Genomic DNA, 56796 nt, shown 5'->3' with positions numbered 1-56796 from the left:
TCGATTTTGAGGATGTGGTGGTGCGGGGCGTGACGGTGGTGCGCGACGGCGAAATCACCTGGCCCGCGCCGCCGATTCAGGTCTCTGCTGCCCCTCAGGCCAGACCTGCTGCCGCGAAACCCGCTGAGAAACCGGAAGCAAAACCGGCCTCGCCGTGGCGCACCGCGCTGCTGATGGCTCTGGCGATTGTGCTGTTTGGCTGGCTGGCCAGCGTGGCACCGGCAGAGTTCCTCTCCCATTTTACCGTGTTCGCGCTCTCCTGCGTGGTTGGCTACTACGTGGTCTGGAACGTCAGCCATGCACTGCATACCCCGCTGATGTCCGTGACCAATGCCATCTCCGGCATCATCGTCATCGGAGCGGTTTTGCAGATGGGGCACGGTGGCTGGGTCACCTTCATCTCCTTTATTGCCGTGCTGATTGCCAGCATCAATATCTTTGGTGGCTTCACCGTCACGCAGCGCATGCTGAAAATGTTTCGTAAGGGGTAATTCATGTCTGGCGGATTAGTCACTGCAGCCTATATTGTGGCTGCCATTCTGTTCATCTGTAGTCTTGCCGGTCTTTCGCGTCATGAGACCGCTAAACGGGGCAACATTTTCGGCATCAGCGGGATGGCGCTTGCCCTCATCGCAACCATCTTCGGCCCGGACAGCGGCAATGTGGCCTGGATCCTGCTGGCGATGGTGATTGGCGGTGCAATCGGCATTCGCCTGGCAAAAAAAGTCGAAATGACCGAAATGCCAGAGCTGGTGGCGATTCTGCACAGCTTTGTGGGTCTGGCCGCGGTGCTGGTCGGGATTAACAGCTATATCGACCATGCGCCAGGCCTGCCGGCCGCGATGGAGAATATCCATCTCAGCGAAGTCTTTATCGGGATCTTTATCGGTGCCGTTACCTTTACCGGCTCACTGGTGGCGTTTGGCAAGCTGTGCGGCAAAATCTCCTCACGACCGCTGACGCTGCCCCACCGTCATAAGCTCAATCTGCTGGCGCTGGTCGTCTCCTTCCTGCTGCTGCTCTGGTTTGTTGACACCAGCAGCACCGCGGCGCAGGTGTTTGCCCTGCTGCTGATGACGGTCATTGCGCTGGCCTTTGGCTGGCATCTGGTTGCCTCCATTGGCGGTGCAGATATGCCGGTTGTGGTGTCGATGCTTAACTCTTACTCAGGCTGGGCTGCGGCCGCGGCCGGTTTTATGCTCAGCAATGACCTGCTGATCGTGACCGGTGCGCTGGTGGGCTCATCCGGTGCGATCCTCTCCTACATCATGTGTAAAGCGATGAACCGTTCGTTCATCAGCGTGATTGCGGGCGGCTTTGGCACCGAAGCCAGCAGCAGCGATGAGAGTCAGGAAGCAGGAGAACATCGCGAGATCTCCCCTGAAGAGACGGCTGAGATGCTGAAGTCCTCTGCGTCGGTGATTATCACGCCAGGCTACGGCATGGCGGTGGCACAGGCACAGTATCCGGTAGCGGATCTGACCGCCCGACTGCGTGCACTCGGCATCCGGGTGCGTTTCGGTATTCATCCGGTGGCGGGCCGCCTGCCAGGACATATGAACGTGCTGCTGGCAGAGGCCAAAGTGCCCTATGACGTGGTGCTGGAGATGGATGAGATCAACGATGACTTCAGTGAAACCGATACGGTGCTGGTTATCGGCGCGAATGACACGGTGAACCCGGCGGCGCAGGATGATCCCCGCAGCCCGATTGCCGGCATGCCGGTGCTGGAGGTGTGGAAAGCACACAACGTGGTGGTCTTCAAACGTTCAATGAACACCGGCTATGCCGGGGTGCAGAATCCGCTGTTCTTCAAAGAGAACAGTCAGATGCTCTTTGGCGATGCCAAAGCCAGCGTCGAAGCGATTATCAAAGCGCTGTAACAGAAAAGGGGCGGCTAATCAGCCGCCCCTTTTTTTGCGGAGGTTTAATCCTCCTCATCCTCTTCATCATCCAGATCAATCGGCGATTTAAAATCGTCTGGCTTAATCGCCAGCAGATCGCAGCGCAGGTGATCGATCACCTGTTCCGCTGTATTACCCAGGAACGCTGCCGAAAGTCCGGTGCGTCCGATGGTGCCCAGCACCACCACACCGGCTCCCAGATGCGAAGCCAGGTCCGGGATAACCTCTTCAGGCAGCCCTTTGGCAACGTGGGTGAACTCTTCACCAATGGAAAACTTCTGTCGCAGCGCTTTCATGGCTACCAGATGCTGACCGCGGATGGCGTCGTTATAGACGCTGGGGTCGAAATCAGGCAGCTCAATCGCGATGTTGATCGGCGTAATCGGGTAGGCGCCGACCAGGTGCACCTCGGTCTGATTGACCTTTTCCGCCAGCTTCACCGTTTCACGAATCAGCTTCTGATTCAGGCCATCATGGTGCGGCTCTTCGCTGGCAAGATTGACGGCGACGATAGCTTTACCGCCCTCCGGCCAGGGCTGATCTTTCACCATCCAGACCGGGCAGGGGCATTTACGCAACAGATGCCAGTCGGTGGGGGTGAAAATCACGGACTCCAGGCGGTCATGCTGGTGGGCCATTTTCAGCACAAGGTCATGCTGATGGGCGAGCACTTCCTGGATAATCGCTTCATAGGGGCGGTTATGCCAGATAACCTTGATGTCGATTTCGACACCGGCATCCAGATAGGCGCGGGCCTGTTCACGAATCCATTCGGTGCGCTGGCTGATGACGCCCTGACGCATGGAGGCGCGTTCGTCCGGCGACAGCAGGGTGGTCATCTCATAGGAAAAGTCATAGATAGGCAGAAAGGCTTTAATTCTCCCGCCAATACGTTGATTCAGATAGACCGCACGTCGCAGCGCGGGCTGATCGTCTTGCTGGGCATCAATGGCGACCAGAATATTTTGGTACTGGGACATGAGGCGTTCTCCTTAAACCAGAGCGACTGGAATAAAGATAGCCTATGTTGCACAGGGGAAGAAGTGAAAAAGTTACTGCCGGATCAACAAAATAAGATTTATTGATCCGGCGGCGGATCAGGCGGCCTGATGGCTCTGACCCGCTAACTCTTCCAGCAGGGCGTGGTTCTCAATGGTGATATATTTGCCTTTCACCGCCAGCATACCGGACTTCTGGAATCGACCCAGCAGACGGCTGATCGTTTCCACCGTCAGGCCCAGATAATTACCAATGTCGCCACGCGTCATGGTGAGGCGAAATTCACGCTGTGAGAAGCCGCGCTGGCCGAAGCGGCGGGAGAGGTTCCAGATAAAGGCCGCCAGGCGCTCCTCTGCGTTTTTCTTGGAGAGCAGCAAAATCATATCCTGGTCGCCTTTGATTTCACCGCTCATCAGACGCATCATCTGCTGACGCAGGGCAGGCATTTTGCCTGACAGGTCATCCAGGGTTTCAAAAGGAATTTCACAGACCATGGCGGTTTCCAGCGCCTGCGCAAAGCTGGGATGACTGGCACCCATAATGGCATCAAAGCCGACTAAATCACCCGCCAGATGGAAACCGGTAATCTGCTCATCACCCTGCTCAGTAATGGTGTAGCTTTTGATCGTGCCGGAACGGATGGCGTACAGCGACTTCAGTTCGTCACCCGCTTTGAAAAGCGTTTGCCCTTTCTGAATCGGTTTTTTACGCTCAATGATGTTGTCGAGCTGATCCAGCTCATGTTCATTTAGCGTGAAGGGGATGCAGAGCTGACTGATGCTGCAATCCTGGCAGTGAATGGCACAACCGCCCGACTGAATACGACGAATGCTGCGTTTTTCAGGGATCATAATGGTTCGCTCGACGATTATTGACTGGGGTCAATTTTAACATTTTTTGAGCTGAAGGGAACTCATCCGAGCAGTTTTACACTTACAAAAACCAGGGATGATTCACACATCGCTAAACGCAGATGTGACGGGCTTCTCAGAACGGTGCGCGGCAAAAGTGTCACGAAAAGTTTCCGTTTTTTTGATCCGTTACCCGAAAAGCTGCGGCCAGTCATAATCAGAAAAGTGGGCTGGCCCGGTGTTTCCACCTTTTGCTACGCTATCGGGTAAGACCTGTTTTTGTAGGCTATCAATTTTAATCAGGTGTGAGAAAACCATGAACCTTGATGATAACGATCTGTTTCGGGATGCCATGGGTGATGTCACGCCGCTGAAAGACACCACCACAACCCTGTGGCTTAAATCCCCCTCAACCAAAGCGCCACGCAAGGCACCCGATGAGTCGGTGCTGGAGAACTTTCTTACCCGGGGCGATCTGGAGATTATTCCGCTCAATACGCCGCTGGAGTATAAAGCCGACGGCATTCAGCAGGGCATCGTCGATAAGCTGCGCAGAGGGGAGTATAAGCTGGATGCCAGTCTCAACCTGCTGCGGCAACCGGTCGAAACCTGCCGTCAGGCGCTGTTTAACTTTATGATGCAGGCGCACAAGCTGGGTTTACGCAATCTGCTGATCATCCACGGCAAGGGCCGCGATGATGAATCGCACGCCAATATCGTGCGCAGCTATCTGGCGCGGTGGCTGCAGCAGTTCGATGACGTTCAGACTTTCTGTGTGGCGCAGACCCGGCACGGTGGCGCCGGGGCGCTCTATGTCGGGCTGCGGAAAACGGACAAGGCGCGACTGGAAAACCGCGAGCGGCATGCCAAACGCAGCCGCTAGCTGTGAAATTTACGGATGGTCGACATTAACACTTCGGCACTCAGGCTCAGCTCCGCGCCGGTGCGGGTGATGATACCGACCGGTTCACCCGGTCCGGAGGAGTGAATTGGCAGGGCACAGACGGCATTGTGGCTGAGGTCCTCCTTGATGGCCCCGGACGGCACAAACCAGATGTAGTCGTAGCGCAGCGCCAGCTGACGCGCCAGTGAGGTGGAGGAGGTTTCAATACAGTGGGGCGGCAGCGTGCAGCCCTGTTCATCAAGCATCTGCTGCGCGATGCGGCGCGGGGCGGTGCCTTCCGGTGAGATCACCACCGGCCACTGCATCGCCCGGGATAAGGTGACATTGTCACTTAAGAGGGGGTGTTCCGGCCTCACCACCAGCTTCAGAGACTCCAGAAACAGCAATTCATAGGTGAGACCGGTCATCATGTCGCTGTCAGCCATACGGCCGATACCGATATCGAACTCGCCGCCGCGCAGGCCTGCCAGCAGGACGTTGTTATGCAGCGTTGCTACCTGAATAGTGGTATTGGGTTGCAGCTGATGAAAACGATCCAGGATACGTGGCAGCATGCCCATCGCCGCCGTGGTAAGCGCCCCCAGCCTGATAATGACCGGGGCGTCACCGGGCTGCTCATTGAAACTCTGTCCGGCATGGTTCAGGGCGTCCAGCACCCGAACCGCATGGGTCAGAAACTGCTCTCCCATGGTGGTCAGCTGCGCGCCCAGCCGCCCGCGTTCAAAGAGGCGGGCACCCGTCAGCTCCTCCAGCTCATTCAGGGTTTTCGAGAGGGCGGGCTGACTCAGGCTGAGGGTCTCTGCCGCCCGTCCAAGCGTGCCTTGCTGCGCAACCGCAACAAAGGTGTGAAGGTGGCGCAAGCGAATGCGCTGATTGAAAAGGATATTTTTGTCCATAGCGTAAACTTAATGAGAATGGCCAACATTAAGCAATACTTTAAAATGAAATCTGTTAACTTTGCTGCAAATTTTATTTAACAAAAAGGGTAAATCTGGCCTTTCTTTAGTTAACTGACTGATCTGACTGACTTATGCAATCCCTCCCGCCGACGTCGCCCATAACGCGCCAGTGTAATATCAGGCACTTACCGCGCTGAAACTGAAGAATTCTCATCACCCGATAAAAATCTGACCGCTTAAGGTTAACGATGGGCTATCATAAGCGCCGTTTTTTTTACTTAAACTGATGTCCGATCCCGTTACTCCCGAGGAGTGTCCATTGACCAGCGTCGAGGCGGTAGATGTCCGCCAGCTTATCAACCAGCAGGGGCTCAGCCACTGGCAAAAGCGGCTTATTGCACTCTGTTTTATCGTGGTGGCACTCGATGGCATGGACATTGCGATTATGGGATTTATCGCGCCAACGCTGAAAGCAGCCTGGGGCGTAAGTAATCATCAGCTGGGGGGCGTCATCAGCGCCGCACTGATCGGCCTGGCACTGGGTGCGATGGTGGCAGGGCCGCTTGCTGACCGTTATGGCCGGCGCATGATGATTATCTTCAGCGTCTTCTTTTTTGGTCTCTGGACGCTGGCAACCGCCTTTTCTCAGAACATCGAACAGATGATGCTGTTTCGCTTTCTGACCGGGCTGGGACTGGGGGCCGCGATGCCCAACGTTGGCACGCTGGTCGCGGAGTATGCGCCCGAACGGCGTCGCGCCTTCATTATCACCGTGGTCTTCTGCGGTTTCACCTTCGGCGCGGCCAGCGGCGGTTTTGCCGCCTCCTGGCTGTTGCCCCGCTATGACTGGCATTCGGTCCTGCTGCTGGGCGGTATCCTGCCGCTGCTGGTGCTCCCTTTTCTGATCCATGGTCTGCCGGAGTCGGTGCGATTTCTGATCGGTCGTGGCGCGCCGGCTGCACGCATTCACGCCATCCTGGAGCGGATGCTGCCGGGCAAGACCGCACCCGACTGCGCCTTTCACGCGCCGGAAGCCAGCGTGCCGGTGCGTGGCGCAATCGGTACCGTGCTTTCGCGCCGCTATCTGTTTGGCAGCGTGATGCTGTGGGGCGGCTATTTTATGGGCCTGTTCATGGTCTACCTGATTGGCAGCTGGCTGCCCTCACTGGTCAACACCCTGGGCATGTCGGTCACCGAAGCGGCGATCATCACTGCGATGTATCAGGCGGGTGGGACCCTCGGATCGCTCTTTGCGGGCTGGATGATGGATCGTTTCAACGCCAATCTGGCGCTGGCGGCGATCTACGGCTGTGGCGGCCTGTTTATTGTCGCTCTGGGCTTCTCACCGGCCGAAGTCGGTATGATGAGTGCTATCGCCTTTTGCAGTGGCTTTTGCTTTAACGGGGCCAACACCGGAATGAATGCGTTATCTGCCAGCTACTATCCCACCCATGCCCGCGCCACCGGCTCCAGCTGGATGCATGCTGTGGGTCGCGTCGGGGCGATCCTGAGCGCTTTCGTGGGAGCAGAGATGATGTCTCTGGGCTGGTCGTTCAGCGTGATCTTTCTGCTGCTGGCGATACCGGCGGTGATCACCACCCTGATGCTGCTGCTGAAAAACCGTTACGGCTTTAAGCCGATCACAGATTCGTGATTTTTTCCGCTGAGACCGGCGCGTTGCATTACATTAGCTGCAACGCTCACGGTGTCAGGTGGATAAGATGGAAAACTTTCTCAGTGCGGATCGCATCCGTACCCGTTTCTCTCAGGCGATGTCAGCAATGTATCAGCAGGAGGTGCCGCAGTACGGCACGCTGATGCAGCTGGTCGCCACCGTCAACGAACGCACGCTGGACGCAGACTGTGCGCTGAAAGATCGCCTTACGGCCGCAGATGAGATTGACCGGCTCAATATTGAGCGTCACGGTGCCATTCGGGTCGGGACGGCGGCTGAACTCGCCACGCTGCGCCAGCTGTTTGCGGTCATGGGCATGTCCCCGGTGGGCTATTACGATCTCTCTCAGGCAGGCGTGCCGGTTCACTCCACCGCGTTCAGACCGGTCGATGACGCGGCGCTGCGTCGCAATCCCTTCCGGGTTTTCACCTCACTGTTGCGTCCTGAACTGATCGACGATCCCGCGCTGCGCGAGAAGGCGACAACGATTCTCGCCGCGCGTGACATTTTTACTCCCCGCTGCCGGGCGCTGCTGCGGGTGCATCAGGAGCAGGGCGGCTTCACCGCCGACCAGGCGGAGGCCTTTGTTACCGAAGCGCTGGAAACCTTTCGCTGGCACGCTCACAGCCCTGTCGACAGTCAGACCTATCAGGCGCTTAATCAGCAGCATCGCCTGATCGCCGATGTGGTCTGCTTTCCCGGCTGCCACATCAACCATCTTACGCCGCGCACGCTGGATATCGACCGTGTCCAGCAGCTGATGCCGTCGCGCGGCATCGATCCAAAAACGCTGATCGAGGGGCCGCCACGTCGTCAGGTGCCGATCCTGCTGCGTCAGACCAGCTTCAGGGCGCTTGAAGAAGCGATCATCTTTCAGGATGGACATCCGGGCACCCACACTGCGCGCTTCGGGGAAATTGAGCAGCGAGGCGTTGCGCTGACGCCGAAAGGCCGGGCGCTCTACGACCGGCTGCTGAGTGAGGCGGGCAGCGGTCAGGATAACGAGCAGCATCAGCAGCACCTGGCCGCGATTTTCCGCGACTTCCCCGACGATGAGACGACGCTGCGTCAGCAGGGGCTGGCCTGGTTCCATTATCGCCTGAGTGAAAAGGGCATGATGACACCGCCCGCTCAGGGCGAATCCCTGGATACCCTGATTGCGCAGGGCCGGGTGGTGGCCGATCCCATCGTCTATGAGGACTTTCTGCCGGTCAGTGCGGCGGGGATCTTTCAGTCTAACCTGGGAGACCAGGCGCAGGTGCGTTCTGCGGGACAGGCGAGCCGACAGGCCTTTGAGGCGGCGCTGGGCTGTGAGGTGCTGGATGAGATGGCGCTTTACGAAGCGCGCCAGCAGCGCTCGCTGGCGCAGTGTGGGTTACGCCCGGCATAGATCCAGCGCAGATTCACGTTGTCTGCTGACCCGTGCCGGTAAAGCGCAAATCCTCGCTTTACCGGCCTGCACAGGTTTAGCGCTGTGATTACCCCGATTGATTAATGCCATCAGGGGGTCAGGCGCGCCCGCTGGCGGGGAAAACCGTCAGTCCCCCTCAGCGCTGTGCGGCCACCTCACTCTCCCGCTATTTTAAAGATAAACAGAATTAATCGGAAACCGCCCCTGACTCCCGCAAATGGCTGCTGAGCATGACGAGGGCTGCCAGGCGTTGTTCAGCATATTCTGCAAATCCCGCCTGAACCTGGACAATGCAGACGGGCCTGCAAATAATGGAGGAACGAGTAAACAGGGAATCAGGAATGAAAAACGAAACAGGTCTGAGGATCATGACTGCCGAAGGGGAGTTACGTGGAAGCATGGACGATGACCTTTTCGTATTCAAAGGCATACCTTATGCAGCCCCGCCCGTGGGCGCGTTACGCTGGCGGCCACCCCAGCCGGTCACACCCTGGCAGCAGGTGCGTGACGCGACACAGTTTGGTGCCTCGGGCTGGCAGAATCGGGCCTGGTGTGAGGCTGTCGGCGGAGGCAATCCCGGCGAGTTCAGTGAAGACTGCCTCTATCTTAACGTCTGGACACCCGATGTGGAGCCCGCCCGACCGCTACCGGTGATGGTCTGGCTGCACGGCGGTGGCTTTACCATTGGCGCAGGCGGACTGGCCCCCTATAACGGCAAACCCCTGGCGTCACGTGGCGCAGTGGTCGTGACCCTGAACTACCGGCTGGGCCATCTTGGCTTCTTCTCTCATCCCGCGCTGGATGCGGAATACCCTGTTGCCGGCACGGTGAACAATTTTGGTCTGCTCGACCAGATCGCCGCCCTGCAGTGGGTTCAGCGCAATATTCCCGCTTTTGGCGGCGACCGTCGCAATGTGACCCTGTTCGGTGAATCGGCCGGCGCGCGCAGCGTGCTGTCACTCTGCTGTTCGCCGCTGGCAGAAGGGTTGTTTCATAAGGGCATTGTCCAGAGCGCCTACAGCCTGCCCGATACCCCACTGAAAAAGGCGCGTCAGCAGGGTGTGGCGGTGGCACGACACTTTGGCCTGTCGCCTGATGTCACCGCAGAGCAGTTGCGCGCGCTGCCTGCCGATGCCTTCTGGTCGCTGGAGGGAACGCTGGCGATCCCGCCGGTGCCGATTGCCGGGGACGCCGTTCTGCCTGAGCCGATGCTGAAAACCTTCCTGGCGGCTAAACAGCACCGTCTGCCGCTGATGGCGGGCAGCAACAGTGATGAGGCCAGCGTACTGGACTATTTTGGTGTGGATGCCACTGCCGTGCTGCATCAGTTGCGTGACAAAAACCGGCTGACCTACCGGACACTTAAATGGATGTATGACATCCATGACGACCGACTGCTGGGACGAGCCGTGGCGCGCGATATGGCCTTCAGCCTGATGCCATGGCTGGTGATGCGGGCGCAGTATCGTGTCGGCATGCCGGGCTGGCGCTACTGGTTTGATTATGTCTCTGAGCACGCCCGCGACCTCTATCCCCATGGTGCCTGGCACGGTAATGAAGTGCCGTATGTGCTGGATACGCTGAGTCAGATGCCCGACCCCAACGAAGCCCGGCCGTTCAGTGAGGCGGACAGGGCGTTTGCGGCGCAGGTCAGCGACTACTGGTTCAGGTTTGCCCGCGACGCCACGGAATATACGCATCAGCTGGACGGTGAGGTAGTCTGGCCCGCGTGGCACCCCGGCAATGACGTGACAATGTCACTTGGTGACGACCGCCAGCACGCCCTGAAGCTGAAGCGAAACTTTATGCGTGCCCGTCTGCGCCTCTTCCGGTTACTGATGACGCGCATGGTCAGGCTTTAGTGGGGTTTTAATGATTAGCTCGCTAACCATTAAATAAAGCGAATGGAAAAAATCTGCTTTTTTAATCCTAACTGATTGATGTAGCGTTTTTTTAACCGAAATCTGACATCCGGACGCTGTAAAATATTAGGTAACAAAACAGTTACATCTTCACAATTCCATGCCGATAAACCTCCTATGCCCGACACTTGCGGGTCAACGTGTATAGGATTTTGGTATGGGAATGCTTAAAAATTTTACCATCAGAGCAGTGATGCTCTCCATTCTGGGACTGTTCTGCTTACTCTGGAGCGGCGTCGGGCTCTATAGCATCCACTCGCTTGGCGCGCTGAGCGAAGGCAACGATGTTGACCGTCATCTGGTTGAACAGATGACGGTTCTGAGCAAAGGGAACGATCAATATTTCCGCGTCGTGACGCGCCTGTCGCGCGTTATGGAAGGTAAAGCTGCCGGTAAAACATTAACGGATGAAGCCTATGCCCCGGTGCAGCAGGCGCTGGACAGCATGACGCAGCAACTGGCGCGCTTTAAGCAGCTGGCACCGGGCCCGATGAACCCGGAGGTGGTGGATAGCGTGATTAAGAGCTGGCAGAAACTGCTGGACGAAGGCGTGACCCCGCAGCTGCAGCTGGCCCGTCAGGCGTCGCCGGATGCCTATCGCCAGCAGGCGAACAACGTGACCCCGCCGCTGAGCCGCGCCTTTGGCGTGAGTGCCGACAAATTTAACCAGGGTGCGGCTGAAAAACTCGATACCACCCGCGTGGAGGTCGATCATCTCACCTCCATTACCAAGACGATTATCACCATTGCAGTGATCATCGGCCTGCTGATTCTGCTGTTTACCGATCGCTATCTGGTGGCGATGCTGGTGCGTCCGCTGGAGAGCATCCGCACGCACTTCGCGGTCATTGCCACGGGCGATCTGAGCCAGCCGGTGACCGATTTTGGCCGCAACTGCGTCGGTAAACTGGTGCCGCTGTTGGGTGCCATGCAGGACAGCCTGCGCGAAGCGGTCAGTGCGATTCGCAACGGCACGGAAAATATCTCCCGTGGCGCGGCGGAGATCTCTGCCGGAAACAACGATCTCTCTTCCCGTACCGAAGAGCAGGCCTCAGCGCTGGAACAGACTGCGGCCAGCATGGAGGAGCTGACGGCGACCGTGAAATTCAACGCCGACAATGCGCGTCAGGCCAGCCTGCTGGCCGAGACCGCGACCACGACAGCGCAGCGTGGTGGTCAGCTGGTGAGTGAAGTGATCAGCACCATGGATGGCATCTCCGGAAGCTCGAAGAAAATTGCTGAGATCACCAACGTGATTAACGGTATCGCCTTCCAGACCAACATTCTGGCCCTCAACGCCGCGGTTGAAGCGGCGCGTGCCGGGGAACAGGGGCGCGGATTTGCGGTGGTGGCTTCAGAGGTGCGGAGTCTGGCCCAGCGCAGTGCTAACGCCGCCAAAGAGATCGCCACGCTGATCGAAGAGTCGGTTCAGCGGGTGGATAAAGGCGCCGAACTGGTCAGCACCACGGGTGGCACCATGAACAACATCCTGAAATCGGTGCAGGATGTGGATGCCATCATGAAACAGATCGCCTCTGCCTCGGAAGAGCAGAGCAAGGGCATCTCTCAGGTTGGCACGGCAGTGACCGAAATGGACAGCGTGACCCAGCAGAACGCCTCACTGGTCGAAGAGGTCTCTGCGGCGGCCAGTGCGCTCGCCCTGCAGACGGAAGCGCTCCAGGCGTCGGTGTCGAAGTTCCGTCTTTCCGGCACCAGCCAGCCTGCGCCGGTCATCAGCCACAAGCCCACCGCGCCGAAAGCGCCGGCGCTGAGCGTGGCTCAGGCTAAACCTGTGGATAATGGCGACTGGGTCACCTTCTGATCCCGGCACAGCCACGCCACCAGTTCCGCCAGGAAGGGTGGCGCATCCTGCGGCGCCCGCTGCAGTAAACTGTAAACGGCGCCGGTTTTCACCTCGCCAGCGAACGGCTTAATCAGCCTGCCGCTGGCGATATCACTCTCCACCAGATTGCTGTCGGCAATCGCCACCCCGAATCCCTGAATCGCCGCGCTGATCGCTAAGTCCATGGTGGAAAAATGCTGATTGCGCTGCATCTTCAGCGTCACCTGCTGCGCCTCCAGCCAGCACTGCCAGTCACGTTTGTCCTCTGTGGGATGCAGAAACGTCATCGTCTCCAGCGTTGCCAGGTCGTCTGGTGCGGGCTGAACCGCCGCCATGACCGGCGTCAGTGATTCGCTGAACAGGGTGATCCCGTCGGGCTGTGGCTTGCCATACACAATCGCCGCATCAAAGTTTCCCAGCCGGGCTGCGTGATCCAGCGTGGTGGTCAGCGCCACATGCAGTTCCGGCCGCTGCTGCTCCAGCGCGATCAGCCGGGGAACCAGCCAGCGCATCGCGCAGCTCGGCGCTTTCAGCCGAATGCTGACCTGCGTGCGCCGCACCTTCTCGCTGGCCTGCACCATCATCTCAAATCCCTGACGCAGTTCCGGCAGCAGCGCGCTGCCCTGGGCGGTCAGCCGCAGCCCGCGGGCATGACGGTCGAACAGCGTTACCCCCAGCCACTGCTCCAGGGCGGCAATTTTGCGGCTCACGGCCCCCTGGGTCAGACAGAGTTCACCCGCCGCGTGGGTCAGGTTGAGATGGCGGGCGGTCACCAGAAAAGCGTGGATGGCATTAAGCGGCAGCGATGAGCGCGACACGATAAACCTCAGCTATGCATTTTTGTCATGGCTATTATGACGACATTTCGCTTGCCGACTCAAGCCGCAGCCCGTTGAATAGTTTTTTACCGGATCAGACCGGCTATGTTTCTGATGGAGAGAGTATGTCCCTGAAAACGCCTGTTGCTGTTCACTCAAAACTGCCGGATGTCGGCACCACTATTTTTAGCGTGATTGGCCAGCTGTCAGCGCAGCATCAGGCGATTAACCTGTCGCAGGGCGCACCGGGTTTTCCCTGTGACCCGGCGCTGGTCGCCTCCGTCAGCCGCGCGATGGAGGAGGGGCACAATCAGTATGCTCCCATGATGGGGCTGCCCGCCCTGCGTGAAGCGCTCGCCATGAAAGTCGAGGCGCTTTATGGCGAAAAATACGATCCCGCCAGCGAAGTGCTGATCACCGGCAGCGCCAGTCAGGGGATCTATATGGCGATCACCGCGCTGGTGCATCAGGGGGATGAGGTGATCTTCTTTGAGCCAGCCTTCGACAGCTATGCGCCAGTCGTCCGGTTGCAGGGCGGAAAGCCGGTCGGGCTGAAGCTGGCGGTGCCTTCCTTTGCGATCGACTGGGAGGCATTACGGGCTGCGATTACGCCGCGCACCCGCATGATTATCATCAATACGCCACACAACCCCAGCGCGCAGGTGCTGACGTCTGAGGATCTGAACCAGCTGGCAGCCTTAATCCGCAACACAGACATCGTGGTGCTCTCGGATGAGGTTTACGAGCACATTCTGTTTGATGGCCGCCCGCACTGCGGGATGGCGACGCATCCGGAGCTGGCTGCGCGCAGCGTCATCGTCTCCTCGTTTGGCAAAACCTTTCATGTTACCGGCTGGCGGGTGGGCTACTGTCTGGCCCCGGCAGCGCTGATGAGCGAACTGGTTAAAGTGCATCAGTTCATGATGTACGCCGCCGATACGCCGATGCAGGTGGGCTTCGCACACTATCTGCAGACACCGGATCATTATCTGTCGCTCAGCGCGTTCTATCAGCAGAAACGCGACCGGCTGATTGCGCTGATGCAGGATTCGCCCTTCAGGCTGCTGCCGAGCGCCGGTTCGTTCTTTATGCTCGCCAGCTACGGACATTTCAGTGACGAACCTGACAGTGAAATGGTAAAACGTCTTATCGTCGATCACGGCGTGGCGACCATTCCGCTGTCGGCGTTTTATATGGATGGCACAGACAACAAACTGATTCGTCTCTCTTTTGCAAAGGACGAGGCGACGCTGGAAGCTGGCGCAGCAGCGCTGAGTGCGTTTTCCTGCTGAATCACGCGACAGCGTGAAGCTGGGGAAACGGGTAAATAATACTTTTCGGGGCTAATAATGAAGAAACTGAACGCGCTTTTCCTCGCTCTGGGCATGATGACATCGCTACAGGCACTGGCACAGGATTTACGTTACGGCGTGGAGTCACAATATCCCCCGTTTGAAAGCCGCAACGCGAAGGGCGAACTCGAAGGCTTTGATATTGAGCTGGGTAATGCAATCTGTCAGGCGGGCAAATTTACCTGCCACTGGGTTGAGAGCAGCTTTGATGCGCTGATCCCGGCGCTGCAGGCGAAGAAGTTCGACGCAATTAACTCAGCGATGAACATTACTGAAGCGCGCGCCAGAAGCATCGCCTTTACCCAGCCCATCTACCGTATTCCGACGATGTTAGTGGCGAAGACCGGCGAGAATCTGGCCCCGACCGCTGACGGTCTGAAAGGCAAAAATATCGGGGTTCTGCAGGGGTCCATTCAGGAAACCTACGCGAAGAAGCACTGGGAGCCGCAGGGCGTGACGGTGACCTCTTATCAGGATCAGAACCAGGTTTACAACGACATGGTCGCGGGGCGTCTTGACGGCACGCTGGTGATGTCTGCTGCCGGTCAGTCCGGCTTTCTCGATAAGCCACAGGGCAAAGGTTTCGGCTTTGTCGGCAAACCGGTCGAGGATGACGCGATTCTAGGCTCCGGCATCGGCTACGGACTGCGTAAGGATGACACCCAGCTGAAACAGTCGCTGGATGCGGCAATTGCCAAAGTGCAGAGCGATGGCACCATTAAAAAGCTGGCGGAAAAATATTTCCCTGGCATTGATGTCAGCGCGAAACCCTGACCTTAATCGGGCGCGAAATGCGCCCGATTTTGCGGTTTACTCTGCCGCCAGATGGCAGAGTTTCTCCGCGACCTGATAGGACTTCACAAACGAGGAGATGGGCAGAAACTCAAAGCGCGAATGGAAATTATGCGCGCCGGTAAAGAAGTTCGGCGTCAGCAAGCCTTTGGCCGAGAGGGCCGCGCCGTCCGTTCCTCCGCGCATCGGGATCACTTTGGGTTCAATCTCCAGCGCGGCAAAGGCCGTGAAGATCAGATCGATCGCCCGCCGATCCTCTCCCAGCGCATTGCTGATGTTGCTGTAAATATCACTGATGGTGATGCTGACCTCACCGGTCGGATAACGCGCCGCAATATCCCTGGCTGCCGCTTCTAACTGCTCTTTGCGTGCCGCAAAGCGGGTCAGGTCAAAATCGCGGATGGAGGCTTTCAGGGTCGCCCGGCTGGCGTTGGCCTGAATCTCGTTAAACCAGATATAGCCTTCACGTCCTTCGGTATGCTCCGGGGTCTGCTGGCGGTCAAACAGGCTGATATAGTCGTGCGCCATCAGCAGGGGATTTACCAGCACCCCTTTGCCCGACATCGGATGCGCCGGCACGCCGGTAAACACGATTTCTGCGGCGGCGCCATTGAAGTTCTCATAGACCACTTCGCCCAGTTCACAGCAGTCGATGGTCCAGGCAAAGTCCACGTTAAAGCGCGTTTCCAGATCCAGCGCTTTCGCCCCGCGCAGGCCGATCTCCTCATCCGGCACAAAGGCCACCACGATATCGCCATGGTCGCCGCTGAGGTTTGCCATCAGCGTCATCACCACAGCCACGGCGGCTTTGTTGTCTGCGCCCAGCACGCTGGTGCCGTCGCTGAAAATCACCGGCTCACCGATGTAGGGCGCGATCTCCGGATGTTCATCGCGGCGCAGCCAGATATCCTGCTGTGCGTTGAGACAGAGATCTTCGCCCTGCCAGGTGAGGATCTGCGGATGGATATCGGGCGACAGACCGACATCAACGGTGTCGATATGGGTAATAAAGCCGATGCGTGGCGCGTCAGGACGATTGCCGCGCTTCACGGCGGTCACGGTGGCATGTACATCCACCACCACCTGATCCAGTCCCAGCGCACGCAGCTCCTCCGCCAGCAGGGCGGCCATGGCGTGCTGGCTCGGTGTACTGGGCAGGGTGGTGGATTTAGCATCGCTCTGGCTGCTGACGGCGAGGTAACGGAAAAAACGTTCGGTGAGCTGCGACTCAGGTTTGTCTGTCATCACTATTCCTTATTAGTCAGCTACAGGCAGGGTTCGCTATGGTGCCGAATCGTGCTATCAATGAAGCATCTGAATGATTCATTTAGATATTGTGCCCACCAGAAGTCAATACAAAGCGAGGATGATAATGAAAACAAAGATAGCCACCTTAGCGCTGATGACGGCAGGCGTCGCGCTGGCTGGCAGCGTGAACGCCAGAACCCTGGTTTACTGCTCTGAAGGTTCGCCAGAAAACTTCAATCCTCAGCTCTACACCTCCGGGACCAGTGTGGATGCCAGCGCCGTGCCGGTGTTCAACCGGCTGGTGGATTTTACTCCCGGCACCACCGAGCTGGTGCCCAGTCTGGCTGAACGCTGGGAGATCAGCCCTGACGGCAAGGTCTATACCTTCCATCTGCGGCACAACGTAAAGTTTCAGAGTAATAAGGCGTTTAAACCCAGCCGCGACTTTAACGCCGATGATGTGATTTTCTCGTTTATGCGCCAGATGGACCCGAAAAACCCCTACCACAACGTCTCTGGCGGCACCTACTCGAACTTTGAAAGTCTGGAACTCTCCACCCTGATCAAAAGCATCGACCGGGTGGACGAGCACACCGTGCGCTTTACGCTCTCACATCCTGAAGCGCCGTTTCTGGCCGATCTCGCCTGGTATTTCGCCTCGATCCACTCAGCCGAATATGCCGATGCCATGCTGAAGGCGGGGACGCCGGAGAAGGTGGATATGAATCCGATTGGTACCGGCCCGTTTGAGCTGGTGCAGTATCAGAAGGATTCACGCATTCTCTACAAAGCGTTTCCTGACTACTGGCAGGGCAAGGCGAAGATTGATCGGCTGGTGTTCAGCATTACGCCGGATGCTTCCGTGCGCTATGCCAAACTGGAGAAGAACGAGTGTCAGGTAATGCCGTTCCCTAATCCCGCCGATCTGGAGAAGATGCGCGCTAACCCCGACATCACCCTGGAACAGAAGGCGGGGCTGAACACCGGCTTCCTGGCGTTTAACACCACTAAAGCTCCCACTGACAATGTCAAAGTGCGCCAGGCGCTGGCAATGGCCATTAACAAACCGGCCATCATCGAGGCGATTTTCAAAGGCACCGGCACGGTCGCAAAAAATATCCTGCCGCCGGGCGTCTGGAGCGCCGACAAGGATCTGAAAGATTACGAATACGATCCAGAGCAGGCCAAAGTTTTGTTGCAGCAGGCGGGGGTCAAACCGGGCACGGAGATCGCGCTCTGGGCGATGCCGGTGCAGCGCCCCTATAACCCTAACGCGCGCCGCATGGCGGAGATGATTCAGGCGGACTGGGCCAAAGTCGGCATCAAAGCCAGCATCGTCAGCTACGAGTGGGGCGAGTACCTGAAACGGGTACGCAGCGGCGAGCATCAGGCGGCACTCATGGGCTGGACCACTGCGACCGGCGATCCGGATAACTTCTTTGGCCCGCTTTACAGCTGCACGTCGGCACAGGGCGGGTCTAACTCGTCGAAATGGTGCTATCAGCCATTTGAAAAGTTAATTACCGAAGCGCGTGCCGAACCGGATCAGGGCAAACGCACCGCACTCTATCTGCAGGCGCAGCAGATGATGCATGACCAGATGCCGGCGGTGATGATTGCGCACTCGACGATCTTCGAGCCGGTGCGCAAATCGGTCAGCGGCTATCAGGTCGATCCCTTTGGCAAACACATCTTCTATCCGGTCGACATCAGTCAGTGAGTCGCGAACAGAAAGATTAAACGGGCCGCCTGTGCGGCCCGTTTTGTTAATGGCCCTGCAGGTAGGCAACATGGGTCTGCAGATAGGCCTCCAGACCATGTTTACCATCGGCACCGCCAATGCCCGATTTGCGCCATCCGGCATGAAAGCCCTGCATGGCCTCAAAATTTTCACGGTTAACATAGGTTTCGCCAAACTTCAGCTTACGCAGGGCGTAGAGCGTGGTGTTGAGATCCTGCGTATAGAGGGAAGAGGTCAGCCCATACTGGCAGTCGTTTGCCAGGGCTATCGCCTCATCCAGCGTTTTAAAGCTCATTACCGGCAGCACAGGCCCGAATATCTCTTCCTGCATAATCGGCATCTCCTGTCGAACCCCGGTCAGCAGCGTGGGCTGGAAGAAAAAGCCTTTCTCGCCGGCGCGCCGGCCGCCCAGCACCACGCTGGCGCCTGCGGCGACCGCCTCAGCCACCTTCTGCTCAACCCGATCCCGTGCCGCAGCGCTAATCAGCGGCCCCATATCAATATCGCTCTGTTCGGCGGGGTCACCCAGGGTCACCTGCTGAAAAGCCGCCGTGAGCGCGTTGATAAAGCGGTCATAAATCGCCTCCTGCACATAGAGCCGTTCAACGCAGTTACAGACCTGGCCGCTGTTTATCATTCGCGAAGCGACGATGGCCCGCACGGCCAGCTCCAGGTCAGCATCCGCCATGACAATCGCCGGGGCCTTACCGCCCAGCTCCAGGGAGACGCTGGTGACGTTCTGTGCTGCGGCCTGCATGGTGGCGATGCCGGCACCGACGCTACCCGTCAGGCTGACCAGCCCGACTTTCGGGTTTGCCGCCAGCTCCTGGCCCACGTCCTGCCCGAAACCATAGACGATATTGACCACCCCAGCGGGCAGGCCTGTCTGCTGCAGAATATCGGCGAAGATCGCCGCATTGTTTGGCGTCAGCTCACTGGGTTTAATGACGATGGTGTTGCCGGTGATCAGGGCAGGCGCGGCTTTACGGGCGATCAGGAAGAAGGGAAAATTCCACGGCAGTATCCCGGTTGTCACCCCAATCGCCTTTCTGAACAGGAAGATATGCTCACCGGGTCGGTCGCTGTTGATGATTTCGCCTTCATAACGCCGCGCCCACTCCGCCATGTAATCGAGATAGTCGGCGGTAAACAGCACTTCGGTCTTAGCCAGTCCCTGCGTTTTTCCGCCTTCGGCCACAATCGTGGCCGTCAGCTCCGGTTCGCGCTCACGGATGGCCGAGGCAATTTTATGCAGCCAGAGACCACGCTCTACCGCAGGCAGCGCCTCCCAGTCCGGCTGAGCAGCTTCTGCCGCGTGGATGGCAAGACGGGCGTCCTCACGACTTCCCTGGGGGATGCGTGACAGCAACGCCTCGGTGGCCGGATTGATCACCTCAATCCACTGGTCACCCTGCGAACCGACAAACTGGCCATTAATGTAATGTTGATGATGTGTTGTCATTTACTTAACTCTCCGCTATCGACACGTTGCACTAATGTGATGGCAGGGTGAAGCAGATGCGGGCGGGTGACCTTATGCTGAGTGCCAGTGGCGGCGTCTGGCTGGCAGCCAGTGACAGATAGTGCGCTGCTCTGCGGCAAAAACGTCAATATGTTGTAGATTTATAGAAGCAATGTAATGAAAAAAAGGGGGTGTATCATGGCTAACGGATGGGCGTCAGAAGGCGCAGTACAGGAGCAGATTGACAGCACCGTCAACGATGGCATCGAACGGGTGAGGCAGTCGCTGGGTCATGGCGAAAGCGCGACCGAATGTGAACTCTGTGGCGAGCCGATTCCTGAAGCCCGCCGCCAGGCGCTGAAAGGGGTACGCTACTGCGTAGCCTGTCAGGAAAAAATCGATAAACAGCAGCAGACCAGCAGTTTATACAACCGTCGGGGCAGTAAAGACAGTCAGCTGCGCTAACCGTGACCCGCAGTCGGCCACGCCGGGGAACGGGCAGCGCGCGTCACGCTGCTGCCTTAGCCGTTACGAGCCTGGCATGGCCAGACCGCTGCCGATAAACCACGCCAGAAAGCCGACGCCTGCCACAATGATGGCGATCGGAAACAGGATGCCAATTCTCATACTCTACCTGCTGCAAACAGCACTATGGGGGCGCAATCTTATCATGAGATCTGCAGCACTGCGCGATGGGTTTTCAGCAGCGTAAAGAGCTGAAACTGCGTGGCCTCCGTCTCCTCCCTTAACACCTCTCCCTTCTTATACAGAATATGCTCGATATGCCCCAGCTGACGCCAGACCAAAATCGCGGAGGCGATCAGCGCGCAGTGCTGCTCCGCCTGTATACATTCGATGGTGGCGTAGTGGGCTTCATCCATGCCATTCACAAACACCTTTAGCGCCTCAGCAGGCACTATCGCGCGGATATCATCCAGCATCACCCGGCTGACTGCCTGCGAAAGAAACAGTGTTAACCACTTAGTCGTCATCCTGAACCCTGAACCGATCAATTTTCCCCAGTGTATACGACCTTGCAGGTGGGAATGAAAGGCTTCTTTGCGCCTTTGCCACGCGGGTGGCGTGCATGGCAGTGACGCGGGAATTGTGCTGCGCCACACAGCAGAAAGGGGAAAAACAGTGAATTATAAGGCACTTACCTGTTCAGGCAGCCCGGCCTCTGACAACTGCAGAATTGTGATCCCTGACAGCAGCATCGGGTCAATATTGCCACTCTGCGCGGGCTTCCGGCATTCATCCAAAGGCTGAGGAATCGATGCAAACCGTAGACTGCCTGCTGAGCGGAATCTGAGCGCTTTCCGACAGACCTCAACCAAACCGGGGAATAACAATGAACAGTGCCATTATTGCGGGGATTTTCTGGCATTTTGTCGGCGCTGCCAGCGCCGCGTGTTTCTACGCGCCGTTTAAGCAGGTAAAACGATGGTCCTGGGAAACCATGTGGTCGGTGGGGGGCCTGATCTCCTGGCTGATCCTGCCGTGGGCGGTCAGTGCCATTCTGCTGCCCGACTTCCGGGCTTATTACAGCAGCTTCACGCTGTCGCAGCTGACACCCGTGTTTCTCTTCGGCGCGATGTGGGGCATCGGTAATATCAACTACGGGCTGACCATGCGCTATCTCGGCATGTCGATGGGCATCGGCATCGCGATTGGTATTACGCTGGTGGTAGGCACGCTGATGACGCCGCTGCTGCAGGGGCGCTTTGGCGAGTTATTTGCCTCTGCGGGAGGACGGCTGACCTTACTGGGCGTGCTGGTGGCCCTGGCTGGCGTCGGGATTGTGTCGCGTGCCGGATTGCTGAAGGAGCGGGCGCTGGGGATCAACGCCGAAGAGTTTAATCTCAGGAAGGGTCTGCTGCTGGCGGTGATGTGCGGCATCTTCTCGGCAGGGATGTCCTTTGCGATGGATGCCGCGAAGCCGATGCATCAGGCCGCCGCGAATCTGGGGATCGACCCGCTCTATGTGGCGTTACCCAGCTATGTGATCATCATGGGCGGTGGGGCGCTGGTGAACCTGGGCTTCTGCTTCTGGCGGCTGGCTACCCGACCCGATCTGTCAGTTCGCAGGGACTTTTCCGTCGCCAGGCCGCTGCTTATTGCTAATACCGCGTTCGCCGTGCTTGGCGGCACCATGTGGTATCTGCAGTTTTTCTTTTACGCCTGGGGCCACGCCCGAATCCCGCCGCAGTATGACTATGTCAGCTGGATGCTGCACATGAGCCTGTATGTGCTGTGCGGGGGACTGGTAGGCCTGCTGTTGAAAGAGTGGAAGTCAGCGGGACGCCGCCCGGTCAGTGTGTTATCGATTGGCTGCGTGGTCATTATCATCGCGGCAAACATCGTTGGACTGGGTATGGCAGCGTAAGCCGCAGGCTTCCTGCGGCGCGGAGGAGAACGGGCCTGTCTGACAGGCTCGTTCCGGGCGTTCTCAGGCGGTAAGATCGTGCCTGCACAGGGAACAGGGTCAGATCGGAAAGTCGCTTAAGCCATCCATGGCCGCTCGGCCCGCGCCGTCCCTGGCGCGGGACGCTTTCCTCCTCTGACCCTGTTCCCTGTGCTTTGTACTTTTGCGCTGCGGTATCCAGCGCTCTGGTCTGACGTCCATGTTATTCCGGTTCGGCGCTTTTCAGCGCTCGCCCGGAGGGGAGAAATCGCTGACGCCAGGCACTGGGTGTCAGGCCGGTTTCACGGGTGAAAACCACGGAAAAATAGTTACTGTCATCGAAGCCGCAGCGGGCCGCCACTTCGCTGATCAGGCACGCCTGCGTTCGCAGCAGATATTTTGCCTGACAAAGCTGTAACTGACGCAGGTAATGGCCGATGGTCATCCCGGTCTGCTGACGGAAAAGCTGTTTCAGCGCCCGTTCGCTCAGCTGGTTTTGCTGGCAGAACGCTGCCAGATCAAACGGCCGGGAAATCGCCCCCTGCAACGCTGACATCAGCAGATCGAGCTGTTCCCCCTCCGGCAGAACCCAGGGGCGATCGGCGGCGTAGCCGTGGCGCCGCAGAATCAGCACCAGCTGCAGAAACAGGGCTTCAGAGAGCTGAACCGACAGGGGATCGCTCTTGCGACTTTCACGCTCCAGCTGGCTGATCACACCGCGCGCCAGCCCCATACCGCGCGTAGTCAGACGCCAGCAGCCAGGGGCTTCGGGGCCCTGTGGCGGCAGCAGGCTATCCCAGTCAAGCGCCAGACCAAAGCGATCGCGGCAGTAGAGGATGTTATCCAGCACCAGGTCGTTAACGCTGTCGTAACTATGGCAGTCGCTGTCGCGGATAAAAAAGAGGTCGCCGCAGGTGATGAGCCAGGGGCGATCGTTGAGGACGTGCAGGCCATTACCGCGCCAGACGATGACGATTTCGCTGAACTCGTGTCGGTGCGGCGGAAAAGAGGGCTGTGGCATCCTTTCGGCAACCGCCACCGGTAAACTGGGGGCGGGAAAATAGTCATCACGACTGAGTATCAACGCCATAGTCGGCTCCTTTACCTCATCTGCTGGCGCTCCGCTCGCGGGGCGCAGCCAAATTCGCGCCTGAACAGGGTAGAGAAATGGTTGCTGTCTCCAAATCCACACTGGAAGGCGATATCGGTAATGCGCAGATCGCTGTGACGCAGCAGGTGACGCGCCTGTAACAGACGCAGACGGTTCAGATAACGCTGCGGCGTACTGCCGGTCTGCTGCTTCATCTGTCGGTGCAGCGTTCGCAGCGACAGAGAGAAACGGTCGGCCAGTTCATCCCAGACAATCTCATCACTGTAATGATCCGCCAGCCAGTCCAGCAGGCGATGCAGACGCGCCTCCTGATCCTGACGACCGCCATCACGACAGGCTTCACGTAACAGCACCAGCAGCTGTAAAAAGAGCTGCTCCTGCCGCGCCTGCCTGTCCAGTGACCAGGCCTCATGCTGCTGCATCTGCGCTGCCACACTCAGGGCCTGCGCCATCACCTTCTGATTGATACGCCAGTGAGAAGGATAATCCCCATCCCGTTCGCACGGCAGCAGCGCCTGCAATCCGGAGAGAAAACGGAACGCGCCGGGGCTGCGATAGAGCACATTGGTCAGGCAGAGGTTATCCGTCTGTTCATAAAGATGACGATCGTGATCGCGGATAAAGCAGACACAGCCGGCGCAGAGCGCTTGTGGCTGACCATTGAACACATGAATCCCGGCGCCGTGCTCAACCAGAACGATTTCATGAAAATCATGATGATGCTCCGGAAAGGGGGCCTGGGGGATGCGGGGTTCAATCGCAATCGCGTAATTGCCGTCAGGAAAAAAATCCGCACTGTGCAACAGAGTCATGATCGTCCCTCACTGATTAACAAAACTGCAACGCAGTCTAATCAGGACATCGTTACCTTACCTTGAATTTTCAGCACGTCTCAGCAGGAATCCTGCTAATTTTTCGCGAAATCCCCGGTAGTTAACAGATTTGCGGCAGGGGTCACATCGTGCTCACTGCTGCCTCTGTGATCTCTCTCACGACATTCTTTGCAGGTCTGCCAGGGCACCCCGGCCGCTGGCACTGCCGGGAAGGTGTTCAGGCGACCCGATTTTTACTCTGTGACCACTTAATCACAGGGAAAAGCCACCATGACCAGGCGAAATATCATTGCTATCGATCTCGGCGCATCCAGCGGCCGGGTCATGCTCGCCCGCTGGGATGACGCGCAGCGCCAGCTGGATCTGCGTGAAATCCGCCGTTTTGAAAACCGGCGTCTGCGTCGTGCCGGCTATGACTGCTGGGATCTGGCGATGCTGGAGCAGGCGATCCGTGCCGGGCTGGAGCAGGCTGTTGAGGAGGGGATCGTGCCGGACAGTATCGGCATCGACACCTGGGGCGTGGATATGGTGCTGCTGGATGCGCAGGGTGAGCCGGTGGGTGAAGCGGTCAGCTATCGTGATGCACGCACCCACGGCCTGATGGCTCAGGCGCAGCAGGAGCTGGGCCACAGCGCCATCTATGCAAAAACCGGCATTCAGTTTCTGCCTTTCAATACGCTCTATCAGATGCGCGCCCTGCATCAGCAGCAGCCTGACTGGCAGGCGCGTGTGGCACACGCGCTGATGATCCCGGATTACCTGCACTTCCGCCTGACCGGCAACCTCAACTGGGAGTACACCAACGCCACCACCACCCAGATGCTCAATATTCACAGCGGCGAGTGGGATCGCGATTTAATCGGCTGGGCGGGGATTGAGGCAGGCTGGTTCGGTCAGCCGCAGGCGCCGGGCAACACAGTGGGACACTGGCGGAGTCAGCGGGGCGAGGCGGTGCCGGTCATTGCGGTGGCCACCCACGACACCGCCAGCGCGGTGCTGGCTACGCCGCTGCTGCAGGAAGATGCCGCCTATCTCAGCTCCGGCACCTGGTCGCTGATGGGCTTTGAAAGCCTGCAACCCTATGCGAGCGAGGCGGCACTGCGCGCCAATATTACCAACGAAGGCGGCGCAGAAGGCTATCGCGTCCTGAAAAACATCATGGGTTTATGGCTGCTGCAGCGTCTCTGTGCTGAACGGCAGATTGATGACCTCTGTGCGCTGATTGCTGAGACAGCCCGTCAGCCCGCCTGTCTTTCGCTGATTAATCCCAACGATCCGCGCTTTATCAATCCTGACAACATGGTCAGCGAGATTCAGAAAGCCTGCGCAGAGCAGGGCATGCCCGTGCCGCAATCCGCCGCTGCGCTGGCCCGCTGCATTTTTGACAGCCTGGCGCTGCTCTACCGTCAGGTCATCAGCGAACTCGCCGCGCTGCGCGGGAAGCCCTTCACCCGGCTGCATGTGGTCGGCGGTGGCAGCCAGAATCGTTTTCTGAATCAGCTCTGTGCAGATGCCTGTGAGATTCCGGTGCTGGCCGGGCCGGTTGAAGCCTCCACGCTGGGTAACGTCGGCTGTCAGCTGATTGCCCTCGGCGAACTGACGGATGTCGCCGATTTCCGCAACTGCGTGATGAACACCTTCCCCCTCGAAACATTCGAACCACACATTTCAGACGTCTTCGCGGCCAGTCAGGCCCGCTTCGCGACGCTGAGTCAACCCGCAGAGGAACCCGCTTATGACTAAGCAGACAGAACAGGCCTTTGAACTGGCTAAACAACGCTATGCCGATATTGGGGTTGATGCTGAACAGGCTATTCGCCAGCTCGACACAATCCCGGTTTCCATGCACTGCTGGCAGGGCGACGATGTGCGGGGATTTGAAAACCCGCAGGCCGCCCTCACCGGCGGCATTCAGGCGACCGGCAACTATCCGGGACGTGCACGCAACGCCAGCGAACTGCGCGGTGATATCGATAAGGCGATGTCGCTGATCCCTGGCCTCAAGCGTCTGAACCTGCATGCACTCTATCTGGAGAGCGACAGGCCGGTTGAACGGGACGCTATTGAGCCGGCACATTTCGCGCGCTGGGTCGAATGGGCCAGGGAGCGGGGCGTGGGGCTCGATTTTAACCCCAGCTGCTTCTCACATCCGCTCAGTGCTGACGGGTTTACGCTGTCGCACAGCTATCAAACCGTGCGCCAGTTCTGGATCGACCACTGCAAAGCCAGTCGCCGTATCTCCGCCCACTTTGGTGAGCAGCTGGGCACGCCCTCGGTGATGAACATCTGGGTACCGGACGGCATGAAGGATATCACCGTCGATCGGCTGGCGCCGCGTCAGCGTCTGATGAGCGCTCTGGATGAGGTCATTGCGGAAAAACTCAACCCGCAGCATCACATCGATGCGGTAGAGAGCAAGCTGTTCGGTATCGGCGCAGAGAGCTACACCGTGGGATCAAATGAGTTTTATCTCGGCTACGCCGCCAGCCGTCAGACGGCACTGACCCTGGATGCGGGCCATTTCCATCCTACCGAGGTGATCTCCGACAAGATCTCCGCCGCCATGCTCTATGTGCCGCGCCTGCTGCTGCACGTCAGCCGTCCGGTGCGCTGGGACAGCGATCATGTGGTGCTGCTGGATGATGAAACGCAGGCTATTGCCAGTGAGATCGTCCGTCACCGGCTGTTCGACAAAGTGCATATCGGCCTCGATTTCTTTGACGCGTCGATCAACCGGATTGCGGCCTGGGTTATCGGCACCCGCAACACCCAGAAGGCGCTGCTGCGCGCCCTGCTGGAGCCGACCGATCGTCTGCGTCAGGCTGAGAATAGCGGAGATTACACCGCGCGGCTGGTCTGGCTGGAAGAGCAGAAATCACTGCCGTGGCAGGCGGTGTGGGAAGCCTGGTGCCTGCGTCATGACGTTCCGGCTGACGCCAGCTGGTTAAGTGATGCGCGCCATTATGAACAGCAGATTTTGAGCCAACGTTAAGGGATTTTATTATGCAAAGCATTCTTGCTTCAGAGTTTGTAAAGGGAATGGTTAAGGCAACCAGCGACATGTGGCTGAAGGGATGGGATGAACGCAATGGTGGCAACGTCAGCCTGCGGCTGAGTGAGGAGGAGGTGAGCCCCTATAGGGCTGATTTCTGCCAGGAGCCACGCTGTTTCGAGCTGAGTCAGTCCGCCCCGGCGCTGGCAAACGACTGGTTTCTGGTGACCGGGTCGGGAAAATTTATGCGCAACGTTCAGCTGGACCCCGCGGACTGCCTGGCACTGCTGCAGGTCGACAGCCAGGGACTCTCCTGCAAAATTCACTGGGGGCTGGTCAATGGCGGGCTGCCGACCTCCGAGCTGGCGTCACATTTTCAGTCGCATGCGGTGCGCAAGGCAGTCAGCGGCGGCAGAGATCGGGTGATTATGCACTGTCATGCCACCCACTTTATGGCCCTGAGTTATGTGGTTGAGATGGATTCGGCGCGCTTTACCCGCCTGCTGTGGGAGGGGAGCACCGAGTGTCTGGTGGTCTTCCCGGATGGCGTGGGCGTGTTGCCCTGGATGGTGCCCGGCACCGATGAGATCGGCGCCGCGACGGCGGCGCAGATGCAGTCGCACACGCTGGTGATGTGGCCGTTCCACGGCGTCTTTGGCACAGGTCCGACGCTCGATGAGACGTTTGGGCTGATTGACACCGCCGAGAAATCATCTGAAGTGATGGTTAAGGTGCTGTCGATGGGCGGGATACGTCAGAGCATCACCACAGAACAGCTAGTCGCGCTGGGTAAACGTTTTGGTGTCACGCCCTGGCAACCAGCACTGGATGCGGGGCCTGCCCATGTTGCGTAAAGCCTTTGTGATGCAGGTCAATCCGGATTGTCATGCGGAGTATGAGCGTCGTCACTCACCTATCTGGCCCGAACTGGCTGAAACGCTGAAAGCACATGGTGCCCGTAATTATGCCATCTGGCTGGATGAGGAGCGGCATCTGCTCTTTGCCAGCGTGGAGATTGAATCGGAAGCGCGCTGGAACGCGGTGGCGCAAACGGCGGTCTGTCAGCGCTGGTGGGCCTCCATGAAGGATCTGATGCCCTCTCATGCGGACAACAGTCCCGTCAGTCAGCCGCTCCGGCCGGTCTTCTTTCTCAGCTGAACGTGCAACAGGGCGGGAATCCCGCCCTGAATCTTACCGCTGAGCCTGACACAGTCCTGTCAGGGTAGGCCACATCGCCATCAGCGTATCAATAATACTCTCCAGGTCTGTGCGCTCCGCACCTTCCCGCGCCCGCACTGACATGCCCTGAAGCAGACAGCTCAGATAGCGCGACAGCGCAGCAATGTCCACTGACTCTCCCAGTTCACCACGCTGCTGACGCGAGCAGAGGAAATCCTTTAAAACCTGCTCCTGTGACTGATGCTGCTCTTGCAGCATGGCCGCAATATCCGCGGAAGCCGCCGACAGGGCGCTTGAGGTGCAGATAAAGAAGCAGCCGCCGGGCGAATCGCGTTCGGTAAAGCAGGCCGCGGTAGCGCGGAAATAGGCCTCAACCGCCTCAGAGACCGCCAGCTTGTCATCGCCCAGGGCCGCATCACGCCAGGCGCTGAATTTCTCAACATAGCGCTCCATCGCGGCGCGGAATAATCCCTCTTTATTGACGAACTCCGCATAGAGCGTCGGTGCTTTAGCACCGGTAGCGGCCACCAGATCGGCGAGCGAGGTGCCTTCGTACCCGTGGGTCCAGAACAGGGTCAGTGCCTTATCGAGCGCGGCTTCACGATCGAACACTTTGGGACGGCCACGGCATTTCCGGGTATCGCAATCCTGAACCTGACTCATACATCCTCTCTGACGGGGGAACACTCTATTAAATTACCGATCATTATAAAAATGTGCAAGGGCGGAGAGGCAGGCCGTCCTCCGGGGTTGCCATTTTGTGCGCCAGCCCGGTTTTATCGCCCCTATGGTTAAGTCAGAAAAGGGGCTGAAGCCCATAATCACGCCACTTCGCGATTAAAATAACGATCATTAAATAAATATTGACGGCCAGCCTGATCGGGGTCTATCATTTATTTAACGGTCGTTAATTAAATAGCGACAACCGATTTCAGACCCACTGAACACGATCACTGAAAAGAGAGAAGATTATGAAAACCATCAAAACTACCCTGGCTGTTCTGGCACTCACCACACTGACTTTTGGCGCGTCTGCCGCTGACCTGGTTACCAGCGAACCGGCTAATCAGCAGCCTGTCGGCACCATCTCTGTGCTGGGCGGCACCAACCTGAGTTCAGTCGAAGCGCAGCTCAACGCCAAAGCGGATGAAGCCGGTGCGAAATCGTTCCGCATCACCTCAACCAGCGGTCAGAACAAACTGCACGGCACGGCGGTGATTTATCAGTAACCGGGCATCCGGCAGAAAATGAAGAAGGGGTTCGTTATGAAACGTATCAGTATGATAGTGGCGGCGGCCCTGCTCAGTAGCCTCTCGTTCACCAGCGTGGCGGCGCAGCAGGTGAGCAGCACGCCACTGGATCAGCAACGCGTGGGCGTCATCAGCGCGACGGGCAGCAGCAATCTGACCTCGCTTGAGCAGCAACTGTCAGAAAAGGCCAGCGATGCCGGTGCAAAGTCTTTCCGCATCACTTCGACCTCTGGCAGCAACAACCTGCATGGCACCGCCATTCTCTATAAATAAGAGAAACAGGCTTCAGATAACCTGCTTATCTGAAGCCTTTTTTTTATCCTCTCCGCGCCGGTCTTAGCCATTACTGCGAAGCTGAGGATAACGGCGGAAAATATAGACACACCACAGTAACGCCACCAGACCGATCATCCCCCCGACGTTGCCGACTTCCGACATATTCAGATAGAGACTGACCTGGCTTCCCAGCAGCGCGCCTGCGCCTATGCCGATATTGTAGATACCGGACATGAGTGACATTGCCACATCCGTTGCATCCGGCGCCAGAGACAGCACCCGCACCTGCATACCCAGTCCAATCATCATCATCGCCATGCCCCAGACGATGCACAGGATAGCGATCGCCGTCGGACGAACCGCAGCAAAGATCAGCAGTCCCATGCAGAGGGTGATCAGCGCAATCGCGGCAATCAGCAGCGCGGAAGGGAATTTATTGCCCAGGGTGCTGAACAGCACGCTGCCCAGAATACCCGCAGAGCCAAACAGCAGCAGCAGCAGGGTGGTGAAATTGCCGCTGGATTGCGCCACGCTCTGCATAAAGGGTTCGATGTAGCTGTAGGCGGTGTAGTGCGCGGTCACCACAATGATTACCAGCAGATACATGCTGACCAGCGCCGGACGACGAAACAGCATCGGCACGCTGCTCAGCGAGCCGGTGTGTTCACTGGGCAGACGTGGCAGTATCCGTACCAGCATGATCATCAGTACCAGTGCCGACAGGCCAATCGCGCCGAAGGTGGTTCGCCAGCCAAGATACTGACCCACCACGCGGCCAATCGGCACCCCCAGCACCATGGCCAGTGCGGTTCCGGTCGCCAGCATACTCAGCGCCTGCGTTTTCTTTCCGGCCGGAGCCACGCGAATAGCCAGTGAAGCCGTGATCGACCAGAACACCGCGTGAGAGAGGGCGATGCCGACGCGTGAAACCATCAGCGACCGAAAGTCCCAGGCGAAGGTCGACAGGACGTGACTGACGATAAAGATCGTAAACAGCACCCCCAGCAGCAGTCGCCGCTCCACGTTGCGCGTCAGCAGCATCAGCGGCAGTGACAGCAGCGCGACCACCCAGGCGTAGATCGTGAGCATGATCCCGACATCCGCCGTCTGCATGGAAAAGTCAGCCGCAATGTCCGAAAGGAGACCCACCGGTACAAATTCGGTGGTATTAAATACAAAAGCCGCGATGGCCAGCAAGACCACGCGTAGCCAGGCAGTTTTACGTGAAACAGTTGTTGGTTGCATGAGGTGTCAAATCTGTCAGTACAGCGAATTCGGATGTGGCAGACATCCAGCGAAAGTGACCTGCGTCACAAATTACAGACCATTGTAGTGAATAAAGCGGGAAGCGAAACCTGATAACCGGCTTTTAAGGCGGAAATTTTTTTATCGCCCCGTTCAGGGGCGACGGGATGAGATTACTGACCGCGGCGAGGCGGCATCATGCGCAGCAGGGTATTGTCTTTAAGCAGATAGTGATGAAACAGCGCCGCTGCCGCATGCAGCCCGATCAGCCAGTATCCCAGCGGTGCCAGGGTTTCATGCCAGTCGATCAACGTATCCGCCAGGTCAAAATTGGGCTCCGGTGCAACCGGCATACTGATGCCAAACAGCCACCACTCCCGCCCCTTGAGATAGCGCGACGACAGGCCGAGGATCGGCAGGGTGATAAACAGGGCATAGATCAGGGTGTGCGTCAGATGAGCCACCCCGGTCTGCCAGCGCGGCGCGGCTGGCGTAATGGGTGGCGTGCGATGACGGGTACGCAGAAACAGGCGGGCGATCATCAGCACCAGAACGGTCGCACCTGCGCTGAAGTGGGTGATGATCATGGCGTACCCCTGCCAGGAGCCGCGCTGCACAAAGCCGCGCAGCTCAATGGTGGCGTAGGCTGTCACGACCAGTAAAAAGGTCAGCCAGTGAAGGGCGATCTGAGAACGCGCAAACTTATCCCGCATCGTGCTTTCCATCAAAAAGAGTCAGGAAGAGTAACATAACGGAAAACGGCGCTGATGCTTAACAAATTAGCGCAGCGGTAAGTAAATTTCACGCCGACACCCTCCGACAGCTTAGCGTGACCCCGGCGTATGTTTCTGGGCGACGCTGAGCGGCGTCTCCGGCAGGTGGCTGGCATTAATCGGGCAGCAGTTCTCACAGCCGATAGCCCCCACATAATATTTTTTTGCCTGAAGAATGGCGGCATTGACGTGATAAAAACTGCCCAGAAACAGTCGATTTTCCATGTCGGGAAGATGCGGGCAGCCAGCGGCATGCACCACATGATTATCGTTATATCCCGATTGTTTATTGACGTAGTAATAGAGAGCCACAGGCGTTCCTTGTTGCCGTGTTAAGAGGCAAAGCAGATGAAATGATTCAATAAAACCGATTATAGCGGGAATTGTGGGGTTTTTTCGCGGGGGATTTTCAGCGAAGAGGATGAGCGACAGTCAGCGTGTTGTGCTGCCAGGCCTGGTGAGGCCATCCGGGCCTGGCAGAGAGAGGAAACTCAGAGCTTTTTGCGGTGCAGATGCCAGGCCACAAGCAACGCCAGCAGCAGCAGGGTGCTGATAAACAGCGTGATGCCGTGCCAGCCAAAGTTATGCCAGAACAGACCGCCCAGCGTCCCGGCGACGCTGGAACCCACGTAGTAGCTGAACAGGTAAAGCGATGAGGCCTGGCCGCGCGCCCGGCGTGCGCGTGGGCCAATCCAGCCACTGGCAACCGCATGGGCGGCAAAAAAACCGGCGGTGAACAGCATCATCCCCGGCAGGATCAGCCAGAGCGAGTTGAACGCCGTGATCAGCAGGCCCAGCAGCATAATGGCGGTCGCACCCAGCATTACCGGTCCCCGTCCCAGCCGGCTGGTCAGCGCGCCCGCTTTCGGCGAACTCCACGAGCCGGTGAGATAGACCACCGACAACAACCCGACCACGGCCTGACTCAGATGCCAGGGGGCATCCAGCAGCCGGTAGCCGATGTAGTTAAACAGCGTGACAAAGGCACCCATCAGCAGGAACCCTTCGGCAAACAACCAGGGCAGGCCGGGATCGCGCCAGTGCAGCCGGAAGTTAATCAGCAGGTTGCGCGGACGCAGCGTGATGGGACGAAAATGACGTGACGCGGGAAGGATCTTCCAGAACATCAGCGCCGAAGCCAGCGAAAACAGGCCAATCACCGCCACGGCGATCCGCCATGAGAAAAGGTCGGTCAGCACACCGCTCAGCAGACGCCCGCTCATTCCGCCGATAGAGTTTCCGCTGATATACAGCCCCATAGAGAAGGCGACGACCCGCGCATCCATCTCCTCGCTGAGGTAGGTCATGCCCACCGCCGCCACTCCGCTGAGCGACAGCCCCATCAGCGCCCGCATGATCAGAATGCCGTGCCAGCTGCTCATGGTGGCTGAGATCAGCGTGCAGATGGCGGCCAGCATCAGGGCTGTCACCATCACCGATTTGCGGCCGACAGCATCCGAAAGCGGCCCGGTCACCAGCAGGCCCAGCGCCATCAGGCCGGTTGAGATAGAGAGTGACAGGCTGCTGGTTGCCGGTGAGATGCCAAACTGATGCGAGAGCACCGGCAGGATCGGCTGGACACAATAGAGCAGGGCAAAGGTCGCCAGACCGGCGGAGAAGAGCGCCAGCGTCACGCGCATAAACTGCCGCGAACCCCGACGGATATAACCTGACGCAGCCACCGGTTCTGAAGGCACACGACCCGCCTCGTCATTTACCGCGGCGGCCTCTGTTAAGTGACTCACACACTTTCCTTTAAGAGTAAAAAAACCTGTCGTCAGCTTAGGCAGGCATCATTATGATGTCTAATATATTAATAATCTTAAATGAGACGTTTCAGATATGAATATTGAGTTACGTCACCTGCGCTACTTTATTGCGGTGGCCGAGGAGCTCCATTTCGGGCGCGCGGCCCGGCGGCTGAACATCTCCCAGCCGCCACTCAGTCAGCAGATTCTGCAACTGGAGGCAGAAACCGGCGCCCGACTCTTTAACCGGACCAACCGCAGCGTTCAGCTGACCGCTGCCGGACAGCAATTGCTGAACGATGCCCGCGCCATCCTGCTGCAGGTCGAGCAGGCGGCCGACCGGGCAGCCCGGCTGCACCGGGGAGAAGAGGGCGGGCTGCGAATCGGTTTCACCTCCTCGGCGCCTTTTACCGCGGTGGTCTCCGACGCGCTGTTTCGCTTTCGCCAGCGCTGGCCGCAGGTACATATTCAGATGCAGGAAATTAATACCCGCCAGCAGCTGGCCCCGCTGCATGAGGGGCGGCTCGATCTTGGCGTAATGCGCAACACGCCGCTGCCCGCCGATCTCGCGCATCAGCTGCTGATGAGCGAGCCGCTGTGTGCGGTGGTGCACAAAGCGCATCCGCTGGCGGATGCCGGCGCGATCTCCGTCACCGCGCTGGCCGCCGAACCCTTCGTCTTCTTTGATGCCCAGGGCGGAACTGCGCTCTACAGCGATATCCTGGCGCTGCTGCATCGCTATCAGATCCAGCCCTATATCACGCAGGAAGTGGGGGAAGCGATGACCATTCTGGGGCTGGTGGCAACCGGTCTTGGCGTCTCCATCCTGCCCGCCTCCTTCCGCCGGGCGCAGCTGGCCGATCTGGTCTGGCTGCCGCTGACGGAAGAGGATGCCATTTCAGAGCTGTGGCTGGTCTGGTCAGCCAGCCGCGAAATCACCGCACCGATGGCGAATATGATGGCGCTGCTGCGGGAAAACCGGCCCGGAAGCACCCTTTGACAGAGGCCAATATGTGCGATAAATCACATTTCTAATCAAATATTTGACGCTGTTGCCTGATCTGCCTCACCATGGCGCATGTTTATTTAGAAGCGCGAAAATAACCGGGAGCAGGGTTGTGAATCCGGACAGTCAACCTGGCCATATTGACCAGATCAAGCAGACCAATGCAGGTGTCGTATATCAGCTGATTGACCGTTATGGTCCCATTTCGCGTATCGAACTTTCCCGCCGTGCCCAGCTTGCGCCAGCCAGCATCACAAAAATTGTGCGTGAAATGCTGGACGCGCATCTGGTGCAGGAGACGGAGTTTCAGGAACCCGGCAGTCGTGGCCGTCCGGCTATCGGGCTGATTCTGGACACAGAGGCCTGGCACTATCTGGCCATTCGTCTGCATCGCGGTGCCATGACCTTTACGCTGCGCGATCTCAGCAGTCAGGCGTTGGCCGAAGAGAGCCTGCCGCTGCCCGATGAATCCGCTCAGCCGCTGCTGACCGCCCTGATTGAACAGGTGGATGCCTTCTTTATCCGTCATCAGAAAAAACTGGAGCGTCTGACGGCCATCGCCATCACGCTGCCGGGTCTGATCAACGCCGCGTCAGGCGTGGTGCATCGGCTGCCGGGCTATCAGGTGCGTGATATGCCGCTGGGCGATGCGCTGGAGGCGCACACGGGATTACCGGTGTTTGTGCAGCACGATATCTCCGCCTGGACGCTGGCGGAGTCGCTGTTCGGCGCTTCGCGCGGCGCGCAGGATGTGATTCAGATCGTGATCGATGAAACGGTCGGAGCCGGAGTGATCAGCGGCGGCCAGCTGCTGCATAAGCGGGGACGGGCGCTGGTCGAGATCGGCCATACGCAAATCGATCCTTATGGTCAGCAGTGCTACTGCGGCAACCACGGCTGTCTGGAGACGGTCGCCAGCACCGGCAGTCTGCTGGCGCTGGCGGCGCAGCGGCTGGCGGCCCAGCCCGACAGCCTGCTTAATCGTCAGGAGCTGACGCTGTCATCGTTATGTGAGGCCGCGCTGTCGGGCGATCGCCTGGCGCGCGACACCATCGCCAGCGTCGGTCATCACGCAGGCCGGATTCTGGCGATGATGGTTAATATTTTTAATCCACAACATATTCTTATCGGTTCTCCGCTGAATGCGGCGGCAGAGGTGCTGTTTCCGGCGGTGAGCAACACGATTCTGCAGCAGTCTCTGCCTGCCTACAGTGCGGGCATTCAGCTGGCCCCCACCGAATTCAGCGAACCGGGCACACTCGGTGCCGCCGCGCTGATCAAAGACGCTCTCTATAACGGACACCTGTTAGTGAAACTGTTGCAAGGTTAAGCGGGCCTGAACTTGCGCTAACGCAATCTGTTCTCATTCTGGATTCCTTAAAATGCCGTTTCGCAGCAGGGCTAATCACCGATTAGCCGCAACGCTTTGAGAGGAGAAGTGGAGTGAACAGACTATTTGTTACCGGCACCGATACGGCTACAGGCAAAACGGTGGTGTCCCGCGCCCTTTTGCAATGTTTTATTCAGAGCAACGTCAGTGCCGTCGGCTATAAGCCTGTCGCGCGCTGCGCGGTCAAAACCGCTGATGGCCTGCGTAACAAAGATGCACAGGTTCTGCAAAGCGCTTCATCCATCGACCTGCCTTATGAGGCGATTAATCCGCTGGTGTTTGAGGAGGAGGAGATCTGCACCCACCCCAGCCAGATGATCGACTATTCCCGGCTGACTCAGGGTCTGACACATCTGACGCAGCAGGCCGATCGGGTGGTGGTGGAGGGCACCGGCGGCTGGCGCAGTCTGATGAACGACGGACGTCCGCTCTCGCGCTGGGTCGCAGAACAGCAGCTGCCGGTTGTGCTGGTGGTGGGTATCCAGTCGGGCTGCATCAGTCATGCGCTGCTGACCGCGGAAGCCATCGCGCACGATGGCCTGCCGCTGGTAGGTTGGGTGGCTAATCGCGTCAATCCGGGGCTGGCGCACTACAGTGACATCATTGAGGTGCTGCGTGAAAAGATTGCGGCACCGCTGCTGGGTGAACTTCCTTATCTGCCCCGTCCTGAACAGCGCGATCTGACCTCCTGGATCGATATTTCTCTGCTGAAGCAGCCCGATCTGCACGCTGTGAGTGCAAAGATCGCCTGATACTGAAACAAAACAAGTCATCTGAGCGGGTTGTGAGCCTAAAGTTTCAGGCTCGCGACCCGTTTCCTGCAACTATTTCCGCTTATATTTGAATGACCTGGATCGTTAACCGCGAATCCCCGACGTGATGGCGCAGAAAATGCATTAACTCCGCTAACCACACAGAGCTGGAGCACCACCATGTCGCACTCGCACGAGAAAGGTTTGTTATATGGGCTTGAAGCCCGCATTGGTCCCGTACCGGCATTCTTTGCCGCACTGCAGCATCTGCTTGCCAGCGTCGTCGGCATTATCACTCCGCCGCTGATTATCGGTTCGGTGCTGGGACTGCAGGCCTATATTCCTTATCTGATCAGCATGTCCCTGTTTGTTTCCGGACTGGGCACCTTTATGCAGGCCCGGCGCTTTTATGGCGTCGGTGCCGGGATGATCTGTCTGCAGGGCACCAGCTTTGCGTTTCTGGGTGTGATCCTGTCGGGTGGGTTAATGATCAAGGGGCGTGGCGGTTCGCCTGAAGAGATTCTGGCGATGCTGTTTGGCTGTAACCTGGTAGCGGCACTGATCCCGGTGGTCATCAGCCGCTGCGTCGGCGCGCTGCGTAAGGTGCTGACGCCGGTCGTCACCGGCACAGTGATTACGCTGATTGGTATCAGCCTGATCAAAGTGAGCATCACCGACTGGGCGGGCGGTCACAATGCCACGGACTTTGGCGCGCCGGGAAATCTGGCGCTGGGTGCGCTGACGCTGCTGGTGATTGTGGCGCTGAACCGCTCGCGAAACCGCTGGGCGCGGCTGGTTGCCGTGGTCGCGGGTATCGCCGTGGGGTGTGTGGCGGCGGCGTTAACCGGCCATCTGCAGCTGAAGGCCGCGCCGGAGAGCAGCTGGCTGGTGCTGCCAGCCTTTTTCCGCTTTGGTTTCGCCTTCGACTGGACCATCTTTCTGCCTATCGCGCTGGTATCTGTCATCGCGGTGATTGAAGCGGTGGGCGATCTGACGGCCAACTGTCTGATTTCACAACAGCCGATCACCGGTAAGCCTTTCCAGCAGCGGCTGCAGGGCGGTATTGTCGCCGATGGCCTGAGCTGCGTGCTGGCCGCGGTTTTCTCGGCCTTTCCAAACACCACCTTTGCGCAGAATAACGGTGTCATCCAGATGACCGGCGTTGCCAGCCGCTACGTGGGAATGCTGCTGGGTATTATGCTGGCGCTGCTGGGGCTCTTTCCGGCGGTTGGCTCCCTGCTGCAGCAGATCCCACCGCCGGTACTGGGCGGCGCGACCGTGGTGATGTTTGGCAGCGTGGTTGCGGCCGGTATCCGGGTGATGACCCAGACACCGCTTGGTCGCCGCGAGATGCTGATCGTCGCGATCGCCTTCGGCATCGGGCTGGGTGTGGAAGCGGTGCCGGACGTGCTGAAGCAGTTCCCGCCGCTGATCGGCAGCCTGTTTGGTCATGCAGTCACTACCGGTGGCATCCTGGCCATTGTGCTGAATCTGGTGCTGCCGGATGAGGCGCGGACGGTGGAAGAGGTTGAGGCGGAGACGCTGACGGAGGGATGACCGGCTGAGAGGAATCCGCCAGCGGGACGGGTTGCCAGCCTGTGGCCCGGCTTGCTGTAAGATCGCACCTGCGCAGGGAACAGGGTCAGATCGGAAAGACGCGAAAGATGTCATCCATGACAGGCTCGGCCCGCGCCATCCCTGGCGCGGGACGCTTTCCTCTTCTGACCCTGTTCCCTTCGCCTTAAGCAACGTTATTGCGGTTTAATTCGGGCCTGTCCACGGTAACAAAAAAGGGCCGTGTGGCCCTTTCATCTACAGAGGAGTCTACGTATTCAGACGACGACGCGTGCGGCCTGAACTCAGGTAGTCGGCGATATAATCCTGCGAAATCTCACCGCTGTAGCGACCCTCCTCATCAACAATTGGCATCCAGACCGTGTTGTGTTCATAGAGCTTTGACAGCACCACGCGCAGGTTCTCTTCCGCTTTGCCGGTCACCTTAAAGGTGTGCAGGCGCTCTTCACAGCGGCCGCTGACGTTGCGCGCCTCGCGACGCTTCACAAAGCCCAGCGGTTTGCCATCCTCATCGACCACGGTAATCGAGCGCATATCGTTCTCATCCATGGTGCCAAAGGCTTCCTCCAGCGGCGTAGAACGACGCACGGTAATGGTGGGCTGCTGATCGGTGACGTCGCCCGCCTGCACCAGCAGCAGGCGCTTCAGCGTGCGGTCCTGACCGACAAACGAGCCGACAAAATCATTCGCCGGTGTGGCCAGCAGCTCATCCGGGCTGGCGCACTGCACGATCTTACCCTGACCAAACACCGCAATCCGGTCGCCGAGCTTCAGCGCCTCATCGATATCGTGACTCACCAGCATCACGGTTTTCTTCAGCTGACGCTGCATATCGAGAAACTCGTTCTGAATGACTTCACGATTAATCGGGTCAACCGCCCCGAAAGGCTCATCCATCAGCAGCACCGGTGGATCCGCCGCCAGCGCCCGAATCACCCCGATGCGCTGCTGCTGGCCGCCGGACATCTCTCGCGGATAGCGATGCAGGAATTTAGTCGGGTCCAGCGCCACCATACTCATCAGCTCAGTCGCGCGCTCGTGACACTGTTTCTTATCCCAGCCCAGCATGCGCGGCACCACGGTAATGTTCTCTTCGATGGTCATGTTCGGGAACAGTCCAATCTGCTGGATCACATAGCCGATGTTGCGACGCAGGGTGGTGGTGTCCTGCGTACTGGTATCTTCGCCATTAATCAGAATCCGGCCGCTGGTGGCAGGGATAAGGCGGTTAATCATCTTCAGGGTGGTGGTTTTTCCGCAGCCCGATGGCCCCAGCAGGACACACATCTCACCGGCTGGCACATGCAGGCTGACGTTATCGACGGCTTTATTGGTGGTACCGTTTTTCTGGGTAAAGGTTTTCGTCAGGTTTTCCAGCGTGATCATTATCGAATCCCCTTAGGAGTCAGCGCCTGCTGCAAACGGTGCAGCAGCCAGTCAAGAACAATAGCCAGCAGACAGATCATCAGTGCCCCGGCAATTAACATGCGAATATCACTGCCGCTGATGCCATCCAGCAGCAGCTGGCCCAGGCCGCCGGCTCCAATCACGGCGGCAATCGCCATGACGCCGACGTTCATCACCACGGCGGTGCGGATGCCGCCAAAAATGACCGGCAGCGCCATTGGGATCTCCACCCAGCGCAGACGCTGCCAGAAGGTCATGCCGATACCACGACCCGCCTCACGCAGACCGCCTGGCAGGTTCTCCAGTGCGGTGTGCGTGTTGCGCACAATCGGCAGCAGAGAATAGAGGAACACAGCGGTGATAGCGGGCAGCGCACCGATGCCCTGACCGATCAGTGAAAAGAGCGGGATCATCAGACCAAACAGCGCAATGGTCGGGATGGTCAGCACCACGGTGGCGATGCCGAGAATCGGTGCCGCCAGCCACCGGACCCGGACAATCAGAATGCCGAGCGGCACGCCAATGACAATCGCCAGTCCGACCGCGACCAGCACCAGCCAGCTGTGCTGCCAGCTCAGGGTCAGCAGGGTATTCCAGTTATCCATGATGTAGTGAAGGGTATCCACAGTGCCTCCTTACAGCATGTTTTTGGATTGAAGGAAATCACGCGCCACTTTCTCCGGCGACTGATGATCGATGTCGACCCGCTTATTCAGCTCGGTAATCGCCTCATCGGTGATCTGCGCCGAAAGCTGATTGAGCGCGGTGTCCAGACCCGGATGGCTCGCCAGCACATCCTGACGCACCACAGGCGTCACGTTGTAGCTGGGGAAGAAATGCTTATCATCTTCCAGCACTTTCAGGTCGAATCCTTTTACCCGGCCATCGGTGGTGTAGATCAGACCGGCATCGACAAAGCCGTCGCGAATGGCGTTATAGACCAGGCCGGGGTCCATCTGCCGGATCTGCGGGCGATCCAGCGCCAGGTCGTAGGTTTTCTGCAGCGGCTTCATGCCGTCGCTACGCCCTGAAAACTCCAGGTCCAGTCCGAGTCGCCAGTTATGGTCCGGGTCGGTCTTCCGCACCTGCTCAATCTTTGCGACCAGCTGAGACATCGTGCTGATACCCTCTTTTTCGGCCCGTTTCCGGGTCATGGCAAAGGCGTAGGTGTTGTTCATCGGTGCCGGATCAAGCCAGACCAGCCCCAGTTTTGCATCCAGTTTTTTCACCGTCTCATAGGCCTGCTGAGAGGACATCGGCTGGCTGATGTGGTTGAAAATAATCAGAGAGGTCCCGGTGTACTCCCAGACCATATCGATCTGCTTATTCAGCAGCGCGTTACGGCCGATGGTGGTGGCAATATTCCGTTTGGGCACCACCTCAAAGCCTTTCTTCTTCAGCCACAGCACGGTCATGGCGGAGAGAATATGCTGCTCGGTAAAACTCTTGGTCGCCATCACCAGCGGGGCAGCTGCCTGTGCCGTCTGGCTTAGCAGCAGCGTCGCGGTAAGCGCCACCACGCTCTTCTTTATCCAGTGCGTTAGCATTGCAAAGCTCCTTGTGGTCAGACCGCCGCGTGCGGACTCAGTAAGCGGCCCAGTGCAGCCAGCAACATATCCAGCACCAGTGCCACCAGTGCGGTAGCAACAGCGCCGAGGATCAGCGTCGGAAAGTCATTCAGATAGATGCCGGGGAAGATCAGCTCGCCGAAGCTGCTGGCCCCGATCAGGAACGCCAGCGGGGCGGTTCCGACATTGATGGCCGTTGCGATGCGCACGCCGGAGAGGATCACCGGCAGGGCATTCGGCAACTCCACCCGGCGCAGACGCTGCAGTTTAGTCATACCGATGCCGTTGGCGGCTTCAATCAGTGACGGGGGAACGGCGCTCAGGCCGGAGAAGGTGTTGCGGACGATAGGCAGCAGCGAGGCCAGAAACAGGGCTATCAGCGCCGGACGGTCGCCAATCCCGATAATGACCATCGCCAGAGCCAGCACCGCCAGCGGCGGCAGGGTGTTACCGATGTTGAAAATCTGCATCACATACTCGGCCCAGCGGCGGGCAAACGGGCGACTGAGCAGGATGCCGCTGGGAATACCGACCAGCAGGGCGAACAGCATCGACCAGAACACTAAGAAGAGGTGTTGTTGCCCGAGATAAAGCAGGTCGACCTTACGGGCGACCAGCTGATCCCAGCCGAGGCCCCAGATCAGCACCGCAATCACTGCGACCACTGCAAGCAGTGCCAGACCGGCGCGTCGGGCCAGTGAAGCATTTTGCATAGGAGAATCTCCCTGATAACGATCTCAATTGTTATAACAGCGCTAAACAGTCCGACAGATGCAGCAAAAAAGGCCGCCGCACCCAAAACCGAAACTGCGATAAAATGTAGACAAAATGCGTATTTACCTACTCTTTTTCAGTGAACACTGAGAAAGATGCTTTACTGCTATAGCAGCCCTTTACCCGGCAAGCCAGCTTTTCAGCCTTTCTTCGGCGAGTGAGAAACTGGTTAAAATGGTGTTAAGGCCGCGTAGCCACTGGGCTGATGCGTCAATAAAAAAAATTCATCGACTTTTAGTGACACCGTCACAGATGGTGCAGGAAATGCGCACGTTCAGGAAACTGCACGGGCTGATTTTCAGCTAGCCTTGCTGATAAAAAAGGAACCCTATGACTGAAAGCGCACAACTCCGGACCGGACACCGCCACTGGATACTGATTGCCTGCATGCTGGCGATGTTTATGGCGGCTATCGAAGTCACCATCGTGGCCACTGCCATGCCCACCATCATTGCCGACCTCGGCGGTTTTTCGCAGTTTGGCTGGGTCTTCTCCATCTATCTGCTGACGCAGGCGGTCAGCGTGCCGCTCTATGGCCGGCTGGCGGATAAGGTGGGGCGTAAAACCATGTTTTTTACCGGCACCTCCCTTTTCCTGCTCGGATCGGTGCTGTGTGGCTTCGCCCACTCCATGACCTGGCTGATCCTGTTCCGGGCGTTTCAGGGGCTGGGGGCGGGGGCCATCATGCCGATCAGCTCCACCATCGTGGCAGACATCTATTCGCCGCGCGAGCGCGCCAGCGTTCAGGGCTGGCTATCCAGCGTCTGGGGAGTGGCGGCCATCGTCGGGCCGCTGACCGGTGCCTGGCTGGTGCAGCACTTCAGCTGGTCAGTGATTTTCTGGGTCAATCTGCCGATTGGCCTGATCAGTATGCTGATGCTGGCGCGCTGGTTACCGGCGCATCAGCAGGAGGAGAAATCGGCTCCCCTCAACCTCGCGGGCAGCGGCTGGCTGATGCTCTGCGTCTCCGCGCTGCTGGTGGTGCTATTGCAGGCGGAGCTGCTCGGATACTGGCTGATCCCTTTTCTGCTCTGTTCACTGCTGGCAGGCTGGCAGCTGAAACGCCACGAGCAGCGGGCCGCGGCACCACTGTTTCCGCTGGTGATCTGGCGCAGCCGGCTGATCATTGCCGGTAATGCGGGCAACCTGATTATCGGGGCGGCCATGATGGGGATCAGTGCGTTTCTGCCGACCTGGATTCAGGGGATCCGCGGCGGCACGCCGTTACAGGCGGGCAGCGCGCTGGCGATGATGTCGATTGGCTGGCCGCTGGCCAGCACCCTGAGCGGCAGGCTGATGCTTCTGACCTCCTATCGCTTTACCGCCCAGCTCGGCGCGCTGCTGCTGGTCAGCGGCAGCGCCTTACTGCTGCTGCTTCAGCCCGCGAGCTCACTCTATCAGGCGGGCTTTACCGCCTTCCTGATTGGCACCGGCATGGGGATGACCAGCACCACGTTTCTGGTCTCCGTGCAAAACGAGGCGGACTATCAGATTCGCGGTATCTGTACCGCCTCGGTGATGTTCAGCAGGATGATCGGTTCGGCGGTGGGCACGGCGATCATGGGGGCGGTGCTCAATCTCAACCTGCAGTGGCGGCTGCCGCAGGTGGCCGATCCGGTGCAGCAGATTATGTCTGAACCCAGCCGTCAGCAGCTGGCGCCGCAGGCGCTGCAGCAGATGGTGCAGGCGATTGCGGCCTCACTGCACTGGGTGTTTGTGGTGGCGCTGGTGATTGCGCTGTTTGCGCTGGGTGTGGCGTGGATGATGCCGCGTCAGCGGCCGGAACAGGCGGAGTAAACGGCAGGGCGACAGGCTGTCGCCCTGATTAACACAGGTTTATTGCTGCGCAGGCGCGTCCTGAGAACTGCCTGCACTGGCGGGCACGCTGGCCTCGTCATCCCGGCCGGTGCGCTTGTAAACAATCTTCTGGCTGTCGTTTTCACAATGCCCGACCACCTGACCGCCCGCCTGATCGACCTGATCGTTGGCGACGATGTCGAGAGTGAAGCCCGATTCAGGCACGCCGTTCTGAACAATTTTCTGACTGATGTCGGCTTTTACCGATTCGCAGGAAGCCTGCGCCATCAGCGGCAGCGAGAACAACGCTGCGGTGAACAAAACCCTCTGTAGCTTCATCACGTCTTCCTTATGTTAGTCGTCCGTCATTACTATAGCGCAAATTCAGGGAGTGACCGGGCGGCCTGAGCGGCGGTCCAGACAGCGCAGAGTGTTGGGCTCCCAGTAGGCGTTCAGATTGAGGCTCTGCTCGCACTTGTCGCGGGTGTCGAACGCGCGGTCGGTTTTATCAAACTCTTTTTCTACGCGGCTGTTCACCTTGTTGCGTAGCATCCGCGTGTCATTCCATTGCTCTTTATTCTGGCGAGCCGCTTCGTTACTCAGGGCAGAACTGCCATCTTCGATGATCAGGCGGTTGGTGGTCGCACCCGCCGTGAAGGCGGTACCAGACAGCAGAACCAGAAGCAGAGCAGGGATCATTTTTTTCATCAGACTATCCTTTCGTTATCGCCAACATCGCCATCCGGGACGGCTGTTGCAGCGGGTCCGGCTAGTATATCATCGCCGTTTCTTTGCTCACCAGTGGTGCGTGGTTTGTTTAAGTTCAGGAGAGGTAAGGGTGCTGATTAAAACCGCCTTGCTGTTTTTTATCACCGCCCTGGCGGAGATCACGGGCTGCTTTCTGCCGTGGTTATGGCTGAAAAAAGGCGGCCCGGTCTGGCTTTTACTGCCGGCGGCGGCCAGCCTGGTGCTGTTTGTCTGGCTGCTGACCCTGCATCCTGCCGCCAGCGGCCGGGTCTATGCCGCGTATGGGGGCGTCTATGTGCTCACCGCGCTGCTCTGGCTGCGGGTGGTGGATGGCGTGAAGCTGAGCGTCTGGGACTGGAGTGGCGCACTGATCGCGTTGAGCGGCATGCTGATTATCGTTCTGGGCTGGGGACGTGGCTAGCGCCAGCCGGGAGAGCTGGCGCGCAGAGGATTAAGGCTTGTGCACCTTCAGGCCCGCCAGCGTCTGGCTGACCGGCATCATCTCCAGCGTGTTGATATTGACGTGCGCTGGCAGTGTGGCCACCCAGTAAACCGCTTCCGTGACATCTTCCGGGGTCAGGGCGGTGGCACCCTCATAGACCTGACCAGCTTTGTCATCATCACCTTTAAAGCGGACGTTAGAGAACTCGGTGCCGCCCACCAGCCCCGGTTCGATATCGGTCACGCGCAGCGCGGTGCCGTGCAGATCGGTGCGCAGGTTCAGGCTGAACTGCCGCACAAACGCCTTTGTGGCCCCATAGACGTTGCCGCCGGCATAGGGCCAGCTACCGGCAATCGAGCCGATATTGATGATATGGCCCACGTTACGCTCGACCATCTGTGGCAGCAGGGCGCGGGTCATATAGACCAGGCCTTTCGTATTGGTATCGATCATATTTTCCCAGTCTTCCACACTGGCTTTGTGCGCGGGCTCTATGCCCAGCGCCAGACCGGCGTTGTTCACCAGGATATCGATAGCGCGCCACGCCGCCGGTAACTGCGCCACAGCTTCTTCGATGGCGGCGCGGTTCCGCACATCCAGCTGGACGGTGTAAAGATTCTCACCCAGCTCATCTTTCAGCGCTTTTAAGCGTTCGGCGCGGCGTCCGCTGGCGATCACTTTGTGCCCGTTTTTGATAAAGCGGCGGGTAATACTTTCACCAAAACCGGCCGTCGCACCGGTGACAAAAATAATCATCTCACTGTTCCTTATGCCATTTTCAACGTCGATGGCTTCACCATAGCATGCCATTTCGGCTTCTGCGCGCAGAAAAACGGGCAGGGGGTAAACCCCTTTTACGGGCAACGTCCTGCGCCTTTTCGGGGCGCACTGCACCGTTAAGGGGCAGGGCAGCAGCCAGCCTGCGCGTCAGAAACGCCGCCAGAATCGGCAATTGCGCTTCGCAACCGATTGCGACATGAAAGCAATCGGTTGCTATGCTTTCAACAGGCTTTTTGTTGCGCAACAGGCGTGAGTTTATCTAAGCACCTGATATTTATAGATTTTAAAGCAGAGTAAATCTGGCACGCAGGTTGCAAAGAGTTAAACAGAGAGTTAACTGCACCACCACATTGCGCTTTCAGAAAGGAAACAGCATGCACCCAGCAACCGACACGGCGATACGCGCCAGCTTCTTTGACTTCACCGGCGTGGTGGATCATCCCGACGATCTGGCGACACAGGCCCGCTACCTGGAGGATGGCGTGTTGCTGCTGCGTGACGGACGTGTAGCCGGTCTGGAGAGCTGGGAGACGGCTGAGGCGAAGCTGGCGGGTCTGCCGGTCACTGATCTGCGCGGCCGGCTGATCGTGCCGGGCTTTGTGGACACCCACATACACTATCCGCAGACGGAGATGATCGGCGCCTTTGGCGAACAGCTGCTGGAGTGGCTGAATCACTACACGTTCCCGGTGGAGGCGCAGTATCACTGCCCGGATCATGCCGCCCGGATGTCCGCCTTTTTCCTGCATCAGCTGCTCTCCAATGGCACCACCAGCGCGCTGGTCTTTGGCACCGTGCACCCGCAGTCGGTCGAGGCGCTGTTCAGCGCCGCCGAAGCGCTGAACATGCGGCTGATTGCCGGGAAAGTGATGATGGATCGCAATGCGCCCGACAACCTTACGGAAACCCCGGAACAGAGCTATCAGCAGACCCGGGCACTGATTGAACGCTGGCATCAGCGTGGCCGGCTGAGCTATGCGCTGACGCCGCGTTTTGCCCCGACCTCTTCCCCGCAGCTGCTGGAAAAAGTGCAGCAGCTGCGTCAGGAGTTTCCCGACACCTGGCTGCACACCCATCTCAGCGAAAACCCGCAGGAGGTGGCCTGGGTTAAAGCACTCTTTCCGGAACGCGACGGCTATCTGGATGTGTACCACCATCATCAGCTCACCGGCCGCCGCAGCGTGTTTGCCCACTGCCTGCACTTGGAAGAGAAGGAGTGGCAGTGTCTGCATGACACCGACTCCTCAATTGCCTTCTGTCCCACTTCTAACCTGTTCCTCGGCAGCGGCCTGTTTAATCTGAAACGCAGCTGGCAGCAGGGCGTGAAGGTGGGGGTGGGCACCGACGTCGGTGCGGGCACCACCTTTAACATGCTGCAGACACTGGGCGAAGCCTACAAGGTGGGCCAGTTGCAGCACTACCGGCTCAGCGCCGCCGAAGCCTTTTATCACGCGACACTGGGCGGGGCGCGGGCACTCGATCTCGACCACGCCATCGGGAATTTCAACACCGGCAAAGAGGCGGATTTTGTGGTGCTCGATCCGGCAGTTTCTGCCCTGCAGCAGCTGCGTATCGGCAACAGCAAAGATATCTGGGAAAAACTTTTTGTCTTAATGACGCTGGGCGACGACCGCAATATTGCCCAGACCTGGGTGGCCGGTCGCCCGGTCTGGCAGCGTGACGCACAGGAGCAAGCCGCATGATCCAGTTTCTGCTCAATAACCAGCTGGTCAGCGAAACCGCGCTCGACCCCAATCTCACTATCCTTAACTATCTGCGAACCCGCCAGCAGCGGCCCGGCACTAAAGAGGGCTGCGCCTCAGGCGACTGTGGCGCCTGCAGCGTCACCCTGGGCAAAGCGGTGGATGGCAGGATGCAGTATGAAACGGTCAACAGCTGCCTGACCCTGGTCTCCACGCTGCAGGGTAAACAGCTGATCACGGTTGAAGATTTACGTCACGGACGGGCGCTGCACCCGGCGCAGCAGGCGATGGTTGACTGCCACGGCTCGCAGTGCGGCTTCTGCACGCCGGGCTTTGTGATGTCGCTGTTCACGCTGCAAAAAAATGCCACGGGCTGGGATCGTCATCAGGCGGAAACCGCGCTGGCGGGTAATCTCTGCCGCTGTACCGGCTACCGGCCCATCATGGCGGCCGCCGAGCAGCTCTGTTCGCAGCCGGTGACGGATCAGTTTGATCACAGCGCCGCGGGTACCGTGCAGCGTCTTGAAGCGCTGGCGACCCCGGAGATGCAGGAGACGGGCGCAGCAGGGCGGCGCTGCTTCCTGCCTAAAACCCCGGCGCAGCTGGCGGAGATCTATCTGGCGCATCCCGAAGCGGTACTGATTGCCGGTGGCACCGATCTCAGCCTGCAGATCACCCAGCAGCATAAAAGGCTGCCGCTGCTCATCGCCCTGGAGCAGGTTGCCGCGCTCAAAGTCTGCAGTGAATTTGATGACCATTATCTGCTGGGCGCAGGCGCGTCGCTGCAACAGGTCAGCGATTTTCTGGCCAGCCGCATCCCTGGCGTGAGCGAGATGCTGCAACGCTTTGCCTCCCTGCAAATCCGTCTGCAGGGCACGCTGGGCGGTAATATCGGCAACGCCTCTCCAATCGGAGACGCGTCGCCCATGCTGCTGGCGCTGAACGCCAGCCTGATACTGCAACGCGGCGAGCAGCAGCGCTGCCTGCCGCTGAATGACTTTTTTACCGGCTACCGGCAGACCCGGCTGGAAAAAAGCGAGTTTATCCGCGCGATTCGTATCGATAAGGTGACGGTGTCACCTGACTTTGTCGCCTGGAAAGTCTCCAAACGGCTGGATGACGACATCTCGGCGGTCTTTGCCGCCTTTAACCTGCACACCGATCAGGGCATCGTGACCGACGCCCGCGTCGCCTTTGGCGGCATGGCGGCCACGCCGCAGCGGGCGCACCACTGTGAACAGGCGTTGATCGGTCAGCCCCTTAATGCCGTGACGGTGTCACGTGCAGCGGCCGCACTGGCCGACGATTTCCAGCCGCTCTCCGATTTTCGTGCCAGCAGCGCCTATCGGCTGCAGGTGGCGCGTAACCTGCTGCGCCGCTTTCTTCATCGCTATAACGGCGAAATAACCTGTACCGAGGTGACCCGCTATGTCTCATAACCGTCCTGAACTCAACGAAGCGGTAATCAAGGCGCAGTATGCCGCCGATCTGCAGAGCGGTGTGGGCCGCAGTAACCGCCATGAAAGTGCGGAAAAACATGTCTCCGGGGAAGCGCGCTTCATCGACGACAAGCCGGAGTTGCCGGGTCTGCTGCATCTCTGTCCGCGCCTGAGCGAGCATGCGCATGCGCGGATCGTGCGCATCGACGTGCAGCCCTGTTACGCCGTGCCGGGCGTGGTCAGCGTGTTAACCTGGCAGGACGTTCCCGGTATCAATGATGTCGGGCCGCTGGAGCCGGGCGACCCGCTGCTGGCGCATGACAAAGTCGACTATCTGGGGCAGATCGTTCTCGCCGTCGCGGCGGAGTCGCCGGAGGCGGCCCGCCTCGGTGCCGCCGCCGCAGTGATTGACTATGAGGTGCTGGAACCGCTGCTGGATGTGGAGCAGGCGCTGGCGCAGCGCAGTTTCGTTCAGGAACCGCACGTGCATCAGCGCGGTGACGTGGAAGCGGCACTGGCACGCGCGCCGCATCGGGTCAGCGGCGCGTTTCACATCGGCGGACAGGAGCATTTTTACCTGGAAACCCAGACGGCGATGGTGATCCCCGGCGAAGATCACCAGCTGCAGGTTTTCTCCTCAACGCAGAACCCCACCGAAGTGCAGAAGCTGGTGGCAGAGGTGATGGGCATCAGCCTGAACCAGGTGACCATCGATATGCGGCGTATGGGCGGCGGCTTTGGCGGCAAAGAGACGCAGGCGGCCGGTGTGGCCTGCCTCTGCGCCATTGTCGCCCGTCAGACCGGGCGGGCAGCGAAGATGCGGCTCTCCCGCCGCGACGATATGCGTGTCACCGGCAAACGTCACCCCTTCTTTGTGCGTTACGAGGCGGGCGTGGAAGAAGATGGCCGGCTGTGCGGCATCAAAATCGATCTGGCGGGAAACTGCGGTTATTCACTGGATCTCAGTGGATCGATTGTCGATCGTGCCATGTTTCACGCCGATAACGCCTATTACCTTGGCGATGCGCGGATCACCGGCTATCGCTGCCGCACCAATACCGCCTCTAACACCGCCTATCGCGGGTTTGGCGGCCCGCAGGGAATGGTGGCCATCGAGCAGATTATGGATCACATCGCGCGGGAACGCGGGCTGGACCCGCTGGAACTGCGCAAGCGTAACTACTATGGCAAGCAGGAGCGCAACATCACTCATTACCACCAGCAGGTAGAGGACAATCTGCTGGATGAGATCACGGCGCAGCTGGAAGCCAGCAGCGACTATCAGGCGCGCCGGGCGGAGATCAGCGCCTTCAACGCCCGCAGCCCGCTGCTGAAGCGCGGACTGGCGCTGACGCCGGTGAAATTCGGCATCTCCTTTACCTCCAGCTTTCTCAATCAGGCAGGTGCCCTGATCCTGATTTACACCGACGGCACGGTGCAGCTAAACCACGGCGGCACCGAGATGGGCCAGGGACTGAACACCAAAGTGATCCAGATTGTCGCCGAGGTGCTGCAGATTGAGGTCGATAAGATCCAGATCACCGCCACCGACACCGGTAAAGTGCCTAACACCTCGCCAACCGCGGCCTCCAGCGGCGCGGATCTCAACGGCAAAGCGGCGCAGAATGCCGCTGAGATCCTGCGTGACAGAATGACGGAGATGCTTTGCAGGCTGCATGAGTGTGATGCCAGCGCGGTGAGTTTCCGCAACGGCGTGGTGCGCGCCGGCGAGAAGCATTACACCTTCGCCGAGGTGGCAAAGCTGGCGTGGCTGAATCAGGTGCCGCTCTCCGCCACCGGCTACTACCGCGTGCCGGGGATTCATTACGACCGGCTGGCGGGGCGCGGCAAGCCGTTCTACTACTTCGCCTACGGTGCCGCCTGCTGCGAGGTTGTGATCGACACCTTAACCGGCGAATCGCGCCTGCTGCGTGCCGACATCCTGCATGATGTCGGGGCCTCGCTGAATCCGGCCATCGATATCGGTCAGGTGGAAGGGGGATTTGTGCAGGGCGTGGGCTGGCTCACCTGTGAAGAGCTGGTCTGGAACGACAAAGGTCAGCTGCTGACCGATGGACCGGCGAGCTACAAAATTCCGGCCATCAGTGATGTGCCGGCCGATCTCAGGGTCACGCTGGTGGAGAACCGCAGGAATCCAAAGGATACGGTGTTCCACTCCAAAGCCGTGGGTGAGCCGCCGTTTATGCTGGGCATTGCCGCCTGGTGTGCGCTGCAGGATGCGGTTGCCAGCGTCGCCGACTACCGGCAGCACCCTCATCTGGATGCCCCTGCCACGCCGGAGCGGATCTTCTGGGGCGTGCAGCGTCTGGCAGGAGCAGAACATGATTTACCATGACTGGATAGGCGTCCTGCATCAGCTGCGGGAGAAGCGGCAGAGCTGCGTCCTGGTCACCGTGCTCAGCGAGCACGGTTCGGTGCCGCGTGACAGCGGCAGCAAAATGGTGGTGACGCAGCAGGAGAGCTTCCTGACCATTGGCGGCGGTCATCTGGAGTTTCAGTGCATCGCCCAGGCCAGAGCGATGCTGCAGAGCGGGGCAGGCGCGCCCCACACCGAGGAGTACAGCCTGGGCGCACGACTGGGCCAGTGCTGCGGCGGCAAAACCACACTGCTGTTTGAGCCTCTGCTGCAGGCGCAGCCGGAAATCTATCTGTTCGGCGCCGGGCATGTCGGCCAGGCGCTGGTGAACCTGCTCTCTACGTTACCCTGTCACATCAACTGGATCGACAGTCGTCCCGGTCAGTTCGGCCACGTGCCTGCCGGTGTGGTGACGCGGCAGCCTGAGGAGCCGATCGAGTGCGTGGCGGAGGCTCCCGCCGGGAGCTACTTCATTATCATGACCCACCACCATCCGCTCGATTTTGCGCTGTGCGAAGCGGTGCTGAAACGCAACGACTTTGCCTATGCCGGGGTGATCGGTTCAGAAACGAAAAATCAGCGTTTTCGCTACCGGCTCGCTGGCCGTGGCGTCGGCAGTGAACCGCTGGCGCGGCTGCGCTGTCCGATCGGTCTGCCTGACGTCAAAGGCAAGCTGCCCGCCGAAATCGCCGTGGCGATTGCAGGTGAAATAATCAGCGTCTATCAGCAGCGCATCGCCTGAGTTGTCGCCTCAGCCGCAACCTGTCAGGATAGGTCTTTGCGATGCCCATCAGGAGCGAACCATGAACGCCCGTCAGAATCCCTTCTTCAGCGTCAGCACACTGCCTTATCAGGCGCCCCCTTTTGATCAGATCCAAGAGCAGGACTTCCTGCCCGCACTTGAGGCGGGCATTGCGGAAAAGCGTCGGGAGATCGATGCGATTGCCCATAACAGCGAGGCTCCCACCTTTTCCAACACCTATGAGGCGCTGGAGAAAAGTGGACAACTGCTCAACCGGGTCAATCTGGTGTTCAGCGCCATGACCTCCGCGCATACCAGCCCCTTGCTGCAGCAGGTGGATGAGGAGATTGCGCCGCAGCTCACCGCACTTAATGATGACATCATGCTCAACCGGCCGCTCTTTTCCCGGCTTGACGCTGTCTATCTGCAGCGCGCCAGCCTGGACAGCGAATCAAAGCGGCTGGTCGAGGTGGTCTGGCAGCGCTTTCAGCTGGCGGGAGCTAACCTGCCGGAGGCGCAGAAACTGCAGCTCAAAACGCTGAATCAGGAGGCGGCGCGTCTCAGCACCCGCTTCACCAATAAACTGCTGGCGGCGACGCAGGCGGGCGGGCTGGTGGTCCGGGATGCGCAGCAGCTGGCGGGGCTCTCCCCGGCCGACCTCGCGGTGGCGCAGGCGGAAGCGCGGGCGCGCGGGCTGGAAGACAGCTGGCTGCTGGTGCTGCAGAACACCACGCAGCAACCGGCGCTGCAGAGTCTTTCCGATAGGGCGACCCGTGAAGCGCTGTTTCAGGCGGGCGTGACGCGCACGGAAAAAGGGGATGACAACGATACCCGCGAGCTGGTGTTACGGCTGGCGCAGGTCAGGGCGGAGCAGGCCCGGCTGCTGGGCTTTACCAGCTATGCCGCCTGGAAGCTGCAGGATCAGATGGCAAAAACCCCTGAGGCGGCGCTGGCCTTTATGCGCAACATCGTGCCTGCCGCCCGCGCCCGTGCGGAACGGGAAGCCGCCGCGATACAGCAGACGATCGATCAGCAGCAGGGCGATTTTCTCCTGCAGGCCTGGGACTGGCGTTTTTATGCCGAACAGGTGCGGCGTGCCCGTTACGATCTGGATGAGAGCCAGATCAAACCCTATTTCGAGCTGAACGCGGTGCTGCACAATGGCGTCTTCGAGGCTGCAACACGGCTCTATGGCATCCGTTTTACGCCGCGTCAGGATCTGCCGGTCTATCACCCGGATGTGCAGGTCTATGAGATTTTCGATGCTGATGAGACGCCGCTGGCGCTGTTCTACACCGATTTCTTTAAGCGCGACAGCAAAGGCGGCGGCGCCTGGATGAGTAATTTTGTAAATCAGTCGACGCTGCTCGACAGCAAACCGGTGATCTACAACGTCTGCAACTTCACGAAACCGCCAGCCGGTGAGCCGGCGCTGCTGAGCTGGGATGACGTGATCACGATGTTCCACGAATTTGGTCATACGCTGCACGGCCTGTTTGCCACGCAGCGCTATCCGGGTCTCTCAGGCACCGAAACCCCGCGCGATTTCGTCGAATTTCCGTCGCAGATTAATGAGCACTGGGCCAGCGAGCCGTCGCTGTTCCGTCACTACGCCCGTCACTATCAGACCGGGGAGGCGATGCCGGATGCGCTGCATGAGAAGATCGTCCGCGCCGCTCAGTTCAACAAAGGCTATGAGATGAGCGAGCTGCTGGCTGCCGCCCTGCTGGATCAGCACTGGCACGGCCTGACGCCGGACAACGCACCGCAAAGCGTGGCGGGATTTGAGCAGCAGTCGCTGCAGAGCGACAACCTGGCGCTGGCGGCGGTGCCTCCGCGCTATCGCTCCAGCTATTTCCAGCACATCTGGGGCGGCGGCTATGCTGCCGGGTATTACGCCTATATCTGGACGCAGATGCTGGCGGACGATGGCTATCAGTGGTTTGTGGAGCATGGCGGGCTGACGCGGGAAAACGGCGAGATCTTCCGGCAGAAAATTCTGTCGCGGGGCAACAGCAGCGATCTGAAAACGCTGTATGAAAGCTGGCGGGGCGCCGCGCCTCAGCTGGAGCCGATGCTGAAAAATCGCGGTCTGGCGGAGGAGTAAGGTGACGGGCTGTCTCACTGACAGCCCGGTTCAGGATCTCAGCCCAGCGGGCCACCTTCGATGGTTTCACACATACCGGCCAGCACCCGCTCGCCGGTTTCGCTTTTCAGTGACTGATACCACGCCGCGGTGATCGCCGGGTCGTGCGCGTGGGTCACCTCGCAGCGTTTACGGGCTTTCAGCACCAGATCTTTGACCCGTTCCACCCGTCGCGCCTGATAGCGCAGCAGCGCATCTTCGATCCTCAGTGAGTGAGACGCCAGCGTCGCGGCCAGCACCACCGCATCTTCCATCGCCGCGCAGCCGCCCTGACCGATATCGGGGGTGGTGCTGTGCGCCGCATCGCCGAGCAGGGCGACGCGGCCCTTTACAAAACGGCTGAACGGTTCGATGTCATGGATCTCAACCCGGTTGGTGGTCTCAGGATTGATGGCCGCGATCAGCTGCTGAACCGGCTCAGCCCAGCCCTGGAAATAGCCGGTTAAATCGGCTTTCACCGTGCTGCGATCCTGCGGCAATCCTTTCGGCAGCGGCACATCAAAGAAGAAGTAGAACCGGTTGCCACTGACCGGCATCAGCGATACCCGCTTGCCGTCACCGACAAACGTCGTCCACTGATCGGCAGGCGCGATGCGTTCATCAATGGTCACCAGTCCGTTCCAGTTAACGTAACCGGCATAGCGACGCTCCAGCTTCTGCTCCAGCACATACTCGCGCACCACCGAATGGGTGCCGTCGGCGGCAATCAGAAAGTCGCCCCGCGCCTGACTGTTATCGGTGAAGGTGGCAATGACGCCCTCTGCGGTCTCTTCGACCTGGATAACCCGCTTGCCAAACTGCACCCGTTCACGGCCAAAGGTATCAATCAGCATCGCCTGCAGTTCAGCACGCGCCACCGGGCAGGGATATTCGCCGACCTGCTGTACCAGCGGGGCCATACTGAAGCGGGTCAGGGGCGCGCCGGTTGCGCTGTCGTGATAGGCCATATAGGCCATGTTGCCGCCCAGTGCGCGCAGTTGCTCTTTCATGCCCAGCGCATTCAGGCACTTTACGCCATTAGGCCAGATAGAGATCGCTGCGCCGACCGGCTTCATCTCCTGCACGGCTTCAAACACCTCGACTTCTATTCCGGCTTTTTCCAGCGCAATGGCGCTGCTCATACCGCCAATCCCGCCACCAATCACGATTGCTTTCATAATGCTCTCCTGTCTGCATAGAGAGGTTTTTGCAACTTTTGTACCAGACCGGCGCATTCAGAGTGCACGTTAATAATTTATCGTTAATTCATTGGGTTAGAGGGTGTAAAAGGCGTTTATGGCGCAGGGCCTGACACCCGCAACTGCACCATGATGTGGCAAAGCAGCGGGTCAGCGTGGTGCAGTCGCGTGGGCGCTGTATCATTTGTTTCATCGGCAGCGGGCAGACCACCTGACGTAATCATCAGCGCGTAGGGGGAACCGTCTGCTTTCTGTTTCGTTTGTTTAAAAGTTTTAAACTATATGCGTCATTTCAGGCGATATTAATTTTCACAAATAATTAAACATTCACATAACAAATGGTCCGTTTATTGCCCGTATAAATAGCGGGATATTCAACAAGGGGTTAGCCTGACACAAAAAAACACAGGTGTTACGAAACTGAGAAAAGACCGCTGTTATGCCTGCTTTATCACCGTCAGCAATCATTAGCAAAAGCGGAGAGGCCGCGCCACGCGGGCCTTTTTAGGATATTGCTCAGACGAAACAGCCGCAGCTGCATGCTATAGATGATGCCGTATACAAGGACTCTGGAGAGCGTGCATGAAAATTGGAATTACGAATAATCAATATCCGGAGCAGCGTAATATTTTAGTGAATCCGGCAAACGAATATATCAATCTGAAAAAAGGCAATCTGTTCTATTTTATTAATCCCCTCCGGACCCGCCTGCTTAAGAAAAATAAAACCTTCGTCTTTCAGCCGGTGCCGTTTTCCGGCGCTTCACGGGCTGACATCCTCCATCTGTTCAATGAAGTTGCGATCACCCACCAGAAGTGGGTCGCCTCGTTTGAAACCGAGCTGCCGCGCGTGCTGCCGGTGCCTGGCGTCGCCAAGCGGGATAACCCGGAGCTGAAGCGCTTAATTCCTCATCTGTTAAAAGAGAACTGCCTCGGATTGATTGCCATCTCCGACGCGACGCTGAATATTCAGATGAAGCTGTTCAGTCCGGATGAAGCGCAGAAAATCCGGCGGAAAACGCTGGTGCTGCATCCGCCCCAGACGCTGTTTGTGCAGCATAAGGCGCCACGCCAGCCGGGTGTGCTGAAGCTGGTCTTTGCCGGTAATGAGTTTTATCGCAAAGGCGGGGCGGAAGTGGTGCTGGCGATCAGTGAGCTGATTGAAGAGCGCCGCCTGGAGGAGTCGCAGCTGGACGTGCAGCTGATCGGCGAACTCACCAAACGTCACAACGTCGCCCATCGCCAGTTTCAGGATGATGACGCCTTTTATCGCGGCATCGAGAGCCGCATCGCCCGTTACCGCTGTTTCACGCATCAGGCGCGGATGGATAACCGTGAACTG

The 56796-nt window shown here is 58.7% G+C and carries 53 protein-coding genes (2 of these 53 only partly in view); 30 read left to right on the top strand and 23 right to left on the bottom strand.

What is annotated here, in order from left to right:
* Together pntA and pntB are read left to right on the top strand one after the other, a co-directional pair.
* A protein-coding gene (gene pntA, locus HFD97_RS05735; protein ID WP_140925439.1) for a Re/Si-specific NAD(P)(+) transhydrogenase subunit alpha crosses the window boundary here: on the top strand, positions 1-491 show its final stretch. The gene continues 1042 nt to the left of window position 1, outside the view; the window shows 491 of its 1533 coding nt (coding positions 1043-1533); its start codon lies off the left edge, out of view; its stop codon occupies positions 489-491.
* A 3-nt stretch (positions 492-494) separates the two neighbouring features.
* Positions 495-1883 (top strand): Re/Si-specific NAD(P)(+) transhydrogenase subunit beta, encoded by a 1389-nt coding sequence (gene pntB, locus HFD97_RS05730; RefSeq protein WP_150029548.1) that lies wholly within the window; start codon positions 495-497, stop codon positions 1881-1883.
* A gap of 44 nt (positions 1884-1927) precedes the next feature.
* On the opposite strand, the gene uspE is transcribed toward pntB, so the two are convergent.
* Both uspE and HFD97_RS05720 read right to left on the bottom strand, forming a co-directional pair.
* On the bottom strand, positions 1928-2884 hold the full coding sequence (gene uspE / locus HFD97_RS05725; protein WP_046101879.1) for a universal stress protein UspE: 957 nt from the start codon (positions 2882-2884) through the stop codon (positions 1928-1930).
* Positions 2885-3001: 117 nt separating this feature from the next.
* Entirely contained in the window at positions 3002-3754 is a 753-nt protein-coding gene (locus HFD97_RS05720) for an FNR family transcription factor (RefSeq protein ID WP_009090088.1), read from the bottom strand.
* Positions 3755-4070: 316 nt separating this feature from the next.
* On the opposite strand from HFD97_RS05720, the gene smrA reads away from it, so the two are divergent.
* Positions 4071-4637 (top strand): DNA endonuclease SmrA, encoded by a 567-nt coding sequence (smrA, locus tag HFD97_RS05715; RefSeq protein WP_009090089.1) that lies wholly within the window; start codon positions 4071-4073, stop codon positions 4635-4637.
* On the opposite strand, the gene HFD97_RS05710 is transcribed toward smrA, so the two are convergent.
* On the bottom strand, positions 4634-5554 hold the full coding sequence (locus HFD97_RS05710; RefSeq protein WP_167430803.1) for a LysR substrate-binding domain-containing protein: 921 nt from the start codon (positions 5552-5554) through the stop codon (positions 4634-4636). The genes smrA and HFD97_RS05710 overlap by 4 nt on opposite strands.
* Before the next feature lie 322 nt (positions 5555-5876).
* On the opposite strand from HFD97_RS05710, the gene HFD97_RS05705 reads away from it, so the two are divergent.
* From HFD97_RS05705 to HFD97_RS05690, 4 genes are all read left to right on the top strand, one after another.
* On the top strand, positions 5877-7211 hold the full coding sequence (locus tag HFD97_RS05705; RefSeq protein WP_167430804.1) for an aromatic acid/H+ symport family MFS transporter: 1335 nt from the start codon (positions 5877-5879) through the stop codon (positions 7209-7211).
* 67 nt (positions 7212-7278) lie between these two features.
* A complete protein-coding gene (locus tag HFD97_RS05700) occupies positions 7279-8622 on the top strand; it encodes a VOC family protein (protein WP_167430805.1) in 1344 nt (447 codons plus the stop codon).
* Positions 8623-8984: 362 nt separating this feature from the next.
* The gene (locus tag HFD97_RS05695; protein ID WP_167430806.1) at positions 8985-10505 is read left to right on the top strand and encodes a carboxylesterase/lipase family protein; all 1521 of its coding nucleotides are present in this window, start codon (positions 8985-8987) and stop codon (positions 10503-10505) included.
* Between the two features lie 217 nt (positions 10506-10722).
* A complete protein-coding gene (locus HFD97_RS05690) occupies positions 10723-12387 on the top strand; it encodes a methyl-accepting chemotaxis protein (protein WP_167430807.1) in 1665 nt (554 codons plus the stop codon).
* Here HFD97_RS05690 and HFD97_RS05685 read toward each other — a convergent pair.
* A complete protein-coding gene (locus tag HFD97_RS05685; RefSeq protein WP_167430808.1) occupies positions 12345-13226 on the bottom strand; it encodes a LysR substrate-binding domain-containing protein in 882 nt (293 codons plus the stop codon). The genes HFD97_RS05690 and HFD97_RS05685 overlap by 43 nt on opposite strands.
* A 125-nt stretch (positions 13227-13351) precedes the next feature.
* Here HFD97_RS05685 and HFD97_RS05680 point away from each other — a divergent pair, with 125 nt between their 5' ends.
* Positions 13352-14518 (top strand): methionine aminotransferase, encoded by a 1167-nt coding sequence (locus tag HFD97_RS05680; RefSeq protein WP_167430809.1) that lies wholly within the window; start codon positions 13352-13354, stop codon positions 14516-14518.
* Between the two features lie 57 nt (positions 14519-14575).
* Positions 14576-15352 carry an ABC transporter substrate-binding protein gene (locus HFD97_RS05675; protein WP_046101873.1) on the top strand — a complete coding sequence of 259 codons (777 nt, stop codon included), beginning with the start codon at positions 14576-14578 and terminating at the stop codon, positions 15350-15352.
* Between the two features lie 36 nt (positions 15353-15388).
* Here the strand turns inward: HFD97_RS05675 and pepT are convergent, their stop codons facing one another.
* The gene (pepT, locus tag HFD97_RS05670) at positions 15389-16615 is read right to left on the bottom strand and encodes a peptidase T (protein WP_167430810.1); all 1227 of its coding nucleotides are present in this window, start codon (positions 16613-16615) and stop codon (positions 15389-15391) included.
* 127 nt (positions 16616-16742) lie between these two features.
* Between pepT and HFD97_RS05665 the strand changes: the two genes are divergently transcribed.
* A complete protein-coding gene (locus tag HFD97_RS05665; RefSeq protein WP_167430811.1) occupies positions 16743-18338 on the top strand; it encodes an ABC transporter substrate-binding protein in 1596 nt (531 codons plus the stop codon).
* A gap of 46 nt (positions 18339-18384) precedes the next feature.
* On the opposite strand, the gene aldA is transcribed toward HFD97_RS05665, so the two are convergent.
* Complete coding sequence (aldA, locus tag HFD97_RS05660; RefSeq protein ID WP_167430812.1) at positions 18385-19821, bottom strand: aldehyde dehydrogenase; 1437 nt, start codon at positions 19819-19821, stop codon at positions 18385-18387.
* A 198-nt stretch (positions 19822-20019) separates the two neighbouring features.
* On the opposite strand from aldA, the gene HFD97_RS05655 reads away from it, so the two are divergent.
* Positions 20020-20286 (top strand): DksA/TraR family C4-type zinc finger protein, encoded by a 267-nt coding sequence (locus tag HFD97_RS05655; protein ID WP_009090111.1) that lies wholly within the window; start codon positions 20020-20022, stop codon positions 20284-20286.
* Positions 20287-20349: 63 nt separating this feature from the next.
* On the opposite strand, the gene HFD97_RS05650 is transcribed toward HFD97_RS05655, so the two are convergent.
* Both HFD97_RS05650 and HFD97_RS05645 read right to left on the bottom strand, forming a co-directional pair.
* The gene (locus tag HFD97_RS05650; protein WP_008925225.1) at positions 20350-20448 is read right to left on the bottom strand and encodes a YoaK family small membrane protein; all 99 of its coding nucleotides are present in this window, start codon (positions 20446-20448) and stop codon (positions 20350-20352) included.
* Positions 20449-20489: 41 nt separating this feature from the next.
* Positions 20490-20813 carry a hypothetical protein gene (locus HFD97_RS05645; RefSeq protein ID WP_167430813.1) on the bottom strand — a complete coding sequence of 108 codons (324 nt, stop codon included), beginning with the start codon at positions 20811-20813 and terminating at the stop codon, positions 20490-20492.
* Between the two features lie 359 nt (positions 20814-21172).
* Here HFD97_RS05645 and rhaT point away from each other — a divergent pair, with 359 nt between their 5' ends.
* Positions 21173-22207 carry an L-rhamnose/proton symporter RhaT gene (gene rhaT, locus HFD97_RS05640; RefSeq protein WP_009090114.1) on the top strand — a complete coding sequence of 345 codons (1035 nt, stop codon included), beginning with the start codon at positions 21173-21175 and terminating at the stop codon, positions 22205-22207.
* Positions 22208-22448: 241 nt separating this feature from the next.
* Here the strand turns inward: rhaT and rhaR are convergent, their stop codons facing one another.
* Positions 22449-23315, bottom strand: a complete 867-nt coding sequence (rhaR, locus tag HFD97_RS05635; RefSeq protein WP_167430814.1) for an HTH-type transcriptional activator RhaR — start codon at positions 23313-23315, stop codon at positions 22449-22451.
* 11 nt (positions 23316-23326) lie between these two features.
* Positions 23327-24148, bottom strand: coding sequence for an HTH-type transcriptional activator RhaS (rhaS, locus tag HFD97_RS05630; RefSeq protein WP_111208390.1), 822 nt, complete (start codon positions 24146-24148; stop codon positions 23327-23329).
* 291 nt (positions 24149-24439) lie between these two features.
* Here rhaS and rhaB point away from each other — a divergent pair, with 291 nt between their 5' ends.
* Genes rhaB through rhaM form a run of 4 tightly spaced genes read left to right on the top strand, consistent with a single transcriptional unit; the run spans position 24440 to position 28319 of the window.
* Positions 24440-25912: a rhamnulokinase gene (gene rhaB, locus HFD97_RS05625; RefSeq protein ID WP_009090118.1), complete on the top strand. Its 1473-nt coding sequence runs from the start codon at positions 24440-24442 to the stop codon at positions 25910-25912.
* Complete coding sequence (locus HFD97_RS05620; protein ID WP_167430815.1) at positions 25905-27161, top strand: L-rhamnose isomerase; 1257 nt, start codon at positions 25905-25907, stop codon at positions 27159-27161. The genes rhaB and HFD97_RS05620 overlap by 8 nt, the downstream gene beginning before the upstream one ends.
* A gap of 11 nt (positions 27162-27172) precedes the next feature.
* Entirely contained in the window at positions 27173-28015 is an 843-nt protein-coding gene (rhaD, locus tag HFD97_RS05615; RefSeq protein WP_167430816.1) for a rhamnulose-1-phosphate aldolase, read from the top strand.
* Positions 28005-28319 carry an L-rhamnose mutarotase gene (gene rhaM / locus HFD97_RS05610; protein WP_058957921.1) on the top strand — a complete coding sequence of 105 codons (315 nt, stop codon included), beginning with the start codon at positions 28005-28007 and terminating at the stop codon, positions 28317-28319. The genes rhaD and rhaM overlap by 11 nt, the downstream gene beginning before the upstream one ends.
* A 33-nt stretch (positions 28320-28352) precedes the next feature.
* Here rhaM and HFD97_RS05605 read toward each other — a convergent pair whose 3' ends face one another.
* Positions 28353-29003, bottom strand: coding sequence for a TetR/AcrR family transcriptional regulator (locus HFD97_RS05605; protein ID WP_150029559.1), 651 nt, complete (start codon positions 29001-29003; stop codon positions 28353-28355).
* Between the two features lie 308 nt (positions 29004-29311).
* On the opposite strand from HFD97_RS05605, the gene HFD97_RS05600 reads away from it, so the two are divergent.
* Entirely contained in the window at positions 29312-29569 is a 258-nt protein-coding gene (locus tag HFD97_RS05600; RefSeq protein WP_009090125.1) for a DUF1471 domain-containing protein, read from the top strand.
* Between the two features lie 36 nt (positions 29570-29605).
* Positions 29606-29863 carry a YdgH/BhsA/McbA-like domain containing protein gene (locus HFD97_RS05595; RefSeq protein WP_167430817.1) on the top strand — a complete coding sequence of 86 codons (258 nt, stop codon included), beginning with the start codon at positions 29606-29608 and terminating at the stop codon, positions 29861-29863.
* A 63-nt stretch (positions 29864-29926) separates the two neighbouring features.
* Here the strand turns inward: HFD97_RS05595 and HFD97_RS05590 are convergent, their stop codons facing one another.
* The 4 genes from HFD97_RS05590 to HFD97_RS05575 form a co-directional block, all read right to left on the bottom strand.
* Positions 29927-31111, bottom strand: coding sequence for a sugar transporter (locus HFD97_RS05590; protein WP_167430818.1), 1185 nt, complete (start codon positions 31109-31111; stop codon positions 29927-29929).
* A 173-nt stretch (positions 31112-31284) separates the two neighbouring features.
* On the bottom strand, positions 31285-31824 hold the full coding sequence (gene cybB, locus HFD97_RS05585) for a cytochrome b561 (protein ID WP_046101860.1): 540 nt from the start codon (positions 31822-31824) through the stop codon (positions 31285-31287).
* A 111-nt stretch (positions 31825-31935) separates the two neighbouring features.
* Positions 31936-32196 carry a hypothetical protein gene (locus HFD97_RS05580; RefSeq protein ID WP_009090129.1) on the bottom strand — a complete coding sequence of 87 codons (261 nt, stop codon included), beginning with the start codon at positions 32194-32196 and terminating at the stop codon, positions 31936-31938.
* A 179-nt stretch (positions 32197-32375) separates the two neighbouring features.
* Positions 32376-33524, bottom strand: a complete 1149-nt coding sequence (locus HFD97_RS05575) for an MFS transporter (RefSeq protein WP_244319730.1) — start codon at positions 33522-33524, stop codon at positions 32376-32378.
* 202 nt (positions 33525-33726) lie between these two features.
* Here HFD97_RS05575 and HFD97_RS05570 point away from each other — a divergent pair, with 202 nt between their 5' ends.
* The 4 genes from HFD97_RS05570 (at position 33727) to HFD97_RS05555 (ending at position 38337) form a co-directional block, all read left to right on the top strand.
* Complete coding sequence (locus HFD97_RS05570) at positions 33727-34632, top strand: LysR family transcriptional regulator (RefSeq protein ID WP_009090131.1); 906 nt, start codon at positions 33727-33729, stop codon at positions 34630-34632.
* Positions 34633-34750: 118 nt separating this feature from the next.
* Positions 34751-35968 carry an ROK family protein gene (locus tag HFD97_RS05565; RefSeq protein ID WP_009090132.1) on the top strand — a complete coding sequence of 406 codons (1218 nt, stop codon included), beginning with the start codon at positions 34751-34753 and terminating at the stop codon, positions 35966-35968.
* A gap of 113 nt (positions 35969-36081) precedes the next feature.
* Positions 36082-36780 (top strand): dethiobiotin synthase, encoded by a 699-nt coding sequence (gene bioD, locus HFD97_RS05560; protein ID WP_167430819.1) that lies wholly within the window; start codon positions 36082-36084, stop codon positions 36778-36780.
* A gap of 180 nt (positions 36781-36960) precedes the next feature.
* Entirely contained in the window at positions 36961-38337 is a 1377-nt protein-coding gene (locus tag HFD97_RS05555) for a uracil-xanthine permease family protein (RefSeq protein ID WP_150029564.1), read from the top strand.
* A gap of 267 nt (positions 38338-38604) precedes the next feature.
* Here the strand turns inward: HFD97_RS05555 and osmV are convergent, their stop codons facing one another.
* Genes osmV through HFD97_RS05535 form a run of 4 tightly spaced genes read right to left on the bottom strand, consistent with a single transcriptional unit; the run spans position 38605 to position 42043 of the window.
* Positions 38605-39741, bottom strand: a complete 1137-nt coding sequence (gene osmV / locus HFD97_RS05550) for an osmoprotectant ABC transporter ATP-binding protein OsmV (RefSeq protein ID WP_009090137.1) — start codon at positions 39739-39741, stop codon at positions 38605-38607.
* Positions 39741-40388: an osmoprotectant ABC transporter permease OsmW gene (gene osmW, locus HFD97_RS05545; RefSeq protein WP_009090139.1), complete on the bottom strand. Its 648-nt coding sequence runs from the start codon at positions 40386-40388 to the stop codon at positions 39741-39743. The genes osmV and osmW overlap by 1 nt, the downstream gene beginning before the upstream one ends.
* A gap of 9 nt (positions 40389-40397) precedes the next feature.
* Positions 40398-41309: a glycine betaine ABC transporter substrate-binding protein gene (locus HFD97_RS05540; RefSeq protein WP_009090141.1), complete on the bottom strand. Its 912-nt coding sequence runs from the start codon at positions 41307-41309 to the stop codon at positions 40398-40400.
* A gap of 17 nt (positions 41310-41326) precedes the next feature.
* Positions 41327-42043 (bottom strand): ABC transporter permease, encoded by a 717-nt coding sequence (locus HFD97_RS05535; protein ID WP_009090143.1) that lies wholly within the window; start codon positions 42041-42043, stop codon positions 41327-41329.
* Positions 42044-42434: 391 nt separating this feature from the next.
* Here HFD97_RS05535 and HFD97_RS05530 point away from each other — a divergent pair, with 391 nt between their 5' ends.
* Positions 42435-43901 carry an MDR family MFS transporter gene (locus tag HFD97_RS05530; protein WP_167430820.1) on the top strand — a complete coding sequence of 489 codons (1467 nt, stop codon included), beginning with the start codon at positions 42435-42437 and terminating at the stop codon, positions 43899-43901.
* Positions 43902-43940: 39 nt separating this feature from the next.
* Here the strand turns inward: HFD97_RS05530 and HFD97_RS05525 are convergent, their stop codons facing one another.
* Both HFD97_RS05525 and HFD97_RS05520 read right to left on the bottom strand, forming a co-directional pair.
* Positions 43941-44240, bottom strand: a complete 300-nt coding sequence (locus HFD97_RS05525) for a DUF1161 domain-containing protein (protein WP_009090146.1) — start codon at positions 44238-44240, stop codon at positions 43941-43943.
* 45 nt (positions 44241-44285) lie between these two features.
* A complete protein-coding gene (locus HFD97_RS05520; RefSeq protein WP_046101855.1) occupies positions 44286-44609 on the bottom strand; it encodes a DUF1283 family protein in 324 nt (107 codons plus the stop codon).
* Positions 44610-44742: 133 nt separating this feature from the next.
* Between HFD97_RS05520 and HFD97_RS05515 the strand changes: the two genes are divergently transcribed.
* Complete coding sequence (locus HFD97_RS05515) at positions 44743-45069, top strand: YnfA family protein (RefSeq protein WP_150029631.1); 327 nt, start codon at positions 44743-44745, stop codon at positions 45067-45069.
* Between the two features lie 30 nt (positions 45070-45099).
* Here the strand turns inward: HFD97_RS05515 and ydfG are convergent, their stop codons facing one another.
* The gene (gene ydfG, locus HFD97_RS05510) at positions 45100-45846 is read right to left on the bottom strand and encodes a bifunctional NADP-dependent 3-hydroxy acid dehydrogenase/3-hydroxypropionate dehydrogenase YdfG (RefSeq protein WP_009090152.1); all 747 of its coding nucleotides are present in this window, start codon (positions 45844-45846) and stop codon (positions 45100-45102) included.
* A 398-nt stretch (positions 45847-46244) separates the two neighbouring features.
* Here ydfG and guaD point away from each other — a divergent pair, with 398 nt between their 5' ends.
* From guaD to dcp, 5 genes are all read left to right on the top strand, one after another.
* Complete coding sequence (gene guaD, locus HFD97_RS05505) at positions 46245-47573, top strand: guanine deaminase (protein ID WP_046101854.1); 1329 nt, start codon at positions 46245-46247, stop codon at positions 47571-47573.
* Positions 47570-49012 (top strand): xanthine dehydrogenase small subunit, encoded by a 1443-nt coding sequence (gene xdhA, locus HFD97_RS05500; RefSeq protein ID WP_167430821.1) that lies wholly within the window; start codon positions 47570-47572, stop codon positions 49010-49012. The genes guaD and xdhA overlap by 4 nt, the downstream gene beginning before the upstream one ends.
* On the top strand, positions 49002-51368 hold the full coding sequence (gene xdhB / locus HFD97_RS05495; RefSeq protein WP_009090158.1) for a xanthine dehydrogenase molybdopterin binding subunit: 2367 nt from the start codon (positions 49002-49004) through the stop codon (positions 51366-51368). The genes xdhA and xdhB overlap by 11 nt, the downstream gene beginning before the upstream one ends.
* Positions 51355-52131 carry a xanthine dehydrogenase accessory protein XdhC gene (xdhC, locus tag HFD97_RS05490; RefSeq protein WP_167430822.1) on the top strand — a complete coding sequence of 259 codons (777 nt, stop codon included), beginning with the start codon at positions 51355-51357 and terminating at the stop codon, positions 52129-52131. The genes xdhB and xdhC overlap by 14 nt, the downstream gene beginning before the upstream one ends.
* Positions 52132-52192: 61 nt before the next feature.
* A complete protein-coding gene (dcp, locus tag HFD97_RS05485) occupies positions 52193-54238 on the top strand; it encodes a peptidyl-dipeptidase Dcp (RefSeq protein ID WP_167430823.1) in 2046 nt (681 codons plus the stop codon).
* A 38-nt stretch (positions 54239-54276) separates the two neighbouring features.
* Here the strand turns inward: dcp and hpxO are convergent, their stop codons facing one another.
* Positions 54277-55434, bottom strand: a complete 1158-nt coding sequence (gene hpxO / locus HFD97_RS05480; RefSeq protein ID WP_167430824.1) for an FAD-dependent urate hydroxylase HpxO — start codon at positions 55432-55434, stop codon at positions 54277-54279.
* A 603-nt stretch (positions 55435-56037) separates the two neighbouring features.
* Between hpxO and HFD97_RS05475 the strand changes: the two genes are divergently transcribed.
* A protein-coding gene (locus HFD97_RS05475) for a glycosyltransferase family 4 protein (RefSeq protein ID WP_009090167.1) crosses the window boundary here: on the top strand, positions 56038-56796 show its 5' portion. 423 nt of this gene lie beyond the right edge of the window; the window shows 759 of its 1182 coding nt (coding positions 1-759); its start codon is at positions 56038-56040; the stop codon falls past the right edge of the window.

The sequence above is a fragment of the Pantoea sp. EKM103V genome (genome assembly GCF_011800365.1).
GTDB classification, from domain to species: Bacteria; Pseudomonadota; Gammaproteobacteria; order Enterobacterales; family Enterobacteriaceae; genus Pantoea; species Pantoea anthophila.
Note: the sequence above shows the minus strand (reverse complement) of the source record. Positions and strands in the feature narration are given on the sequence as shown.

What these genes read in the sequence shown, in the direction of transcription:
- osmV (WP_009090137.1), bottom strand. Translation starts at nt 39,741, where the DNA reads ATGATCACGCTGGAAAACCTGACGAAAACCTTTACCCAGAAAAACGGT.
- rhaB (WP_009090118.1), top strand. Translation starts at nt 24,440, where the DNA reads ATGACCAGGCGAAATATCATTGCTATCGATCTCGGCGCATCCAGCGGC.
- HFD97_RS05520 (WP_046101855.1), bottom strand. Translation starts at nt 44,609, where the DNA reads ATGAAAAAAATGATCCCTGCTCTGCTTCTGGTTCTGCTGTCTGGTACC.
- HFD97_RS05710 (WP_167430803.1), bottom strand. Translation starts at nt 5,554, where the DNA reads ATGGACAAAAATATCCTTTTCAATCAGCGCATTCGCTTGCGCCACCTT.
- rhaS (WP_111208390.1), bottom strand. Translation starts at nt 24,148, where the DNA reads ATGACTCTGTTGCACAGTGCGGATTTTTTTCCTGACGGCAATTACGCG.
- dcp (WP_167430823.1), top strand. Translation starts at nt 52,193, where the DNA reads ATGAACGCCCGTCAGAATCCCTTCTTCAGCGTCAGCACACTGCCTTAT.
- HFD97_RS05595 (WP_167430817.1), top strand. Translation starts at nt 29,606, where the DNA reads ATGAAACGTATCAGTATGATAGTGGCGGCGGCCCTGCTCAGTAGCCTC.
- HFD97_RS05690 (WP_167430807.1), top strand. Translation starts at nt 10,723, where the DNA reads ATGGGAATGCTTAAAAATTTTACCATCAGAGCAGTGATGCTCTCCATT.
- rhaD (WP_167430816.1), top strand. Translation starts at nt 27,173, where the DNA reads ATGCAAAGCATTCTTGCTTCAGAGTTTGTAAAGGGAATGGTTAAGGCA.
- HFD97_RS05650 (WP_008925225.1), bottom strand. Translation starts at nt 20,448, where the DNA reads ATGAGAATTGGCATCCTGTTTCCGATCGCCATCATTGTGGCAGGCGTC.
- HFD97_RS05645 (WP_167430813.1), bottom strand. Translation starts at nt 20,813, where the DNA reads ATGACGACTAAGTGGTTAACACTGTTTCTTTCGCAGGCAGTCAGCCGG.
- cybB (WP_046101860.1), bottom strand. Translation starts at nt 31,824, where the DNA reads ATGCGGGATAAGTTTGCGCGTTCTCAGATCGCCCTTCACTGGCTGACC.
- HFD97_RS05600 (WP_009090125.1), top strand. Translation starts at nt 29,312, where the DNA reads ATGAAAACCATCAAAACTACCCTGGCTGTTCTGGCACTCACCACACTG.
- HFD97_RS05535 (WP_009090143.1), bottom strand. Translation starts at nt 42,043, where the DNA reads ATGCAAAATGCTTCACTGGCCCGACGCGCCGGTCTGGCACTGCTTGCA.
- HFD97_RS05655 (WP_009090111.1), top strand. Translation starts at nt 20,020, where the DNA reads ATGGCTAACGGATGGGCGTCAGAAGGCGCAGTACAGGAGCAGATTGAC.
- HFD97_RS05665 (WP_167430811.1), top strand. Translation starts at nt 16,743, where the DNA reads ATGAAAACAAAGATAGCCACCTTAGCGCTGATGACGGCAGGCGTCGCG.
- pepT (WP_167430810.1), bottom strand. Translation starts at nt 16,615, where the DNA reads ATGACAGACAAACCTGAGTCGCAGCTCACCGAACGTTTTTTCCGTTAC.
- smrA (WP_009090089.1), top strand. Translation starts at nt 4,071, where the DNA reads ATGAACCTTGATGATAACGATCTGTTTCGGGATGCCATGGGTGATGTC.
- HFD97_RS05555 (WP_150029564.1), top strand. Translation starts at nt 36,961, where the DNA reads ATGTCGCACTCGCACGAGAAAGGTTTGTTATATGGGCTTGAAGCCCGC.
- HFD97_RS05575 (WP_244319730.1), bottom strand. Translation starts at nt 33,524, where the DNA reads ATGCGCGTGACGCTGGCGCTCTTCTCCGCCGGTCTGGCGACCTTTGCC.
- HFD97_RS05605 (WP_150029559.1), bottom strand. Translation starts at nt 29,003, where the DNA reads ATGAGTCAGGTTCAGGATTGCGATACCCGGAAATGCCGTGGCCGTCCC.
- rhaM (WP_058957921.1), top strand. Translation starts at nt 28,005, where the DNA reads ATGTTGCGTAAAGCCTTTGTGATGCAGGTCAATCCGGATTGTCATGCG.
- HFD97_RS05680 (WP_167430809.1), top strand. Translation starts at nt 13,352, where the DNA reads ATGTCCCTGAAAACGCCTGTTGCTGTTCACTCAAAACTGCCGGATGTC.
- aldA (WP_167430812.1), bottom strand. Translation starts at nt 19,821, where the DNA reads ATGACAACACATCATCAACATTACATTAATGGCCAGTTTGTCGGTTCG.
- xdhA (WP_167430821.1), top strand. Translation starts at nt 47,570, where the DNA reads ATGATCCAGTTTCTGCTCAATAACCAGCTGGTCAGCGAAACCGCGCTC.
- rhaR (WP_167430814.1), bottom strand. Translation starts at nt 23,315, where the DNA reads ATGGCGTTGATACTCAGTCGTGATGACTATTTTCCCGCCCCCAGTTTA.
- xdhC (WP_167430822.1), top strand. Translation starts at nt 51,355, where the DNA reads ATGATTTACCATGACTGGATAGGCGTCCTGCATCAGCTGCGGGAGAAG.
- HFD97_RS05525 (WP_009090146.1), bottom strand. Translation starts at nt 44,240, where the DNA reads ATGAAGCTACAGAGGGTTTTGTTCACCGCAGCGTTGTTCTCGCTGCCG.
- HFD97_RS05570 (WP_009090131.1), top strand. Translation starts at nt 33,727, where the DNA reads ATGAATATTGAGTTACGTCACCTGCGCTACTTTATTGCGGTGGCCGAG.
- HFD97_RS05675 (WP_046101873.1), top strand. Translation starts at nt 14,576, where the DNA reads ATGAAGAAACTGAACGCGCTTTTCCTCGCTCTGGGCATGATGACATCG.
- HFD97_RS05700 (WP_167430805.1), top strand. Translation starts at nt 7,279, where the DNA reads ATGGAAAACTTTCTCAGTGCGGATCGCATCCGTACCCGTTTCTCTCAG.
- rhaT (WP_009090114.1), top strand. Translation starts at nt 21,173, where the DNA reads ATGAACAGTGCCATTATTGCGGGGATTTTCTGGCATTTTGTCGGCGCT.
- pntB (WP_150029548.1), top strand. Translation starts at nt 495, where the DNA reads ATGTCTGGCGGATTAGTCACTGCAGCCTATATTGTGGCTGCCATTCTG.
- guaD (WP_046101854.1), top strand. Translation starts at nt 46,245, where the DNA reads ATGCACCCAGCAACCGACACGGCGATACGCGCCAGCTTCTTTGACTTC.
- HFD97_RS05695 (WP_167430806.1), top strand. Translation starts at nt 8,985, where the DNA reads ATGAAAAACGAAACAGGTCTGAGGATCATGACTGCCGAAGGGGAGTTA.
- ydfG (WP_009090152.1), bottom strand. Translation starts at nt 45,846, where the DNA reads ATGATTATTTTTGTCACCGGTGCGACGGCCGGTTTTGGTGAAAGTATT.
- HFD97_RS05720 (WP_009090088.1), bottom strand. Translation starts at nt 3,754, where the DNA reads ATGATCCCTGAAAAACGCAGCATTCGTCGTATTCAGTCGGGCGGTTGT.
- HFD97_RS05620 (WP_167430815.1), top strand. Translation starts at nt 25,905, where the DNA reads ATGACTAAGCAGACAGAACAGGCCTTTGAACTGGCTAAACAACGCTAT.
- hpxO (WP_167430824.1), bottom strand. Translation starts at nt 55,434, where the DNA reads ATGAAAGCAATCGTGATTGGTGGCGGGATTGGCGGTATGAGCAGCGCC.
- uspE (WP_046101879.1), bottom strand. Translation starts at nt 2,884, where the DNA reads ATGTCCCAGTACCAAAATATTCTGGTCGCCATTGATGCCCAGCAAGAC.
- HFD97_RS05530 (WP_167430820.1), top strand. Translation starts at nt 42,435, where the DNA reads ATGACTGAAAGCGCACAACTCCGGACCGGACACCGCCACTGGATACTG.
- HFD97_RS05540 (WP_009090141.1), bottom strand. Translation starts at nt 41,309, where the DNA reads ATGCTAACGCACTGGATAAAGAAGAGCGTGGTGGCGCTTACCGCGACG.
- xdhB (WP_009090158.1), top strand. Translation starts at nt 49,002, where the DNA reads ATGTCTCATAACCGTCCTGAACTCAACGAAGCGGTAATCAAGGCGCAG.
- HFD97_RS05590 (WP_167430818.1), bottom strand. Translation starts at nt 31,111, where the DNA reads ATGCAACCAACAACTGTTTCACGTAAAACTGCCTGGCTACGCGTGGTC.